At 71.1% G+C, this 55,830-nt stretch carries 54 protein-coding genes (2 of these 54 only partly in view); 26 read left to right on the forward strand and 28 right to left on the reverse strand.

All coding sequences use genetic code 11. From position 1 onward, the window contains the following. Positions 1-439 carry the final stretch of an MFS transporter gene (locus tag QSV35_RS07970; protein ID WP_286288467.1) on the forward strand. Its footprint begins 821 nt before the window's first position, so the window shows 439 of its 1,260 coding nt (coding positions 822-1,260); its start codon lies beyond the left edge, outside the window; its stop codon occupies positions 437-439. 89 nt (positions 440-528) lie between these two features. Here the strand turns inward: QSV35_RS07970 and QSV35_RS07975 are convergent, their stop codons facing one another. From QSV35_RS07975 to QSV35_RS07990, 4 genes are read right to left on the reverse strand one after another with little or no spacing between them, the layout of a single operon-like run. Continuing rightward, positions 529-885 (reverse strand): TraR/DksA family transcriptional regulator, encoded by a 357-nt coding sequence (locus QSV35_RS07975; RefSeq protein ID WP_353618966.1) that lies wholly within the window; start codon positions 883-885, stop codon positions 529-531. 38 nt (positions 886-923) lie between these two features. Continuing rightward, positions 924-1,769, reverse strand: a complete 846-nt coding sequence (locus QSV35_RS07980) for a transglutaminase family protein (RefSeq protein WP_286288131.1) — start codon at positions 1,767-1,769, stop codon at positions 924-926. A 40-nt stretch (positions 1,770-1,809) separates the two neighbouring features. Beyond that, the gene (locus tag QSV35_RS07985; protein WP_286288132.1) at positions 1,810-2,742 is read right to left on the reverse strand and encodes an alpha-E domain-containing protein; all 933 of its coding nucleotides are present in this window, start codon (positions 2,740-2,742) and stop codon (positions 1,810-1,812) included. Further along, positions 2,736-4,511 (reverse strand): circularly permuted type 2 ATP-grasp protein, encoded by a 1,776-nt coding sequence (locus tag QSV35_RS07990; RefSeq protein ID WP_286288133.1) that lies wholly within the window; start codon positions 4,509-4,511, stop codon positions 2,736-2,738. The genes QSV35_RS07985 and QSV35_RS07990 overlap by 7 nt, the downstream gene beginning before the upstream one ends. Before the next feature lie 85 nt (positions 4,512-4,596). Between QSV35_RS07990 and QSV35_RS07995 the strand changes: the two genes are divergently transcribed. Beyond that, entirely contained in the window at positions 4,597-6,306 is a 1,710-nt protein-coding gene (locus QSV35_RS07995; protein ID WP_286288134.1) for a molybdopterin-dependent oxidoreductase, read from the forward strand. Between the two features lie 30 nt (positions 6,307-6,336). Continuing rightward, entirely contained in the window at positions 6,337-7,179 is an 843-nt protein-coding gene (locus tag QSV35_RS08000) for a TIGR03620 family F420-dependent LLM class oxidoreductase (protein ID WP_286288135.1), read from the forward strand. Positions 7,180-7,430: 251 nt separating this feature from the next. Here QSV35_RS08000 and QSV35_RS08005 read toward each other — a convergent pair whose 3' ends face one another. The 6 genes from QSV35_RS08005 to QSV35_RS08030 form a co-directional block, all read right to left on the reverse strand. After that, a complete protein-coding gene (locus QSV35_RS08005; RefSeq protein ID WP_353618967.1) occupies positions 7,431-7,994 on the reverse strand; it encodes a GNAT family N-acetyltransferase in 564 nt (187 codons plus the stop codon). A 19-nt stretch (positions 7,995-8,013) separates the two neighbouring features. Continuing rightward, complete coding sequence (gene rocD / locus QSV35_RS08010; RefSeq protein ID WP_286288136.1) at positions 8,014-9,219, reverse strand: ornithine--oxo-acid transaminase; 1,206 nt, start codon at positions 9,217-9,219, stop codon at positions 8,014-8,016. Then, entirely contained in the window at positions 9,216-10,091 is an 876-nt protein-coding gene (gene ddaH, locus QSV35_RS08015) for a dimethylargininase (protein WP_286288137.1), read from the reverse strand. Before ddaH ends, rocD begins: the two co-directional genes overlap by 4 nt. Before the next feature lie 135 nt (positions 10,092-10,226). Beyond that, a complete protein-coding gene (locus QSV35_RS08020) occupies positions 10,227-11,213 on the reverse strand; it encodes an NAD(P)-dependent alcohol dehydrogenase (RefSeq protein WP_286288138.1) in 987 nt (328 codons plus the stop codon). A 1-nt stretch (position 11,214) separates the two neighbouring features. Continuing rightward, complete coding sequence (locus tag QSV35_RS08025) at positions 11,215-11,430, reverse strand: helix-turn-helix transcriptional regulator (protein ID WP_286288139.1); 216 nt, start codon at positions 11,428-11,430, stop codon at positions 11,215-11,217. Then, a complete protein-coding gene (locus QSV35_RS08030; protein WP_286288140.1) occupies positions 11,430-11,861 on the reverse strand; it encodes a hypothetical protein in 432 nt (143 codons plus the stop codon). Before QSV35_RS08030 ends, QSV35_RS08025 begins: the two co-directional genes overlap by 1 nt. A 303-nt stretch (positions 11,862-12,164) precedes the next feature. Here QSV35_RS08030 and QSV35_RS08035 point away from each other — a divergent pair, with 303 nt between their 5' ends. From QSV35_RS08035 to QSV35_RS08065, 7 genes are all read left to right on the forward strand, one after another. Further along, complete coding sequence (locus QSV35_RS08035) at positions 12,165-13,346, forward strand: ROK family transcriptional regulator (protein ID WP_286288141.1); 1,182 nt, start codon at positions 12,165-12,167, stop codon at positions 13,344-13,346. Positions 13,347-13,389: 43 nt separating this feature from the next. Beyond that, positions 13,390-14,730, forward strand: coding sequence for an ABC transporter substrate-binding protein (locus QSV35_RS08040; protein WP_286288142.1), 1,341 nt, complete (start codon positions 13,390-13,392; stop codon positions 14,728-14,730). Between the two features lie 3 nt (positions 14,731-14,733). After that, positions 14,734-15,732 carry a carbohydrate ABC transporter permease gene (locus QSV35_RS08045; protein WP_286288143.1) on the forward strand — a complete coding sequence of 333 codons (999 nt, stop codon included), beginning with the start codon at positions 14,734-14,736 and terminating at the stop codon, positions 15,730-15,732. Further along, positions 15,732-16,622, forward strand: a complete 891-nt coding sequence (locus tag QSV35_RS08050; RefSeq protein WP_286288144.1) for a carbohydrate ABC transporter permease — start codon at positions 15,732-15,734, stop codon at positions 16,620-16,622. Before QSV35_RS08045 ends, QSV35_RS08050 begins: the two co-directional genes overlap by 1 nt. A gap of 1 nt (position 16,623) precedes the next feature. Beyond that, positions 16,624-17,880 carry a 6-phospho-beta-glucosidase gene (locus QSV35_RS08055; RefSeq protein ID WP_286288145.1) on the forward strand — a complete coding sequence of 419 codons (1,257 nt, stop codon included), beginning with the start codon at positions 16,624-16,626 and terminating at the stop codon, positions 17,878-17,880. A 168-nt stretch (positions 17,881-18,048) separates the two neighbouring features. Continuing rightward, on the forward strand, positions 18,049-19,017 hold the full coding sequence (locus QSV35_RS08060) for an N-acetylglucosamine kinase (RefSeq protein WP_286288146.1): 969 nt from the start codon (positions 18,049-18,051) through the stop codon (positions 19,015-19,017). Between the two features lie 133 nt (positions 19,018-19,150). Next, on the forward strand, positions 19,151-19,855 hold the full coding sequence (locus tag QSV35_RS08065) for a DUF4190 domain-containing protein (protein WP_286288147.1): 705 nt from the start codon (positions 19,151-19,153) through the stop codon (positions 19,853-19,855). A gap of 51 nt (positions 19,856-19,906) precedes the next feature. On the opposite strand, the gene QSV35_RS08070 is transcribed toward QSV35_RS08065, so the two are convergent. Beyond that, positions 19,907-21,136 (reverse strand): FAD-binding protein, encoded by a 1,230-nt coding sequence (locus tag QSV35_RS08070; RefSeq protein WP_286288148.1) that lies wholly within the window; start codon positions 21,134-21,136, stop codon positions 19,907-19,909. A gap of 157 nt (positions 21,137-21,293) precedes the next feature. Next, a complete protein-coding gene (locus QSV35_RS08075; protein ID WP_286288149.1) occupies positions 21,294-22,250 on the reverse strand; it encodes a LysR substrate-binding domain-containing protein in 957 nt (318 codons plus the stop codon). A gap of 55 nt (positions 22,251-22,305) precedes the next feature. On the opposite strand from QSV35_RS08075, the gene QSV35_RS08080 reads away from it, so the two are divergent. Together QSV35_RS08080 and QSV35_RS08085 are read left to right on the forward strand one after the other, a co-directional pair. Then, positions 22,306-25,776: a bifunctional proline dehydrogenase/L-glutamate gamma-semialdehyde dehydrogenase gene (locus tag QSV35_RS08080; protein ID WP_286288150.1), complete on the forward strand. Its 3,471-nt coding sequence runs from the start codon at positions 22,306-22,308 to the stop codon at positions 25,774-25,776. A 114-nt stretch (positions 25,777-25,890) separates the two neighbouring features. Further along, positions 25,891-26,991 carry a polysaccharide deacetylase family protein gene (locus QSV35_RS08085; RefSeq protein WP_286288151.1) on the forward strand — a complete coding sequence of 367 codons (1,101 nt, stop codon included), beginning with the start codon at positions 25,891-25,893 and terminating at the stop codon, positions 26,989-26,991. Positions 26,992-26,995: 4 nt separating this feature from the next. Here QSV35_RS08085 and QSV35_RS08090 read toward each other — a convergent pair whose 3' ends face one another. Both QSV35_RS08090 and QSV35_RS08095 read right to left on the reverse strand, forming a co-directional pair. After that, complete coding sequence (locus tag QSV35_RS08090) at positions 26,996-27,559, reverse strand: acyl-CoA thioesterase (protein ID WP_286288152.1); 564 nt, start codon at positions 27,557-27,559, stop codon at positions 26,996-26,998. Between the two features lie 90 nt (positions 27,560-27,649). Continuing rightward, positions 27,650-29,233, reverse strand: coding sequence for an MFS transporter (locus QSV35_RS08095; protein ID WP_286288153.1), 1,584 nt, complete (start codon positions 29,231-29,233; stop codon positions 27,650-27,652). 98 nt (positions 29,234-29,331) lie between these two features. Here QSV35_RS08095 and QSV35_RS08100 point away from each other — a divergent pair, with 98 nt between their 5' ends. The 3 genes from QSV35_RS08100 (at position 29,332) to cofE (ending at position 31,345) form a co-directional block, all read left to right on the forward strand. Continuing rightward, a complete protein-coding gene (locus tag QSV35_RS08100) occupies positions 29,332-29,964 on the forward strand; it encodes a TetR family transcriptional regulator (RefSeq protein ID WP_286288154.1) in 633 nt (210 codons plus the stop codon). Positions 29,965-30,060: 96 nt separating this feature from the next. Further along, positions 30,061-30,567, forward strand: coding sequence for a GNAT family N-acetyltransferase (locus QSV35_RS08105; RefSeq protein ID WP_286288155.1), 507 nt, complete (start codon positions 30,061-30,063; stop codon positions 30,565-30,567). Positions 30,568-30,577: 10 nt separating this feature from the next. Beyond that, positions 30,578-31,345, forward strand: coding sequence for a coenzyme F420-0:L-glutamate ligase (gene cofE, locus QSV35_RS08110; protein ID WP_286288156.1), 768 nt, complete (start codon positions 30,578-30,580; stop codon positions 31,343-31,345). Positions 31,346-31,493: 148 nt separating this feature from the next. Here the strand turns inward: cofE and QSV35_RS08115 are convergent, their stop codons facing one another. The 6 genes from QSV35_RS08115 to QSV35_RS08140 form a co-directional block, all read right to left on the reverse strand. Beyond that, positions 31,494-32,330: a DUF4097 family beta strand repeat-containing protein gene (locus QSV35_RS08115; RefSeq protein ID WP_286288157.1), complete on the reverse strand. Its 837-nt coding sequence runs from the start codon at positions 32,328-32,330 to the stop codon at positions 31,494-31,496. Beyond that, complete coding sequence (locus QSV35_RS08120) at positions 32,327-33,004, reverse strand: response regulator (RefSeq protein ID WP_286288158.1); 678 nt, start codon at positions 33,002-33,004, stop codon at positions 32,327-32,329. Before QSV35_RS08120 ends, QSV35_RS08115 begins: the two co-directional genes overlap by 4 nt. Beyond that, positions 32,992-34,356 (reverse strand): sensor histidine kinase, encoded by a 1,365-nt coding sequence (locus QSV35_RS08125; protein WP_286288159.1) that lies wholly within the window; start codon positions 34,354-34,356, stop codon positions 32,992-32,994. The genes QSV35_RS08120 and QSV35_RS08125 overlap by 13 nt, the downstream gene beginning before the upstream one ends. Before the next feature lie 102 nt (positions 34,357-34,458). Beyond that, positions 34,459-35,877 (reverse strand): cytochrome b/b6 domain-containing protein, encoded by a 1,419-nt coding sequence (locus QSV35_RS08130; RefSeq protein ID WP_286288160.1) that lies wholly within the window; start codon positions 35,875-35,877, stop codon positions 34,459-34,461. Between the two features lie 887 nt (positions 35,878-36,764). Beyond that, positions 36,765-37,736 (reverse strand): electron transfer flavoprotein subunit alpha/FixB family protein, encoded by a 972-nt coding sequence (locus QSV35_RS08135; RefSeq protein WP_286288161.1) that lies wholly within the window; start codon positions 37,734-37,736, stop codon positions 36,765-36,767. A gap of 11 nt (positions 37,737-37,747) precedes the next feature. Next, positions 37,748-38,524, reverse strand: a complete 777-nt coding sequence (locus QSV35_RS08140; RefSeq protein ID WP_286288162.1) for an electron transfer flavoprotein subunit beta/FixA family protein — start codon at positions 38,522-38,524, stop codon at positions 37,748-37,750. Positions 38,525-38,684: 160 nt separating this feature from the next. Here QSV35_RS08140 and coaE point away from each other — a divergent pair, with 160 nt between their 5' ends. Continuing rightward, positions 38,685-39,314 (forward strand): dephospho-CoA kinase, encoded by a 630-nt coding sequence (coaE, locus tag QSV35_RS08145; RefSeq protein ID WP_286288163.1) that lies wholly within the window; start codon positions 38,685-38,687, stop codon positions 39,312-39,314. Here coaE and QSV35_RS08150 read toward each other — a convergent pair. Genes QSV35_RS08150 through QSV35_RS08160 form a run of 3 tightly spaced genes read right to left on the reverse strand, consistent with a single transcriptional unit; the run spans position 39,304 to position 41,926 of the window. After that, positions 39,304-40,230 carry an NAD-dependent epimerase/dehydratase family protein gene (locus QSV35_RS08150; protein ID WP_286288164.1) on the reverse strand — a complete coding sequence of 309 codons (927 nt, stop codon included), beginning with the start codon at positions 40,228-40,230 and terminating at the stop codon, positions 39,304-39,306. The genes coaE and QSV35_RS08150 overlap by 11 nt on opposite strands. Further along, positions 40,227-41,024, reverse strand: a complete 798-nt coding sequence (locus QSV35_RS08155) for a MaoC/PaaZ C-terminal domain-containing protein (protein ID WP_286288165.1) — start codon at positions 41,022-41,024, stop codon at positions 40,227-40,229. Before QSV35_RS08155 ends, QSV35_RS08150 begins: the two co-directional genes overlap by 4 nt. Next, positions 41,021-41,926, reverse strand: coding sequence for an SDR family oxidoreductase (locus tag QSV35_RS08160; protein WP_286288166.1), 906 nt, complete (start codon positions 41,924-41,926; stop codon positions 41,021-41,023). The genes QSV35_RS08155 and QSV35_RS08160 overlap by 4 nt, the downstream gene beginning before the upstream one ends. A gap of 115 nt (positions 41,927-42,041) precedes the next feature. Here QSV35_RS08160 and QSV35_RS08165 point away from each other — a divergent pair, with 115 nt between their 5' ends. Genes QSV35_RS08165 through QSV35_RS08185 form a run of 5 tightly spaced genes read left to right on the forward strand, consistent with a single transcriptional unit; the run spans position 42,042 to position 46,437 of the window. Beyond that, positions 42,042-42,935, forward strand: a complete 894-nt coding sequence (locus tag QSV35_RS08165; protein WP_286288167.1) for an SDR family NAD(P)-dependent oxidoreductase — start codon at positions 42,042-42,044, stop codon at positions 42,933-42,935. 59 nt (positions 42,936-42,994) lie between these two features. After that, positions 42,995-43,753 (forward strand): enoyl-CoA hydratase family protein, encoded by a 759-nt coding sequence (locus tag QSV35_RS08170; protein WP_286288168.1) that lies wholly within the window; start codon positions 42,995-42,997, stop codon positions 43,751-43,753. Positions 43,754-43,760: 7 nt separating this feature from the next. Continuing rightward, complete coding sequence (locus tag QSV35_RS08175) at positions 43,761-44,612, forward strand: CoA transferase subunit A (protein ID WP_286288169.1); 852 nt, start codon at positions 43,761-43,763, stop codon at positions 44,610-44,612. Then, positions 44,609-45,367, forward strand: coding sequence for a CoA-transferase subunit beta (locus tag QSV35_RS08180; RefSeq protein ID WP_286288170.1), 759 nt, complete (start codon positions 44,609-44,611; stop codon positions 45,365-45,367). The genes QSV35_RS08175 and QSV35_RS08180 overlap by 4 nt, the downstream gene beginning before the upstream one ends. Next, positions 45,364-46,437, forward strand: a complete 1,074-nt coding sequence (locus QSV35_RS08185) for an NAD(P)H-dependent flavin oxidoreductase (protein ID WP_286288172.1) — start codon at positions 45,364-45,366, stop codon at positions 46,435-46,437. The genes QSV35_RS08180 and QSV35_RS08185 overlap by 4 nt, the downstream gene beginning before the upstream one ends. 176 nt (positions 46,438-46,613) lie before the next feature. On the opposite strand, the gene QSV35_RS08190 is transcribed toward QSV35_RS08185, so the two are convergent. Genes QSV35_RS08190 through QSV35_RS08200 form a run of 3 tightly spaced genes read right to left on the reverse strand, consistent with a single transcriptional unit; the run spans position 46,614 to position 49,764 of the window. Further along, positions 46,614-47,765 carry an acetyl-CoA C-acetyltransferase gene (locus QSV35_RS08190; RefSeq protein WP_286288173.1) on the reverse strand — a complete coding sequence of 384 codons (1,152 nt, stop codon included), beginning with the start codon at positions 47,763-47,765 and terminating at the stop codon, positions 46,614-46,616. A gap of 23 nt (positions 47,766-47,788) precedes the next feature. After that, on the reverse strand, positions 47,789-48,607 hold the full coding sequence (locus QSV35_RS08195) for an SDR family oxidoreductase (protein ID WP_286288174.1): 819 nt from the start codon (positions 48,605-48,607) through the stop codon (positions 47,789-47,791). After that, positions 48,604-49,764 carry an acyl-CoA dehydrogenase family protein gene (locus tag QSV35_RS08200; RefSeq protein WP_286288472.1) on the reverse strand — a complete coding sequence of 387 codons (1,161 nt, stop codon included), beginning with the start codon at positions 49,762-49,764 and terminating at the stop codon, positions 48,604-48,606. The genes QSV35_RS08195 and QSV35_RS08200 overlap by 4 nt, the downstream gene beginning before the upstream one ends. Positions 49,765-49,909: 145 nt before the next feature. On the opposite strand from QSV35_RS08200, the gene QSV35_RS08205 reads away from it, so the two are divergent. From QSV35_RS08205 to QSV35_RS08220, 4 genes are read left to right on the forward strand one after another with little or no spacing between them, the layout of a single operon-like run. Then, the gene (locus QSV35_RS08205; RefSeq protein ID WP_286288175.1) at positions 49,910-50,764 is read left to right on the forward strand and encodes an enoyl-CoA hydratase; all 855 of its coding nucleotides are present in this window, start codon (positions 49,910-49,912) and stop codon (positions 50,762-50,764) included. Continuing rightward, on the forward strand, positions 50,761-51,933 hold the full coding sequence (locus QSV35_RS08210; RefSeq protein ID WP_286288177.1) for an acyl-CoA dehydrogenase family protein: 1,173 nt from the start codon (positions 50,761-50,763) through the stop codon (positions 51,931-51,933). The genes QSV35_RS08205 and QSV35_RS08210 overlap by 4 nt, the downstream gene beginning before the upstream one ends. After that, positions 51,933-52,889, forward strand: a complete 957-nt coding sequence (locus tag QSV35_RS08215) for an acyl-CoA dehydrogenase family protein (protein ID WP_286288179.1) — start codon at positions 51,933-51,935, stop codon at positions 52,887-52,889. The genes QSV35_RS08210 and QSV35_RS08215 overlap by 1 nt, the downstream gene beginning before the upstream one ends. An 11-nt stretch (positions 52,890-52,900) precedes the next feature. Beyond that, positions 52,901-54,007: an acyl-CoA dehydrogenase family protein gene (locus tag QSV35_RS08220; RefSeq protein ID WP_286288180.1), complete on the forward strand. Its 1,107-nt coding sequence runs from the start codon at positions 52,901-52,903 to the stop codon at positions 54,005-54,007. Between the two features lie 38 nt (positions 54,008-54,045). On the opposite strand, the gene QSV35_RS08225 is transcribed toward QSV35_RS08220, so the two are convergent. Then, complete coding sequence (locus QSV35_RS08225) at positions 54,046-54,651, reverse strand: gamma carbonic anhydrase family protein (protein WP_286288181.1); 606 nt, start codon at positions 54,649-54,651, stop codon at positions 54,046-54,048. Continuing rightward, positions 54,651-55,388 (reverse strand): SDR family NAD(P)-dependent oxidoreductase, encoded by a 738-nt coding sequence (locus tag QSV35_RS08230; RefSeq protein WP_286288182.1) that lies wholly within the window; start codon positions 55,386-55,388, stop codon positions 54,651-54,653. The genes QSV35_RS08225 and QSV35_RS08230 overlap by 1 nt, the downstream gene beginning before the upstream one ends. A 38-nt stretch (positions 55,389-55,426) precedes the next feature. Between QSV35_RS08230 and QSV35_RS08235 the strand changes: the two genes are divergently transcribed. Further along, positions 55,427-55,830, forward strand: partial view of a VOC family protein gene (locus QSV35_RS08235; RefSeq protein ID WP_286288184.1) — the 5' portion only. It continues 37 nt past the right edge of the window; 404 of the gene's 441 nt are visible here — the first part of the coding sequence; it begins with the start codon at positions 55,427-55,429; the stop codon falls past the right edge of the window.

Below are 55,830 nucleotides of genomic sequence, written 5' to 3' on the forward strand. Positions count from 1 at the left end.
CCGCGAGCGCGCCCGGATGCGGGTGGTCGTCTTCGCCGCCGGCGGATTCGGCGTGGCATCCCTCGTCTCGTCGTTCATGCCCCTCTACGGGCTGTACGCGGTGACGCTCGTCTTCGTCGGATTCTCGACCGTCTCGATGCTCACAACGGCCAACGGCTATGTGCAGACGACGACCGACCCGACGCTGCGCGGCCGCGTGCTCGCGCTGTACATGGCGATCCTCATGGGCGCGACGCCGATCGGCGCCCCCATCGCCGGATGGATCGCCTCGACGTACGGACCGCGGGCGGCGATCCAGGTCGGCGCCACGGCTGGCCTCCTCGCGTGCGCGATCGGGCTCATTTCGATGCTCACCTCGGGACGCGTCCGCCGCGACCCTTCGACACGATTCGGTGTCGCTCTCGACGAGACCCGTCCGCTGCGGGTCGTCACGAAGTAGAGTCACCCTGGACCACCCGGCCGACGCGACAACGGAGTCGCGCCGGACGGGCGCTCACCTCCTTCGGGCGCTGTCTCCCTCGGCAGCTCTCAGCGCGAGACGAGCTCCGCGCACGACACGCACATCGTCGCGCCCGGTCGCGCCTGGAGCCGAGCCGCAGGGATGCGGGCCCCGCATCGCACGCAGATGCCGTACGTCCCCGTCTCGAGGTGATCGAGCGCCGCGGTCACATCGGAGCGCTCGACGAGGGCAGCACGACGCAGCGCGTCGATCTGCTGCCACTCGGCCGACAGCGTCGACCCTTCGGGGTCGTGCTCGTCATCTGCCGTGGTGTCCGCTCGATCGGCCCGGATCGCGCTGTCGTCCTCCTCGAGCCGCGCGAGCAGCTCGTCGAGCTCCTGCGCGCGGCGTTCAAGACGCTTGCGGGCCGCATCCATCGAGGTCATGGCAACCGAGCGTACGCCCCGCTGGGGACACCGGGGCGTCACGCCTCGCGCGTGATGGTGACCTTCACATTGAGCGTCGACTTGAACGGGCCCGCGTACACGCCGCGCAGCGGCGGCACGTCGCCGTAGTCGCGACCGCGGCCGACGAGGACGTGCCGGTCGCCGATCTCGATGTTGTTCGTCGGATCGAAGCCCTGCCACTCGCCGGCGAACCACTCGATCCACGCGTGCGACTCACCCGTGACGGCGACGCCGATCTCTGCGTTCGGGCGCGGATGCAGGTACCCCGACACGTAGCGCGACGGGATGCCGACGGCCCGGAGCGCCCCGATCGCGATGTGCGCCATGTCCTGGCACACCCCCTTGCGCGCCTCCCACGCCTCGCGCGCTGTGGTGCGGACGCCGGTGACCCCGCTCATGTACTCGACCGCATCCCCGATCGCCATCGCGATCTCGTGCGCGGCGCGGCCCGGGTCGTCGTGCTGCGCGGCGATCGCGCGCGCGATGTCGACGACCTCCTCGTGCGGGCGCGTGCGGTTCGTCTGCGCGAGCTGCTCGACCGTCGTGATCGACCTCTGCGCCTCGCGCTCGAGCTGGTCCCACGTGATGCCGGCGTGCTCGATCGGGCGCGGGCGCACCTCGACGAGCGAGCGCGCCGTGATCGACAGGTCGCTGTGCGGAGCCATGACGTCGAACGCCGTCACACGCGTGCCGAAGTAGTCGACGTACGAATTGACGGATGTCGACGGCTCGACGTCGATCTGCGAGCTCAGCACGAACTGGCTGTCGGTCGTGCCGGGCAGCATCCGCGCCTCGTTGTACGACGCCGAGACGTCGCCCGGATACGAGAAGCCGGTCGCGTGCTCGATGCGCAGGCGTTTCAACGTCGTGCCAGCCTTTCCGGTCGGTGAGCCCGTCGAACCGTCATGAGATCTCTCCGATCCAGCTCGGCTCGGCCTGGGCGGGGAAGAACCGCTGTCTGATCGCCTCGGATGCTTCGCGAGTGACCTTCTGCACCTGGTCCATATGTGCGGGGAGCTCACCGAGGATCTCACCGAGCGGCCGGTACTCGAGGTCGTTGCGGATGCGCCCGAGCGCGCGCAGCACCTGGTTGGAGTGGCCGACGCGGTCCGCGCGCGGGTCGATGGCGCTCATGCATCCCTCGGCCTGCGAGATCGAGTAGATGATCGAGCGCGGGAAGAGCCGGTCAAGGAGGAGGAACTCGGCGGCATTGCGCGCGCTCGGCGTGCCGCGGTAGGTGCGCAGGTACGCCTCGTAAGCGCCGCACGAGCGCAGGATCGTGGTCCATGAGGGACCGGAGGCCTCGGTCAGCGTCCTCGTCGCGAGCAGGCGCGCCGTCATGTCGGCGCGCTCGATCGCGCGTCCGAGCGTGAAGAACTGCCACGCCTCGTCGCGGCTCGTCGAGGAGTCGACGATGCCCACCGCGAGCGCCGCGCGCTCGCGCACCCAGTGGAAGAAGTCGTGCACCTTGTCGATCTGCAGGCGCCGCGGCATCCTCGCGCTGGTCGTGTTGAGGCACTCCCACAGCTCGGTGGAGAGGATCTCGCGCGCCCGGCGCGCATTCTCCCGGGCCGCGGTGAGCGAGTACGCGATGCTCGACGGGGTCATGCGGTCGACGGCGAGGCGGGCGAGGACCTGGTCGCGCGTGACGCGTTCGACGTCGTCGGGGAGCGAGGCCCCCATGACCGCGAGGAGGGACCGGCAGGCCGAATCCTCGTCGATCCACGGGTCTTCGAGGAGGAGCTGGAGCTGGACGTCGAGGATGCGGGCGGTGCCGTCGCTGCGCTCGATGTAGCGGCCGATCCAGAAGAGGCTCTCGGCGATGCGGCTCAGCATCCTGCACCTCCATCGCGGTCGTTGAGCGAGGAGGGCAGCGACGAGACGAAACGCAGAGGTGAGGGCGTTTCGTCTCGCTTCGCTCGCTCAACGAGCGAAGCCTGCTGCTGCTGCTCCTCCTGGCGGCGGCCGGGCACCGGCTTGTCCTGCGGGGAGTGTGCGACCTCGTTCGGCGGCGGGGCCACGGCATCCTCTTCGTCCTCGGACTCGGGTCCCGGAGCCGACGCCTGGTCGGCGACGAGCCCGCCGACGCCCTGGCCCTGGCCGTACTCGACGTGCGCGGGCGCGATGCCGCCGACGACCCACGTGTCCTTCGACCCGCCGCCCTGGCTCGAGTTCACCACGAGCTGCCCCTCGGGGAGCGCGACACGCGTGAGGCCTCCGGGCAGCACCCAGATGTCGTCGCCGTCGTTGACCGCGAAGGGGCGCAGGTCGGCGTGGCGCGGCCGCATCCCGTCCTCGACGAGCGTCGGGATCGTGGACAGCATGACGACCGGCTGCGCGATCCAGCCGCGCGGGTCGGCCTTGAGCGTGGCGCGGAGCGCGTCGAGTTCGGCGCGCGAGGCATCCGGCCCGACGACCAGCCCCTTGCCGCCCGAGCCGTCGACGGGCTTCACGACGAGTTCGTCGAGGCGATCGAGGACCTCCTCGAGCGCGGTCGGGTCCTCGAGGCGCCACGTGTCGACGATCGGCAGCAACGGCTCCTCAGACAGGTAGTACCGGATGAGGTCGGGCGTGTACGTGTACAGCAGCTTGTCATCGGCGACGCCGTTGCCGACCGCGTTCGCGATCGTGACATTGCCGAGGCGCGCGGCGAGCATGAGCCCGGGGGCGCCGAGCATGGAATCGGCGCGGAACTGCAGCGGGTCGAGGAAGTCGTCGTCGACGCGACGGTAGATGACGTCGACGCGCACCGGCCCGCGGGTCGTGCGCATGAAGACCTTGCCGCCGACGCACAGGAGGTCGCGGCCCTCGACGAGCTCGACGCCCATGAGGCGCGCGAGGAGCGTGTGCTCGAAGTAGGCGGAGTTGTACACGCCCGGCGTCAGCACGACGACGGTCGGGTCCTCGATGCCGGCGGGAGCCGACGCCTTCAGCGCCGCGAGCAGCTTGTTGGGGTAGTCGCCGACGGGGCGCACCTGCATCGAGACGAACAGCTCGGGGAGGGTCTGCGCCATGACGCGACGGTTCGAGATGACGTAGCTGACGCCGCTCGGCACGCGCACATTGTCCTCGAGCACGCGCATGACGCCGTTCTCGTCGCGGATGAGGTCGATGCCGGACACCTGGATGCGGACGCCGTTGGCGGAGTGGATGCCGGCGGCCTGGCGGTAGAAGTACTGGCTCGACGCGATCAGCTGAGCCGGGACGACGTCGTCGCGCACGCAGTTCTGGCGCCCGTAGGCGTCGTCGAGGAACGCCTCGAGCGCGCGCACGCGCTGCTTCACACCGGCCTCGATGTGCGACCACTCGTCGTACTCGATGATGCGCGGCACCGCGTCGAGGGGGAACGGCCGCTCCTCGCCCGCGAAGTCGAACGTCACGCCCTGCGCGAGGTACGAGCTCGCGAGCGACTCGGTGCGGCCGCGCAGCTCCTCCTGGGTCATCTGCGCGAGGGCCTGGTACAGCTCTTCGTACGCGTCACGCGCCTCGGCCGTGCCCATCGCGCCGCTCGGGGCGTCGCCGAACATCTCGTCGAACGCGGGCAGTCCCTGCGGAGTCTTGCGCGGCGCGAGCGTGGAGCCGTAGCCGTCGAACAGGTCACCCATGGGAGAAGAGCCTAATCGCGGTCTGTTACCGGCTTGTCACCGAATCTCGCGGCCGGGCCACAGCACCCGGACGTACGCTCGCCACATGGCAGGTGCGCACCCGTCGTATCCGCTCGCGGCCGCCGCGGGCGTGGCCTCCGTCGTGCTCGGCGCCGGCCTCGGCGAGCTGACCGCGACGTTCATCGACCCCTCGTCGAGCCCCGTTGCCGCGATCGGGTCGACGCTGATCGACGCGGCCCCGCCGTGGGCGAAGGATGCCGCGATCGCCCTGTTCGGCACGAACGACAAGACGGCGCTGCTGACCGGGATCGGCATTGTGATGCTCGTCCTCGCCGCCGTCGCGGGCATCCTCGAGGCACGCCGCCCGCCGTGGGGTCGCGTGATCGTGCTCGCGTTCGGCGTCGCCGGGATCGTCACGGCGATGACGCGCGCGGATTCGGGGATGCTGGCGTTCCTCCCGTCCGCGGTCGCCGGCGGGGTCGCCGCGATCGCCCTCGGGATGCTGATGGACCGCCTCCGTGCCGTCGGCGCCACCCCCCGGTCGTTGAGCGTGCGAAGCGATACGAAACGCGACGAACCGACGATCGGCAGCGGGATGCCGGTCGCCGAGCCCGTCGAGGCGTCGCCACTGCCGATGACGCCTCCCCGGACGACCCCTCGACAAGCTCGGGGACCGAAAGGACAAGCTCGGGGACCGGAAGGACAAGCTCAGGGACCTGAACCCACCTCCACATCCCGCCGCACCTTCCTCCTCTGGACCGGCGGCGCCGCGGTCATCGGCATCCTCGCCGCGACCGGCGGCACGCTCGCCCGCACGGGCTCACGGGCCGCATCCGTCGCGCGGAGCGCCCTCCATCTCCCGAAACCCGCGACGACGGCGCCGCCCATCCCCGCGAGCGCGGACTTCCGCATCCCGGGGCTCGCCCCCGTCATCACGCCGAACACGGACTTCTACCGGATCGACACCGCGCTCGTCGTGCCGCAGGTCGACCCGGCGACATGGAAGCTGCGCATCCACGGCCTCGTCGACCGCGAGGTGAACCTGACATGGAACGAACTGCTCGCGCTGCCGCTCGAGGAGAGCGCGACGACCCTCACCTGCGTCTCGAACGACGTCGGCGGCGACCTCATCTCGAACGCCGTCTGGCTCGGGTATCCGATCCGCAACCTGCTCGCGAAAGCCGGGGTCAAGCCCGGCGCCGACATGGTCCTGTCGACATCGACCGACGGGTTCACCGCATCCACTCCGCTCGAGGTGCTGACCGACGCGCGGGACGCGATCCTCGCGGTCGGCATGAACGGGGAGCCGCTGCCGCCGGAGCACGGATTCCCGGTGCGCATGGTCGTCCCCGGGCTCTACGGCTATGTGTCGGCGACCAAGTGGGTCACGGACCTCGAGGTCACGCGGTTCGCGGATGCCACGGCCTACTGGACCGCCCGCGGATGGTCCGAGCGCGGTCCGATCAAGCTGGAATCGAGGATCGACGTGCCGAGCGGCGGATCGATCGCCTCGGGGAACACCGTGATCGCCGGCGTCGCGTGGCAGCAGCACACCGGTGTGCGGGGCGTCGAGGTGCAGATCGACGACGGCCCGTGGCAGCAGGCCGAACTCGCGACCGCGATCTCCGGGGACACGTGGGTGCAGTGGCGCCTGCCGTGGAACGCGAAGAGCGGCACGCACACGATCCGCTGCCGCGCGACGTCGGCGACGGGCGAGGTGCAGACCTCGGAGCAGGCGCCGCCCGCCCCTGACGGGGCTTCCGGCTGGCACTCGATCCAGGTCTCCGTCGGCTGATCCCCTTCCCCCGCGTGTGAGACTGATGGGGTGACCACGTGGAGTGAGCGACTCGGAACCGTCGGCGTCTGGCGCGGATTCACGCAGGTGGATGCCGGTTTCGCCCGCGGGATCGAAGCCATCGGATACGGCGCGCTGTGGCTCGGGTACTCGCCGACGGCGGACCTGGATGCGGCGGAGCTCGCCCTCGACGCGACCGATCGCCTGCACGTCGCGACGGGCGTCGTCAACATCTGGAAGGCGGATGCGGCGGAGCTCGCCGCATCCTTCCACCGCATCGAGGCGAAGCATCCTGGCCGGCTGCATCTCGGGATCGGCACCGGGCACCGCGAGGCGACGCCCGAGCGGACGCGTCCGCTCGACGCGATGCGGCGATACCTCGACGTGCTCGACGCGCACGACGTCCCGGTCGGACGGCGCGTGATCTCCGCCCTCGGCCCGCGGATGCTGGAGCTCGCCGCCGAACGCAGCGCCGGCACGCACCCCTACCTCACCGTGCCCGGACAGACGGCCGACCAGCGCGCGGCGCTGGGTTCCGGCATCCTCGTCGCGCCTGAGCAGACCGTCGTGCTCGACCCCGACCGCACCTCCTCGCGCGAGGCGGCGCGGACGTTCCTCGGCCGCTATCTCGGCATGTCGAACTACACGAACAACATGCTCCGCGGCGGGTTCACCGAGGCGGACGTCGCGCTGCCCGGCAGCGACCGGCTCGTCGACGACATCATCGCGCAGGGGGATGCCCCATCCCTCGCCGCGCGCGTGCGCGAGCACCTCGACGCCGGTGCCGACCACGTGTGCGTGCAGGTCGTCCCCGTGCACGGCGATGTGCTCCCCGCGCTCGCCGCCGTCGCCGGCAAGCTGCGCCTCGCCTGATCGTCGCTCTCCTTATGGCGGCTCGATCAGCGGAGTCGAATCGACGAAGGGAGTACCGACACGCCGGAATCCGGGACTCCCCACGTCGAATCGACTCCCTTCATCGGGACACGCCGGTGCCGCCGCTCGACGCGGATTCCGGAACGTCTGGCGAGGGATCGTACGGATGGCGAGAGATTTCGCCCGGATCCGCTCGTCAAGCGTGGAATCTCTCGCCATCCGTACGCCCGGCAGGCGGTCTTGCGGCGGGATCAGGGGAGCGGACGCGTCCAGGCGACCTCACGGTGCAGCTGACCCGTCTCCGCGAACAGCCGGACCTGGTGTGTGGAGGCGAGCGCGGAGGCGAGGTCGTCGATGGATGCCGGCTCGAAGCCGAGTCCCTGCCAGAACGGTCCGGAGCGCTGGCTGAACAGCCACGCGGTGGTGGCGCCCTCCTCGGTGGCACGGTCGAAGGCGAAGCGCGCGAGGGCGCTGCCGCGACCCGCCGATCGGGCGGACGGATGCACCGCGACGCTCCGGATGAGCGCGTGCGCGCCGTCGTCGCTCAGCTCGTAGCCGGTGCTTCCGACGACAAGGCCGTCGTCGTCGACCTCCATCCAGAGACGGACGGATGCCGCATCCAGCCCGCTGAGCGTCAGGTCGACGTCGCCGAGGAACGCTCGCAGGTCCGCGACATCCCCCGCTTCGACCCGCCTGAGCTCTTCACACGGCGGAAGCCCGCTGCCGGTCGTTGAGCGAGCGAAGCGAGTCGAAACGCAGGGAGGACTCGAGGTCGGCTCACCGCGTTCCGACTCGGTCGTTCCTCCCTCGCTCAACGACCACCATCCAAGGTGCTCAGCCCTCGAGGGCGAGGCGCAGTTGCTCCACCGCCCAGTCGAGCTCGGTGCCGCGGATGATGAGCGGCGGCGCGATGCGGATCGTCTGCCCGTGCGTGTCCTTCACGAGCACGCCGCGCGCGAGCAGCCGCTCGGCGATGTCACGCCCGGTCCCGATGGCGGGGTCGACGTCGACGCCGGCCCACAGCCCGGCGATGCGCACCTCGATGACCCCGTGGCCCACGAGCCCGTCCAGCAGCGTGGACAGGTGCGCGCCGAGCGCGCGGGCGCGCTCCTGGAATTCTCCGGTCGCCAGCATCTCCACCACCCGAAGCCCGACGGCCGCCGCCAGCGGGTTTCCGCCGAACGTCGACCCGTGCTCACCGGGCCGGATGACGCCGAGGACGTCGCGGTCGGCGACGACGGCGGAGACGGGAAGGATGCCGCCGCCCAGCGCCTTGCCGAGGAGATACATGTCGGGCACGACATCCTCGCGGTCGCACGCGAAGGTCTCGCCGACGCGACCGAGCCCGGACTGGATCTCGTCCGCGATGAACAGAACGTTGTGCTCGGTGCACAGCGCCCGGACGGCTGCAAGGTACCCGGCGGGCGGGATGACGACCCCGGCCTCGCCCTGGATGGGCTCGACGAGCACGGCAGCCGTGTTCGGAGTGATGGCGGCGGCGAGCGCGTCCGCATCCCCGTACGGGACCGACACGAAGCCGGGCGTGAACGGACCGAATCCGTCGCGCGCCGAGTCGTCGTCGCTGAAGCCGACGATCGTCGTGGTGCGGCCGTGGAAGTTGCCGTTCGCGACGACGATCTCCGCAGCATCCACCGGCACGCCCTTGACGCGATACGCCCACGCGCGGGCGACCTTGATGCCGGTCTCCACGGCTTCGGCGCCCGTGTTCATCGGCAGCATGAGGTCCTTGCCGCACAGGTCCGTGAGGGCGGCGGCGAAGGCTCCGAGCTGGTCGTTGTGGAATGCGCGGCTCGTGAGCGTCACTCGACCGAGCTGTTCCTCGACGGCCGAGACCAGCGCGGGATGCCGATGCCCGAAGTTCAGCGCGGAGTAGGCGGAGAGGAGGTCGAGGTACCGCTTGCCCTCGACATCCGTCACCCACGACCCTTCCGCCGACGCGACGACGACCGGAAGCGGGTGGTAGTTGTGGGCGACGCGCGTGTTCTCGCCGGCCACGATCTCCGCGGACGAGAGCGTCACCGCGCACCCCGGAGCTCGAGTGTGCAGCACTTGATGCCGCCGCCGCCGAGGAGGAGCTCGGAGAGGTCGACGAGCACGGGGTTGTAGCCGCGCTCGCGCAGCTGGGCCTCGAAGCCCTTCGCCCGCGGCGAGATGATGACGTTGAGGCCGTCGCTCGCCGAGTTCAGTCCGAACACGGCGCCGTCGGCATCCGCCACCTTGATGGCGTCGGGGAAGCGCTCGGCGAGGATCTCCTGAGAAGCAGCGTCGAACGCGTGCTCGAGGTACGCGATGTTCGCCTTGTCGACGCCTCCCGCACCCTGCACCGGGTCGAGCACCGAGATCGCGGTGTCGAGGTGGTAGAACCGCGGGTCGATGAGCTTCAGCGACACGACCTCGCGGTCGAAGACGCGGGCGATCTCGCGGTGGCTCTCGATCGACGACCGGAACCCGTACCCCGCGAGGATCGTGTCGCCGACGAGGAGGATGTCGCCCTCGCCCTCCTGCTCCGCGATCGGCTCGACGACCTCGAAGCCGAGCTCGGCGAAGCGGTCCATGTACGGACGCTCCTCGCCGCGGCGCTCGTCGACGCTGAACTTCACGCCGAGCGCCTTCCCGTCGATGATGAAGCCGCCGTTGGCGGTGTACACCATGTCCGGCAGGCCCTCGATCGGGTCGATCAGCTCGATCTCGTGGCCGAGCTCGATGTAGGTGTCGTACAGCGCCTGCCACTGCTGCACGGCCTTCGACGTGTCGGTCGGGTCGGCCGTGTGCATCCACGGATTGATCTCGTAGCTGACCGTGAAGAACTCCGGCCGGCACATCAGGTACCGGCGGTGCTGCTGGATGCGCTGGGTCGGAGTGGATGCGGCTGTCGTGGCCGTCTGCGTCATGTTCTGCTCCCGGGACGGAGGGCGCGGCGGACGCTGTCCAGAGGCCCGGCGGCCCTCCACGCAGTGCGTGTGCAGAGGGAAGGGAACGACCCGGGCACGCCGCATCCATCATCTCACGCGCCCCTGTCCGTCGCCTCACCCGACGGTCACGACGACCTTCCCCACGGTGTGCCCGGCCGCCAGATGGGCGAGCGCCCCCTGCGCATCGGCGAGCGGCCACGTGCGTTCGATCACCGGCTGCAGGCTCCCGGCGGCCGCGAGCGCGAGGAGCTCTCGCAGGATGTCGGTCCGCGCTACCGCGGCGAGCGGATGCAGCTTCCGGCGGGAGCCGATCGACAGGAGGGATGCGCGGGCGATGCGCGGCAGCGGGCCGACGAGTCGTCCGCCCTCGCCGGCGATCAGGACGGCGCAGCCGCCGTCGCGCACGACCCGCTGCACCGCGCGCAGCGGGCTGTCGCCGGCGATGTCGACGACGGCGTCGAACGCCCCCTCGGGCAGGTCGGCGAGCGAGACGACCGCGCGGTCATGCACCTCGGTCGCCCCGATCGAGGTCACGAGGCCGCGGTTCCGCGCGGAGCACAGTGCGTGCACCTCCGCGCCGCGGAGCGCGGCGAGCCGCACCGCGAACGTGCCGACCCCGCCCGACGCGCCGAGGACGAGCACGCGATGACCGGATGCGACCGCAGCGCGGTCGAGAGCCTGCCACGCCGTCCCTCCCGCGATGGGGAGCGCCGCGGCGACGACGGGGTCGACGTGTTCCGGGCGGGGCACGAGCCGCGACAGCGGAGCGACAGCATACTCGGCGAGCCCGCCGCCGCCCGGCAGCTCCGCGACGACTTCGTCGCCGACCGCGATCTGCTGGTCGCCCGGAGCGCCGAGCGCCACCACCGTGGCCGCGACGTCGATTCCGCGGACGGACTGCCTCGGCCGTGACCAGCCGAACATCCCACGCAGGATCAGGGGTTCCCCCGTCATGAGGTGGCGGTCCGCGGCGTTCAGCCCGACCGCGCGGATCCGCAGCAGCGCCTCGCCCGCGCCCGGCTCGGGCACGGTCACCCGTGTGCGTACGACCTGCTCGACACCGCCGTAGTGCGCCTGGGTCCAGGCATCCATGTCCGTCATGTCACTCCTCGGGGTACTGGAACATGTCGTCGAGGCCGACCCCGAACACTCGGGAGAGTTGGAACGCGAGCTCCAGCGTCGGGGAGTACCGCCCCGCCTCGATGGCGATGAGCGTCTGGCGGGTGACGCCGACGCGTCCGGCGAGGTCGGCCTGCGTGAGGCCCGCGGTCTCGCGGAGAGCACGGATGGAGTTCGTGACGCGAGTGGGCTTGACCATCAGAGACCGCGCCGACACGCGACGACGCGGGCCACGCCGCCGACCACGGCGGCGACCGCGAAACCGAAGAACATCGTGTCCGCGATCCAGAACCAGTCGGCACGCACCGCGCACAGGACGAGCACCCCGACGCCGGCGATGGCCACGAACGCCTGCTCGACCCCCGTACCCATCCGCGCGATGTCACGGTCGCGGATGTCTCGGGCACCCACCCCCGCCGGTTCGCGCATCCCGGCGACGATCCCCCACACGATGCTGACGACGATGGATGCGGCGATGCTGCCGATGATCGTCCAGAACATGATCGGCACCCAGTCGACCGCCGTGAGGGGTCCGCCGTCCGCTTCCTTCAGCACGATCACGACATACGCCGCGAGCGCGATGACGGTGACGACGAGGCTCGACCAGACGTTCCGCTCCTGATAGACCATGGCCCGCTCCTCGTGTCAAAGATTCTTTACATCACACCGTAGGCACGACATGCCCTGATGTCAAGAATCTTTTACACCCCGCCGACCGTGGCCCGGGGATGCCCCAGAACACGCCACGCCGAGGCGGCACAGTCCGCAGCTTGTGGGACACGACCGACGACGACTGACGGAACGGGCCGCGGTGCCGGCGCCGAACCGGTGGCCGAGACGGAGGCGGAGGGCGCCGGAGGTCTTGTTGTTAGGAAACTTTACTGTTACTGTCCTCGAGACGATGCGGTCGAGAAACCCGATGAAGGGATGCGCATGACGGAGAAGACGGTTCCGGGCACGCCGGCGTGGCTGCGCACCCGCAACGACCGCACCGCCCTCGGCCTCTTCTTCGAGCACGGCGAGCTGACGCGCAATCGGCTCGTCGCCCTCACCGGACTCTCCAAGCCCACGGCATCACAGATGGTGCAGCGGCTCGAGTCGCTCGACCTCATCAGCGAGACGGGCGCCGTCTCCGGCCGCCCGGGCCCGAGCGCCGCGACCTACGCGGTGCGCGCCGACGCCGCCCTCGGGGTCGCGGTCGACATCGACGCCAACGCGATGCGAGCGACGGTCGTCGACCTCACGTCCACGGATCGGCCGACCGTCGAACTCCCCCTCGCGCGCACCGCTCGCGACCGCTCGCCGGTGGGCGACGTCCGCCGCGCGATCGTCGAGGCGACGGATGCCGCCGGCGTCGACTCATCGCACATCTCCGCCGTCTGCGTCGCCGTCCAGGGTGCGGTCGACCCCCGCGGCGACGATCTGCGCTTCGCGGACACGCTTCCCGGCTGGCCGCGCACGCACGTGCGCACGGCGCTCGAAGACGCACTCGGCATCGCCGTCACGATCGACAATGACGTGAACCTCGCTGCGCTCGCAGAACGCTCCGCCGGCGCGGGAGCCGGTCTCGACAGCTTCGCGCTGCTGTGGCTCGGCGAGGGCCTCGGACTCGCGATGGACCTCGGCGGCACGGTGCACCGCGGCTTCGCCGGTTCGGCGGGCGAGATCGGATACGTCCCCGTGCCCCGCACGGCGCTCGACCTGGACCCCGACGCCACCGACCTGCAGAGCCTCATCGGCGGCATCCGCGTCGCCCGGCTCGTGCGAGAGGCCGGCGGTCGCGCCCGCACGTATCGCGCCGCGATCGACGCGCTGCGCAGCGATCAGGCGCTCTGCGACGAGGTCATGCGCGCGTATGCACCCCGCGTCGCCGTGGCGCTTCTGCCCGCCCTCGCGATGCTCGACCCGGAGCGGATCGTCCTGGGCGGTGCCACCGGGGCGCTCGGCGGCCCCGCGCTCGCGCAGGCCGTGGCATCCGTCATCCGTCGCCACACCCGGTGGAGCCCCGACGTCGCCGCCACCGGCATCGCGACCACCCCCGTCCTGCGGGGTGCCGGCGAGCGCCTCGTCGCCGATCTGCGGGCATCCGTCTTCGACCGGCTCGACCGCATCTGAATCCGCAACACCCACCCCTCCACCCAACAGAAAGGTCACGTCCGTGATCCCCACCAAACGGCTCGTCGCCCTCGCGGCGATCGCGTCGGCAGCGGCGCTGACGCTCGCCGGCTGTTCCGGCACCGGCGCCAGCAGCGGAACCGACATCGGCCCCTCGCCGTCGAAGCTCTCCGGCACGGTGTCGCTCTGGCACTTCTTCACCGACCGCGAGGCAGCGGTCATCCAGTCGGTCGTCGACGACTTCGAGAAGGCCAACCCCGGCGTCAAGGTCGAGGTGCACTCCGGTCAGGACGACACGAAGCTCACCACCGCCATCGCGTCGGGCAAGCCCGTCGACGTCGGCATCTCGTACTCGACGGACATCGTGGGCAGCTTCTGCTCGTCCGGCGCGTTCGTGGATCTGTCCCCGTACATCAAGCGCGACAACGTGGACATGAACGCGTTCCCGCAGGTCGTCCGCTCGTACACCGAGTACAAGGGCACGCGCTGCACGCTGCCGATGCTGGCCGACGCCTACGGCCTCTATTACAACAAGGACATCCTGTCCCAGTTCGGCTACACGGAGCCTCCGAAGACGCTCACCGAGCTGCAGACGATGGCCGAGAAGATGACGACCTACAACCCGGACGGCTCGATCAAGACCCTCGGCTTCAACCCGCTGATGGGCTGGGCGGAGAACGCCGCCGCGCACTACGGACCCTCCGCAGGAGCCGAATGGCTCAACAAGAAGGGCGAGGCCATCATCTCCCAGTCCCCGGGCTGGACCGAGCTGATGCAGTGGCAGAAGGCGTACGTCGACAAGATCGGCTACGACAGGCTCAACACCTTCACGTCGGGCCTCGGTCAGGAGTTCTCGGCCGACAACGCGTTCCAGACCGGCCAGGTCGCGATGAACCTCGACGGCGAATGGCGCACGGCCTTCATCAAGGACCAGAAGCCCGGCCTGAACTACGACACGGCGCCGTTCCCGACCACCGACTCCCACACGGATCTCTACGGCGGCGGCTATCTCACGGGCAACATCGCCGGCATCGGCAAGGGCTCGAAGAACAAGGAGCTCGCCTGGGCCCTGCTCAAGTACCTCACGACCGACACCAACGCCGTCGTGAAGCTCGCGAACGGCCTCGGCAACGTGCCGACGACGAAGGATGCGATCGCCTCCCCCGATCTGAAGCTCCCTGCCCAGTTCGGCACGTTCCTCAAGGTCATGGCGAACGAGCACTCGATGACCACACCGCCGAGCCCCGTGGGCGCCGGCTACCAGCAGACGTTCAACGACTTCTGGAACAAGTGGCAGTCCGGCCAGGTCACGGATCTCCAGGCGGGACTGAAGACCGTCGACAAGCAGATCAACGACGCCATCGCCCTGACCAAGGGACCGTAGCGGATGACCGAGACCCTCGCGGTCACCGGGCGGGCGGCGCAAGCCGCCCGCCCGGAGGGCCACCGCCGCTCCACCCCCGCCACCCGCCGGCGCGCGCTCGTCGCACTGGCGTTCTGCTCCCCGATGCTGCTGGGGCTCGCGATCTTCTTCGTCTATCCGCTGATCGCGAGCGTGTACTACTCGTTCACCAGCTACAACCTGGTCTCCCCGCCGGTCTTCATCGGCCTGCGCAACTACATCTACCTGTTCACCCAGGACCCGCTCGTGGGCACCGCGGCCTTCAACACGCTGTGGTTCGTCGTCTTCCTCGTCCCCATCCGCATCCTGACGGCCATGGGGGTCGCGGGGCTCCTCGCGCGCGCCAGGACGGCATCGGGATTCTGGCGGACGGTCTTCTACCTGCCGTCGCTCGTTCCCCCGGTCGCGGCCGTCGTCGCCTTCGTCTTCCTCTTCAACCCCGGGGTCGGCCCGGTCAACCAGATCCTCGCGCGGTTCGGCATCCAAGGCCCCCTGTGGTTCAACGATCCCGCGTGGTCGAAGCCCTCGCTCGTGATCCTCGGCGTGTGGGTGATGGGCGACATCATGATCATCTTCCTGGCCGCCCTGCTCGACGTCCCGACCGAGCAGTACGAGGCAGCATCGCTCGACGGCGCGAACGGCCTGCAGAAGCTCCGCTATGTGACCTTCCCGAACATGGTCCCGGTGCTGCTGTTCGCCCTCATCACCGGCATCATCGCCGCGCTCCAGTACTTCACCGAGGCGTCCGTGGCATCCACCGTCGCGAGCGGCAAAGCGAGCGTCGGCGAGGGAGCCGGGGCCACGATGGGCTACCCCGACAACTCGCTCCTCACCTACACCCAATGGCTGTACGTGCGCGGGTTCAACAACTTCCAGCTGGGCTACGCGAGTGCGCTGGCCGTCGTGCTGTTCCTCGTCGCGGGACTGTTCCTCGTGATCCTGCTGCGTCGGGTGAACGCGTTCAACCCGGAGGGCGCCCGCTGATGTCGACGCTGACGCAGCCGACGGTCCTCGACCCCGTCGCCTACGCACCGCGGCGCAAGGTGCGCCGGCCAAGCACCGTGCTCATGTGGATCGCCGAGCACGCCCTGCTCGTCGCCCTCGTCGTGATGTTCCTCTTCCCCGTCGTGTTCGTGACGCTGACGTCGCTCATGACCGCGGATCAGACGCTCACCGGAGCCCTGTGGCCGAACCCGTTCACGCTGCAGAACTACGCGAAGTCGTTCACGGATGCTCCGCTCGCCCTCTGGTTCGCGAACTCGGCGATGTACGCGATCCTCGCGACGCTGTTCATGCTCGTCTCCAGCGTTCCCGCCGCGTACGCGCTGGCGAAGCTCAAGTTCCCGGGATCGAACGTGCTGTTCGTCGCGATCATCGTCGCGATGCTGCTCCCGCCTCAGGTCACCGCCGTGCCCGTCTACGTGCTGTGGACGCAGGTCGGGCTCACCGGGTCGCTGTGGCCGCTGATCCTCCCGAACCTCCTCGGCGACGCGTTCAGCATCTTCCTGCTGCGGCAGTTCTTCCTCACCATCCCACCCGAGTACTCGGATGCCGCGCGGATCGACGGCGCCGGCGAGCTCGGCGTCCTCATCCGCGTGATCGTGCCGATGACGAAGCCCGGCATCGCGGCGGCGGCCATCTTCATGTTCTTCCACTCGTGGAACGACTACTTCGGCCCCCTCCTGTACGCGTCGGAGAACCCGGCGGCCTGGCCGGTCGCCTACGGCCTCGCGACGTTCCGCGGGTCGCACGGCACCGACTGGGGGATCACGATGGCGATGACCATGATCATCACGATCCCGGTCGTCATCGTGTTCTTCTTCGCGCAACGCGTGTTCGTCGAGGGCATCACGCTCTCCGGTGTGAAGGGCTGACATGAAGCTCGCTGTCGTCGGGGGCGGGTCGACCTACACCCCCGAGCTGATCGACGGGTTCGCGCGCATGCGCGACACCCTGCCCATCGAGGAGCTGTGGCTCGTCGACACGGATGCGTCGCGCCTCGAGCTCGTCGGGGGGATGAGTGCGCGCATGTTCCGCGCCGCCGGCCACACCGGGCGGATCGTTCCGACGACGGATCTCGTGGCGGGCGTCTCGGACGCGGACGCCGTACTCATCCAGTTGCGCGTCGGCGGACAAGATGCGCGGCGCGGCGACGAGACCTTCCCGCACGCGTGCGGCTGCGTCGGCCAGGAGACGACGGGTCCGGGCGGATTCGCGAAGGCCATGCGCACGGTCCCGGTCGTGCTGCGCATCGCGGACGCTGTTCGCCGGCATGCGAAGCCGGATGCGTGGATCATCGATTTCACGAACCCCGTCGGCATCGTCACGCGCGCCCTGCTCCAGGAGGGCCACCGCGCGGTGGGCCTGTGCAACGTGGCGATCGGCTTCCAGCGCCGGTTCGCGGCGATGCTCGGCGTGTCTCCGGAGGCCGTGCGACTCGATCACGTCGGTCTCAACCACCTCACGTGGGAGCGCGGCGCTCATGTCGACGGCCAGGATGCGCTGCCCGGGCTCTTGAAGACACGCCTCGCAGACCTCGCGCACGAGGTCGAGCTCCCCGCATCCCTGCTGTCGCTCCTCGACATGGTCCCGTCCTACTACCTGCGCTACTACTACGCGCACGACGAGGTGCTGCACGAGCAGGAGGGCGCGCCCACCCGCGCCGACGCCGTCCAGGAGGTCGAGCGGGCGCTCCTCGAGCTCTACGCCGACCCGGCACAGGACACGAAGCCCGAGGCGCTGACCAAGCGCGGTGGCGCGTTCTACTCCGAAGCCGCCGTGGATCTCATGGCGTCGCTGCGCTCGGACCGCGGGGACGTCCAGGTCGTGAACCTGCGCAACGACGGCGTCCTGCCGTTCCTCCCGGACGATCACGTCATCGAGGTCCCCGCCGTCGTGGGAGCGTCGGGCGTCGAAGCCCTCGAGGTCGCTCCCCTGCCGGACGACATCACGGGTCTCATCTCGCACGTCGCCGCGTACGAGCGGCTGGCGCTGGATGCCGCGGTCCACGGCGGCCGCGACCGCGTGCTGCGGGCGATGCTCGCGCATCCGCTCGTGCAGCAGTACGACCGCGCCGAGAAGCTCACCGACCTCCTCATCGCCGGCAATCGGGAGCACCTGGCGTGGGCGTGATCGACGGGATGGATGTGGCGGCACAGGCAGCCCTTCGTGGGGGGGGGGGGGGGGGGCCGGCCCACCGGGGGGGGGGGGGGGGAGGGCGCGCGGGGGGGGCGCGGGGTGTGGGTGGGGCCGCCCCCGCCCCCCGTGGGGGGGCCGCCGCGGGGGCCGCCCCACGACGGAGTGGTCGTCGCGATCGACGGCGGAGGGAGCAAGACGGATGCGGTGGCCCTGACCCTCGCGGGCGAGGTCGTCGCGCGGGCCCGCGCCGGTGGCTCGAGCCCGCAGAATCTCGGGATCGAGGGAGCGCTCGGAGTGCTCGACGGGCTGATGGCCGATCTTCTCGGCCGACTCCCGGAGATGAGGGTGGTGCGCGTGCAGGCGTATCTCTCCGGGCTCGACCTCGCCGAGGAGGTCGCCGCCTTCCGCGCGGCGGCCGCCGACGCCGCGTGGGCTCCCGCCGACGCATCCGCCCTCGTGGTCGACAACGATCTGTTCGCGCTCCTGCGGGCGGGCACCGACGAACCCGATGCCGTCGCCGTCGTGTGCGGCACCGGCATCAACGCGATCGGGGTGCGCGCCGACGGCGCGACGGTCCGCTTCCCGGCGCTCGGCATGATCACCGGCGACTGGGGCGGCGGATGGCACCTGGGCGAGCAGGCGCTGTGGCACGCGGCGCGCGCGGTCGACGGAAGAGGCCCGTCGACCGCGCTCACCGCCGCCATCCCGCCGGTGTTCGGCCTGTCGTCCATCGACGAGGTGATCCGCGCGCTGCACGTCGGAGACGTGCCGTCCGACGCTCTCTCGCAGATCTGCCCGGCACTGTTCGCGTGCGCGGACGCGGGGGACGCCGTCGCGCAGGCGCTCGTGGACCGTCAGGTGGAGGAGATCGCGGTGCTCGCGACGACGACGCTGCGCCGGCTCGGGCTGCTCGACGCCGACGTGCCGGTCGTGCTCGGGGGCGGCGTCATCGCCGCCGGCAACGGGCGACTCATGGACGGTGTGCGGTCCGCGCTCTCGGTCGACGCTCCCCACGTCCGCGTCGTGCACGTGGAGTCCCCGCCGGTCGTCGGCGCGGCGCTCCTCGCACTGGCGGGTGCGGACGCGGATGCCACGGCCCTCGCCCGCGCGCGCGATGAGTCCGCGCGATAAGACCGACCACGTTCACAGGGTTCTTTCAGACTGGTTACGATGGGGTGCTCGCCCAAGGTTTCGAGAAACCCGGCGGCTCGACCGCGGTGACATCCGCGAGTCGACGAACAGCATCCAATCGGGGAGAGACCACATGACCGACCAGCAGCCGCCGACCTACCCCACGCCCCCGGCGTCCGAAGCTCCGGCGCCCGTGGGAGCCCCGGCGCCCGCGGGAGCCCCGGGTTACGCCGCCGCGCCGCCCGCGCCCGTCGGACCGCCGCTCGCGCCGAAGACGAACACCCTCGCGATCATCTCGCTCATCACCGCCTTCTTCGTGTCGCTCGCGGCGGTCATCTGCGGACACATCGCACTGAGCCAGATCAAGAAGCGCGGCGAGGGCGGGCGTGGCCTCGCGATCGCGGGCCTCATCCTCGGGTACCTCGGCCTCGTCGCAGGCATCGTGTGGCTGATCATCGTCTTCGCCGTCATCGTCCCGGCCAGCACGAGCCTCGTGTCGAAGGCGACGGACTGCACCAAGGTCGTCACCGCGGGTTCCACGATGATCACCTCGGTCAGCACCGCGTTCGCGGAGGCCTCGACGTCTCCGGAGAAGGCGCAGGCCGACACGAAGCAGGCGACCGACACGTTCAAGAGCGAGACCGCGGGCATCAAGGACGCGCAGGTCGCTGCAGACGTCAAGACGGTCAACGCCAAGCTCGACGCGATGAACCAGGCGTTCTCCGAGCTCGTCGCCTCCGGCGGCCAGGGCGACCCGGCGGCGCTGCAGACGGCGGCGCAGGACGTCGACACGGCGATCGGCGACCTCACCGCGACCTGCACCGGCGCCTCCAAGTAGGCCGTTCGGCGTAGAACGAGGGGATGACGGCGGCCGCCGTCATCCCCTCCGTCATTCCAGCCCGAGCACGCGGCGCGTATACGCGTTGCGGAATACGCCGCTCGGATCGAGCTCCCGCATCAGCGCGACGGCATCCTCGAGGAGCTCGTACCGCTCGGAGGCATGGGCGGATGCGAACCACTTGCCCCAGTGCGGCCGAGGCGCGAACGGCTCGAGCGCCGCCTCGATCTCGGGCAGGAGCGCGGCGACCTCGGCCGGGCGGCTCCGCCACGTGAAGTGGATCGCCAGGCTGTTGCGCCCGTGCGCGGTGCTGAGCCAGAGGTCGTCGGCGGCGACGGTGCGCAGCTCCGTGACGAGCAGCAGCGGGTCGATCCGGTCGCGGAGGCCCCGGACGGCGGAGAGGGCGGATGCGGCATCCTCCAGCGCGACGAAGTACTCCGACTGGATCTCGTCGCCCTGAGCTGACGGCTGCCGGTCGAACCGGAAGTGGGGCAGCCTCGCGTGCCACGGGCCTGCCTCGCCCTGCCGCGTGGTGTTGTCCCCGCCGTCGTCGACGGGCGCGACCTGGCGCATCGCACGCACGCCGCCGCGCCAGGCGTCCGGCGGCGGAGCGAGTTCGCGAGACTTCAGCCACACCTGCTCGGCGCGCTCCCCCGACCAGTGCCCGAAGACGCTGACGCTGTCGGCCGCGCCGAAGACGCCGACGGGGTCGCCGAGCACCTCGTCCCACGGCACGCCGAGGTACACGTCCTGGCGCATGTCGAACCGCGGCTCGAGCGCGAGCGTCAGGTGCGTGACGACGCCGATCGCGCCGAGGTGCACGACGGCTCCGGCGAACCGCGGATCGTCGCGGTCGAGGAGCAGGATGCCGCCGTCCGCGGTCACGAGCTCCAGTCCTGTCACCGCCGTCGACAGATTCCCGAGGCGCAGGCCCGAGCCATGGGTCGCCGTCGCCGTCGCACCGCCGACGGAGATGTGGGGCAGCGACCCCATGTTGTGGAGGGCGAGGCCCGCGGCATCCACCGCCATCGCGACCGCTGCGTACGGCACCTGGGCTGCGACACGCACGCTCGCGGCATCGACGTCGACCTCGACGTCCGCCGGCAGTTCGCGCAGCGACACGAGGACCTCGCTGTCGGCGATGTCGTTGAACGAATGCCGCGTGCCGAGTGCGCGCATGTGCGGCGCCCCAGCGACGACGCGCTGCAGCTCGCCAAGGCTGCGGGGACTGACGACGCGGCCGGCATACGTGTGGGTCCCGGCCCAGTTCTGCTCGCTCACGCGTTCATCATCCCGCGAGCGCCGGTCACGAAGGGAGTCGAACCGAGGAGCGGAGTCCGGCGCGCAGGAAGCCGCACTCCCCTCCTCGAATCGACTCCCCTCGTCGGCGCCGCACCCCACCCACCCACCCGCCCGCGAGCGCCGGCGCCGCGCGCGCTCAGCGGGCCGCGAGATCGTCGGCGAACGCGGTGCTCTGGTCGCGATGCGAGGCGAAGGCCTCGGCGAGCGCGTCGCGCACGATCCGGATGCTGGCACTGCCCTGTGCGGCGGTGCGGGTCGCGGTGAAGACCTCGCGGACGGGCGAGCCGGGCAGGTCCGCGAGCGCGACCCCCTCCGGGCGGGCGCTCCAGATGAGGTCGGGCAGCATGCCCACGGCATGACCGGCCGCGACGAGCCGCACGTGCACCGTGAGGTCCGCCGCCTCGTACCGGACGTCCGGCTCGAAGCCGGCCGCACGGCACTGCTGCACCGCCCACTCCCTCGCGGCCGTGCCGCGCGGCTCCATCACCCAGGCACGGTCGCGCAGGTCACCGAGCGCGCGCACGCCCTCCGCATCCGGGATGACGAGCCGGATCGGGTCCTCGCCGATGAGGGCGTGGTCCGTGCCCTCGGCCCGCGGACGCGTGTGCCCCGGATACTGCTCGGCGATCACGACGTCCACCCGCCGTGCCGTCAGCTCGGACAGCCCTTCCTCCGGCGGCTCCTCTGCCATCGTCACCCGCAGGTCCGGCGTCCGCTGCGCGATGAGGGACAGCGCCGCCGGCACGAGCGCCTCCGCCGCCGTCGGCATCGCGCTGATGCGCACGGGCTCCAGCATCAGGCTCCCGGATGCGAGGGCGCGCTGCGCCGCCTCGTCGAGGTCGAGCGCCCGCGACGCGTACTCCGCGAGGAGCCTCCCCTGGGCGGTGAGGCGGATGCGTCGTCCGTCCGGTTCGAAGAGCGCGACGCCCGCCTCGCGCTCGAGGAGGGACAGCTGCTGGGATACCGTCGACGTGCTGTACGACAGCGCCGAGGCGACCTCGGCGATCGTGCCGCGGAGCGCGAACTCGTGCAGCAGGCGGAGCCGTCGCAGCTCGAACATGGGGATCTCCATCCATTCGACGAGGCCGAACATAAACCATCGTAAACGTGCGCTTTTCACGACGATAGGACGGGCTCACACTGGTGGGATGACCCCCCAGCCCTCCGCCCCCCACGAGACCTCGGCCACCCCGCCGTCCGTGTCGGACCTCTCCGCCCTCGCCGACGACGCCGTCGAGCTGGTCCGCCGCTGGCTCGTCGAGAGCCGCGACGTCCCTGTGGATGCCGCCGCCCAGCGCCTCGCCGGCGTCCTCCGCGACGAGCACGGCCTCGATTTCACCGTCGGCTTCGTCGACGGCGTCGTGCGCCCCGAGGACACGAAGGTCGCCGCGCGCAAGCTGCGCGAGCTGACCCCGCTGACCCCGAAGTTCCTCCCGGCGCCGCTGCGCGGCGCCATCGGGATGGGCGGCGCCTTCGCTCCCGCCTTCCCCGGCATCGTCGTGCCGATCAGCCGCCGCGTGCTGCGCAGCATGGTCCGCCACCTCATCGTCGACGCCCGCGACGACAAGCTCGGCGCCGCGATCGCGCGCATCCGCGAGCAGCAGGATGTGCGCCTGAACATCAACCTGCTCGGCGAGGCGATCCTCGGCCGCGACGAGGCGACCCGCCGCCTCGAGGGCACGCGACGACTGCTCCTGCGCGACGACGTCGACTACGTGTCGATCAAGGTGTCGTCGACGGTCGCCCCGCACAGCCCGTGGGCGTTCGACGAGGCCGTCGAGCACGCGGCATCCGCCCTCATCCCCCTCTACCGCATCGCCGCGACGGCGAAGGGCGGGAACAAGTTCATCAACCTCGACATGGAGGAGTACAAGGACCTCGACCTCACGATCGCGGTCTTCACCTCGATCCTCGACCGCCCGGAGTTCAAGAACCTCGAAGCGGGCATCGTCCTCCAGGCATACCTGCCCGACGCGCTCGGCGCGATGATGCGCCTCCAGGAGTGGGCCGCGGCCCGTCTCGCAGACGGCGGCGCGCCGATCAAGGTGCGCGTCGTCAAGGGCGCCAACCTCCCCATGGAGACGGTGGATGCCGAGACCCACGGCTGGCCGCTCGCGACCTGGTCGACGAAGCAGCAGTCCGACTCGTCCTACAAGGCGGTCCTCGAGTACGCCCTGCGCCCCGAGCACATCGGCAGCGTCCGCATCGGGATCGCCGGCCACAACCTCTTCGACATCGCGCTCGCCTGGCTCCTCGCGTCGAAGCGCGGCGTCACGGAGGGCATCGAGTTCGAGATGCTGCTCGGCATGGCCTCTGCGCAGGCGACCGTCGTCAAGCGCACGGTGGGCTCGCTCCTGCTCTACACGCCCGTCGTCCACCCCGACGAGTTCGACGTCGCCATCGCGTACCTCATCCGGCGCCTCGAGGAGGGTGCGTCGCACGAGAACTTCATGTCGGCCGTGTTCGACCTGGATGCGGATCCCGCGCTGTTCGACCGCGAGAAGGAGCGCTTCCTCGCATCCGTGAAGGGCGTGCCCACCACAGTCCCGGCGCCGAACCGCGTGCAGGACCGCACCGCGCCGGAGCCCCCCGCGCCCGCCGATGCGTTCGCCAACACCCCGGACACGGACCCGAGCCTCGCCGTGAACCGCGGCTGGGGCGACGGCATCCGCACCCGGATGGAGGGCTCGGCGCTCGGCGAGCAGACCGTGCGCGAGCACACGCTGTCCACGCCCGAGCAGGTCGACGAGGTCATCGCCGCCGCCGTCGCCGCGGGCGCCGCGTGGCGCGCGCTCGGCGCCGAAGGCCGCGCCGCCATCCTCCACCGCGCGGGCGATGTGATGGAGGCCCGCCGCGGGGAGCTTCTCGAGGTCATGGGCTCGGAGGCCGGGAAGGTCATCGAGCAGGGCGACCCCGAGGTGTCCGAGGCGATCGACTTCGCGCACTACTACGCCGAGAGCGCGCGCCTGCTCGCGGACGTCGACGGCGCCGAGATGCGACCGGTCGGCCTCACGGTCGTCACCCCGCCGTGGAACTTCCCGGTGGCCATCCCGGCCGGCTCGACACTGTCGGCGCTCGCCTCGGGCTCCCCCGTGATCATCAAGCCCGCCAAGCAGGCGCGTCGCTCCGGCGCGGTGATGGTAGAGGCCCTGTGGGAGGCTGGCGTCCCGCGCGAGGTGCTGCAGTACGTGCAGCTGACGAGCCACGACCTCGGCACGAAGCTCGTGAGCGACCCGGCCGTCGGCCGTGTCATCCTCACCGGCGGCTACGAGACGGCGGAGCTCTTCCGCGGTTTCCGCCCCGACCTTCCGCTGCTCGCGGAGACCAGCGGCAAGAACGCGATCATCGTCACCCCGAGCGCCGATCTCGACCTCGCGGCGAAGGATGTCGCGTACTCGGCGTTCGGCCACGCGGGCCAGAAGTGCTCGGCGGCATCCCTCGTCGTCCTCGTCGGCTCCGCGGCGCGGTCCGAGCGGTTCCGCCGCCAGCTCGTGGACGCCGTGCGCGCGTACGACGTGGGCATGCCGTGGGACGGCTCGTCGCGCATCGGACCGCTCATCGGCCCGGCCGACGGCAAGCTCCTCTCCGCGCTCACCACGCTCGAGGCCGGGCAGTCGTGGCTGCTGAAGCCCGAGAAGCTCGACGACGCCGGACAGGTGTGGCGTCCGGGCATCCGTGACGGCGTGCGGCCGGGCAGCGAGTTCCACAAGGTCGAGTACTTCGGCCCGGTCCTCGGCATCATGACCGCCGGCTCCCTCGACGAGGCGATCGACATCGTCAACGCCATCGACTACGGACTGACCTCGGGCCTGCACTCGCTCGACGAGGACGAGATCCAGCAGTGGCTCGCCCGCATCCAGGCCGGAAACGTCTACGTCAACCGCGGGACGACCGGCGCGATCGTGCAGAGCCAGCCCTTCGGCGGCTGGAAGAAGTCGGTCGTCGGCGCCGGCACGAAGGCCGGCGGCCCGAACTACCTGGTCGGTCTCGCCGAGTGGGCGGATGCCCCGGCGACGAGCGAGCGGGCGCTGGACGCCGCCGCGAACGCCGCGGTCGCCGCGCTCGGCGACGAGGCGGACGCGAAGTGGCTGCGCGGGGCCCTCGCCACCGACATCGATGCGTGGGAGTCGGAGTTCGGCGCCGTGCGCGACGTCACGGGCCTCACGACAGAGCAGAACGCCCTCCGCTATCAGGCGGTGCCGGTGACGGTCCGCTACGAGGGCGACCGCGTCGCCGAGCTCGTCCGTGTCGTCGCCGCGGGTCTCCGCGTCCGCTCCGCCGTGACCGTGAGCACGTCCGCCGACCTCCCGTCGGGGGTCGCGACGTGGCTCGCCCGCAACGGCGTGAGCGCCGCGGTGGAGAACCCCGTGGTGTGGGGCGCCCGCGCGGCAGCGCTCGCCGCGCAGAGCGGCCGCGTCCGCGTGATCGGCGCCGACGCCCACCCGACGGCGGTCGCCGTGGCGGGCTCGCCGAATCTCGCGATCTACGCGAACCCGGTGGTGTCCGCGGGCCGCGTCGAGCTGCTGACGTTCCTCCGCGAGCAGGCGGTCTCCATCACGGCGCACCGCTTCGGCACCCCGCACCGGTACGAGATCCCGCTGCTGCAGCCCGCGAGCTGACACGACGAGGGAGGGGGATGCGGCCGCATCCCCCTCCTTCGCTCACAGCGGTCGTACACCCGCGCGGAATAGCATCCGTCGACCCTGTTTCTTCTTCGCCGGAGCTGCATGCCGATGCCGTCGTCGTCCCGACGCCCCCGTCCCATCGCCTGGATCCTCGTCGGCGCCGCCGGCCTCGTGGTCGCGACCCTCGTCGTCACCGGCGTCGCCGCGGCCTTCGGCGGTCACCAGACGGCCGCAGCGCAGCCCACGGCGAAGCCGGTCGTACAGACGCCGACCCTGCCGCCGATCACGCCTCTCCCGAGCGCTGTGTGCATGGTCAGCTTCACCGGTCAGGACATCACCGCGTCGCCCCAGGAGCAGACCGTGGGCGCGCTCTACGCCGGTCTGCCGATCCCGGAGCGGGCCGGCTACGTCTTCGCCGGCTGGTACCGCAGCGCCGCCGATGCGTCATCCCTCAATGCCGCCGACCGGGTCAACGGCGCCCAGATCGTCCAGTGCGCTTCGGGGCCCGAGACCCTCTACGGCGGGTGGATGACGACTGCCGCCGTCGCCGCGGCGAAGGTCCGAGTGCCGGTGCTGATGTACCACCAGTTCACGACGAAGCCGCAGGGCGAGAAGACGTGGCTGAAGGCGAACTTCGACTACATCGGCGACTTCGAGAACAACATGGCCTACCTCTCCGATCAGAAGTTCTACCTGCCCACGTGGGACGAGCTGAACGCCTTCATCGACGGCAAGCTCTATCTGCCGAAGAAGTCGGTCGTGGTCACCGACGACGACGCCGACCCGACTTGGGAGACGCTCGCGGTCCCGATCGTCACGAAGTACAAGGTGCTCGCCACATCCTTCGTCATCACCTCCGCGCGCAAGGCCCCGTCGCCGTCGGTGTACGTGCTGCAGCGATCGCACACCGACAACATGCATTCGGCCGGCGCGAACGGCAAGGGCAAGATGGTCAACTACACGTACGACCAGGTCGTCGCGGACCTCAAGACCTCGGTCACGGTGCTCGGCGGGGTCACGGAGGCCTTCGCGTACCCCTACGGCCAGTTCAACGACACGGCGGAGAAGGCCCTGCACGACGTCGGGTTCTGGATGGCGTTCACGACCAAGCCCGGCTACGTCGTGGCGGGCGCCAAGAAGCTCGAGCTGCCGCGCGAGCGCATGAGCTTCGGGATGACGATGACCCAGTTCAAGGACATCGTCGGCTGAGCCGTCACTTCCAGACGTTCGGCGCCGGCGCCTTCGTCGGCGGAAGGGCGGATGCCACCGCCCACTCGTGCACCCACGGGTCGATGTCCGGCACGCCCTCGGGACGGCCGACGGCGGCGAAGAGCTCTTCGTGCGTGATCCGGCGATTGCCCTCGCGCGCGAGCATGCGCGCCCGCACGATCGCTCGCGCGTAGACCTCGCCGTCGACGACGGCGCGGTGCTCCATGTACACGGCCTTGTCGTCGTGGCCGAGCAGGCGGGACTCGACGTCGAACCGCTGCCAGAGCTGCAGGGACTTGCGGAAGGTGATGGTCTCCGCCGACACGACGGCGTACCAGCCGTTGGTCTTCATGGCGTCCCACACGCCGTTGCGGACGAGCAGGTCCCACCGCCCGAGATCGAACAGCGACAGGTAGCGGCCGTTGTTCATGTGCATGAGGATGTCGATGTCCGTCGGCAGGGTCGTCAGCCGCACGCGGCTCACCCCGGTCGGTTCGAGCCGCTCTCCGCGACGCAGGCGCCGCCGGGCCGAGAGGTGCACGAGGATCGTCCGCCAGATCACATTCACGAGGTGCGATCGTAGCCTTCGTCCCTACGATTCCCGATTCGGTTGTGAGATGCCACCAAACCTTCGGCTCCGTGGGGTCGGGGCCGCGCCTCAGGACTCGACGAGCGGAGTCGTTTCGATGACGGGAGTCGCCTTCGCCGCCGCGGCCTCCTCCGCCGGCCTGATCGACTCCGCTCCTCGGCCGGACCCGCGCGAGGATCGCCCCGGGAGGGTCAGCATCGCGATGACGGCGGTCGCCAGCGCGATCCCGACGCAGGCCCACATCGTGGCCTCGAGGCCGTCCATGAACGCCTGCCGCACGGCATCCGTCACCCCCGGCACCTTCGCGCCGACGGCGAGCCCGCCGAACACGCCGTCCTCGACGACCGTGCGCACGGAGTGCGGCAGCTGCGCCGGCAGGACGAGGTTCTGGACGTACACGCGGTTGAAGATGCTCCCGAGGATCGCGACGCCGAGCGGGCTCCCCGTCTTCTGCAGCGCCTGATACACCGACGATGCGGTGTTCGCGTCGTCCGGCGCGATGTGCGAGAGCGCGGCGGATGCGGCGGCGCTGAGCCCGAGCGCGATGCCGAACCCGAGCACCCCGGACCCGATGAGCACGAGCGACTCCGGCGTCGATGCGGTCGCCTGCGAGATCGTCCAGAGGCCCGCCGCGGCGATCACGTATCCGAGCCCCGACGCGAAACGCGCTCCCATGAGGCGCGTGGCGACGCTCGACAGGAGCGACGCCGGAACGAATCCGGCGATCACGGCGAGCAGCCGCACGCCCGAGCCCATCGCGTCCTGCCCGCCGATCGCCTGGAAGTACTGGGGCAGGAGGAACAGGAGGCCGGTCAGAGCCATCGACCCGATGGCGGGGACGATCGTGCCCGCCGTGAAGCCGCGCACCCGGAACAGCCGCGGCGGGATCACCGGGTTCCGCCCGGTGCGCGCGATCCACAGCTCGCAGAAGGCGAACGCGACGAGGATCAGGATGCCGGCCGCCATCCAGCCGAGCGCCGCCGCGTCGTCCCACCCGTTCTGACCCGCGGTGATGAGCCCGTAGGTGAGGGCCACCAGGCCGGCGGTGAATCCCACCATCCCGACGACGTCGACACGGCCGGCGTGGGTCGGCTTCGTCTCGGGGACGGTGAGCAGGATGCCGACGAGTGCGATGACGGCGACGGGCACGTTGATGAGGAACACCCAGCCCCACCACGCGTTCGTCAGGATCCAGCCGCCGAGGACGGGACCGAGCGGCATGCCGAGGAACGTCGCGCCCATCATGATGCCGATCGCCTTCGGCCGCTCCTCCGGCGTGAACATCACGGCGATCATCGCGAAGGTGACGACGGCGATGGCGGCGGCCGGCACGCCCATGAGCGCACGCGCCGCGATGAGCTCGCCCGGTGTGGTGGACAGCGCGCACCACAGCGACCCACCGGCGAAGACGACGAGCGCCCCGACGAGCGTCTTCCGCCGGCCGATGCGGTCTCCGAGGACGCCGGTGGGCAGCATCGCGGCGGCCAGCGTGAGCATGAACGCCGTACTGAACCATTGGAGCTCGGACTGCGACGCGTGCAGCTCGCGGGAGAGCGTCGGCAGCGCGACGGCGAGGATCGTGAGGTCGAGCCCGATGACGAGCGCGGCGACCGAGAACATGGCGAGTCCGACCCAGCGGCGCTTTGCGGTCATGATCCACTTCCATTCTGGCAGTGTGTGCCACCTGGCAGTGTATGCCTATCGACGGAGAATGCCAAGACTTTCTGTCACATCGCGCCTATAGTCAGTGCATGACAACGGATGCCGCGGGCCTGCGCGAGCGAAAACGCCTCCGCACGCGACGCGATCTCCAGACCGCCGCGATCCGGCTGATGCGCGAGCAGGGTTACGCCGAGACGACTGTCGAGCAGATCGCGGACGCTGCCGAGGTCTCGCCGCGGACGTTCTTCCGCTACTTCCCGACGAAGGATGCCGTCCTCCTCACCGACCTGCAGGATGACGCGATCGCGCAGATGCTCGCGACGGCTCCCGCCGACCTCGACATCATCGACGCGTACCGCGCGGCGGTGGAGACGGCGTTCCTGTCGCTGACCGACGAGCAGTGGGAGACCGAGCGCGAGCGCATGCGGCTCGTCATCTCGACGCCGGAGCTCGGTGTCACGGCGATGCTCCCGCGCGCGATGCGTCCGCTCACCGATGCGGTCGCGTTCGTCGCTCGCCGCATGTCGCTTCCGGCCGACGATCCGCGGCCGCAGGTGTACGGGGCGATGCTCGTCGCCGCCACAGCCGGGGCCGCGGTCGTCCTGCTGCAGCGATTCGCGACGGAGGATGTGGATCGCGAAGAGCTCTTCGCGGCCGTCGATCTGGGCCTGCAGATCCTGCGCGAGCCGTTCCCGACAGGCCTGCCCGCGTCGCGCGAATGACGTGCGGGGCGGCCCGCGGCATCCATCTTTCAGCCTCGGTTCACCCGCTGTTCGCTCGATTTCACGTCTCGGCGGGACACGCGTAGAGTCTGGCGCATGGAGACCGAGCAGCACACCGATGTCGTTGTCCGTCCGGTTCGCGACGTGGATGCCGAGGCCCTCGGTCGCGTGCACGCGACGTGCTGGCACGAGACCTACGACCACCTCATCAGCAAGGCCGCTCTCGAGGCGGTCTCGCCCAAGCGGCTCGCCGAGCTGTGGACCCACTGGGCCGTCCAGGGCCCCGAATTCACCATGTGCGCGGCTCTCGTCGACGGCGAGATCGTCGGCTTCGTCGGCTCGGGTCCGGCCCGTGACAAGGATGCTCCGCGCGTGCGCGAGCTCTACTTCATCTACCTGCTCGACGCCTACCACGGCACCGGGATCGGCCAGAAGCTGTTCGATGCGGCCGTTCCGGAGGGCGAGGAGAGCTACCTCTGGGTCGCCGACGACAACCCCCGCGCGCACCGCTTCTACGTCCGCAACGGCTTCGCGCTCGACGGCGCGTCGCATACCGAGCCCTTCCTCGGCGAGACGCTGACCGAAGTCCGCTTCGTCCGCTGATCGTCCGCGCGTGCTGACGATCTGGGCGCTGCCCGGCATCCCCGAGATCGCCGCCGGCGCTGACCTCGTCGAGTTGATCGGCGAGGCCGCGGGCGATACCCTCCAGGACGGCGACATCCTCGTCGTCACGTCGAAGATCGTGTCGAAGGCCGAAGGCCGATTCGTGACGGCCGACGACCGCGAGGACGCGATCACCGCGGAGACCGTACGGCTCGTCGCATCCCGCACGTCGGAGACGGGGCATACGACGCGCATCGTCGAGAACCGGCTCGGCATCGTCGCGGCCGCAGCGGGGGTCGATGCGTCGAACACGCCGGACGGCACCGTGCTGCTGCTCCCGGTGGACCCGGACGCCTCGGCCCGCGGCCTCGCCTCGGGTCTGCGAGTGCGGCTCGGCGTGGAGGTCGGCGTCATCGTGTCCGACACGCTCGGGCGCGCGTGGCGCGAGGGCCAGACCGACTCGGCGATCGGCGCGGCGGGCGTGCACGTGTTCGACGATCTGCGCGGGACGGTGGATGCCGAGGGCCGGCCCCTCGTCGTCACCCTGCCGTGCGTGGCCGACGAGCTGGCCGCGGCTACCGACCTCGTGAAGGGCAAGGCCGCCCGGCTGCCGGTCGCCGTCGTGCGCGGGCGCGCGGACCTCGTCGGCCCGCTCGACCTCCCCGGCGCCCGTTCGATCGTGCGCCCCGCGGAGCGCGACATGTTCTCTCGCGGAGCGGACGAGGCGTACGCCGACGGGTTCGCCGCCGGCGCGGCATCCAACGCCTCCACCGCCTGAGCTCACTCCAGCAGCCCCGCCTCAGTCGCGACTCCGCGTGGGCCGCCGACTTGCGGCGAATGGCGGCTATCAAAGCCCGCATAGCCGCCATTCGCCGCAAGTCGATGAATGGAGCCCCGCGCGGCGGGGTGGGGAGCGGGGGATCGGATCAGTCGCTGGGGCGGAGGGTCATCGTGCCGGCGGACATGTCCACGCGGATGATGCTCGACGCGCCCGGCGTCGACCCGAGCTGGTTGTCGAGCCTGCCCGCCGAGACGTTCGAGGTGACGTCGTAGGAGCCCTGCGGCACGGCGAGATCGAGCGAGCCGGCCGAGACGTGCGCGGCCGTGCTGTCCGGCTGACCGCCGCGGATGGCGACCGACATCGATCCCGCCTCGACGGTGAGGTCCGCGCGGACGACTCCCTCGACGTTGATGTCGCCGCTGCCGGCGCTCACCTTCGCATCGAGTCCTGACGCCGTTCCGGCGACACTCGCGGAGCCCGCCTGCACATCGAGACCGACATCGCCGAACTGGCCGTTCACGGTGAGCGAGCCGGCGGCGACGCGCATCGTGGCATCCATTCCCTGCAGAGAGGTCGGCAGGCGCAGCACGGCCTTGTCCGCCATGCCGAAGAGGTTCGGCCAGCCGAACCGGTTGTCGGGCGAGGCGACGACGAGCTTCGAGCCGTCGACGCGGAGCGTCCACGGGCCGCTCGAGACCGACGACTGCACGTCGAGCTCGGCCTTCTCCACGCCGGCGTACTCGACCTGCAGGCCGCCGGCGGCGAGCTGCACGTCGATGCTGTTCACGTTCGAGGCGTCGACCGCGTACGACGTCGTGTGGACCCCGGAGAACGCCGCGCCGATCGCGCTGAAGGTCGCGGTCGAGATGATCACGACGGCGCCGAGGATCATCGCGATGATCGCCATGGCACGCGCCGAGCTCGGCGGTTCGGGGGATGCGGGCGCCGGAGTGACCGGCGGAGGGGTGAGCGTGGTGCTCATCGGAGTTCTCCCGTCTGCGGCTGGCCGCCGCTGTGTGAGATGTGGGCGAGCGCCGCGAGCACGCGGCGGTTGCCGGACTCGTCGGGCTCGAGATCGAGCTTCTGGAAGACCGCGGTGATGTGCTTCTCGACACTGCCCTCGCTGATGTGGAGGGTCTGCGCGATCGCCTGGTTCGATTTGCCCTCCGCGATGAGCGCCAGGACCGTCGACTCGCGGTCGGTGAGCCGCTGCATCCTGTCGTCCCTCGTGCGACGGCCGAGCAGCTGCGCGACGACCTCGGGGTCGAACACCGTCGCGCCGCCGGCGATCTGGGCCACGGTGTCGAGGAAGTCGCCGACGTCGGCGACGCGGTCCTTCAGCAGGTAGCCGAGGGCGCCGCCGCGGCCGGCGATGAGCTCGGTCGCGTAGCGCTCCTCGACGTACTGGGACAGCACGAGCACGGGCAGGTCGGGGTTCGCCGCGCGCAGGCGCAAGGCCGCCCGGATGCCCTCGTCGCTGTGCGTCGGAGGGAGGCGGACGTCGAGGATGCAGAGGTCCGGCTGCTGCGCGCGGACCGCCTCGTCGATGCCCGTCGCGTCGGGCAGAGCCGCGACCACGGTGTGCCCGGCGTCCTCGAGCAGGCGCACGAGGCCTTCGCGCAGGAGGACGGAGTCCTCGCAGATCAGAACGCGCACGGGACGCTCACCTCCACACTCGTCGGTCCGCCGGCCGGGCTCTCGAGGCGGAGCGTGCCGCCGACGCCGAGCACCCGGTTGCCGAGTCCGTCGAGGCCGCCGCCGGGGACCACGACGGCTCCCCCGATGCCGTCGTCCTCGATGCGCGCCCAGACCGTGTTCCCTGGGGCCACGCCCCCGGAGGCTCCGAGCACCGCGCCAGCGGGGCTTGGAGTGGGGGTGGGGACGCGCTGCCGCACGAGCACGCGGCACTCCTTGCCGCGCGAGTGCTTCGCCGCGTTCGTGAGCGCCTCGGCGATCACGAAGTACACGGCGGCCTCGGCATCCGGGCTGCACCGGTGCTCGAGCCGCACGTCGAGACTCACGGGGATCGGCGAGCGCGCCGCGAGGGCCGAGAGGGCCGCATCCAGTCCCCGATCCGTCAGGACGGAGGTGTGGATGCCGCGGGCCAGCTGCCGCAGCTCCGTGATGGCGGCCTTCGTCGAGGTGTGCGCCTCGGCGATGAGCGCCTTCGCCGCCTCGGGATCGCTGTCGATCTTCTGCTGGGCGAGGCCCAGCGTCATCCCGACCGAGACGAGCCGCGGCTGCACGCCGTCGTGGAGGTCGCGCTCGATGCGCGTGCGCTCGACGTCCGCGGCGCGCACCGCGCCGGCGCGCTGCACCTGCGACGTGCGGGCCTGCTCGGCGAGGACCGCCTCACGCGACGGGACGAGGATGACGCGCGCCAGCAGTCCCTGGAGAAGCGCCATGCCGATCATGATCGCGAACCCGAGGACGATCTGGCCGACTCCGACCGGAACCGCCCATGCCGTCGGCACGGTGAGCCCGGTGTCGAACATGTGGATCTCATCGGTCGACGACACGAGCGGGAGGAAGAGGAGCGCGACGCCGGAGGCGATGTTGCGCACCTGCGCGAGGAGGATGAGGCCGAGGATCGTGGACACCGCGGCGCTCGCGACCGCCCGCCACATCGACAGGTCGATGAACTGCAGCCACAGCGTGCGGAGGAAGCCGGTGAATCCGGGGCGCCCGCTCGTGCGCGGCCGGCGGGGCGTCAGCCCGAATCGGTACAGGCCGTCGATGCGGGCCACCTCGAACCAGCCCAGGGCGAACAGGATGTACTCGAACGCGATGAGGAACAGGACGCCGATGCCGAGGATCGGCAGCAGGCCGATGCCGAGCGGCAGGAAGATGCACAGGATCGTGAAGACGGCCGAGCCGATCGCGCCCATCGCGGCCAGCTGCAGGATCGCGCCGACGATGCGGCCGGGCGTCCCGATCCGCGGGCGCGGGGTCTGCGCGGCGGGCGCCGGAGGCGGTGGGGTCGGCGGGGCGGCCAGGGTGTCTGTCATGCCTCCAACGGTAGGCCGCGGCATCCTCTCGCGCCCCTGAGGCAGCCGGACAGTTGTCTTCGGGTTATCCCCCGGGTGCCGGCCCCCGAGCCGGTGGAGGGTTCAGCGGCCGCTCACCTTGCCGAAGAGACGCGCGATCGGCGCGAGGACGAGCGGACGGGCGGCGACCCACGCGATGGCGATGACGACGAGCGAGGCGATGAAGATCCAGAACCCCACCCAGTTGACCTCGTCGGACCCGCCGTACATATGGTTCAGGTTGCGCAGCGCCCCGGTCGCGAGAACGAGGGTGACGTGCACGATGATGAACAGCACGAAGTAGAGCATCACCGGGAAGTGGACCGCGCGGGCCGCCTCGACCGGGTACGCCTTGGACAGGCGCTTCGCGTTCTTCGGCCACACCCCGGACATGCGCACGCCGGTGATCGCGGCGAGCGGTGCGGCGATGAACACGGTCGCGAAGTAGGCGAGCTGCTGCAGCGAGTTGTAGTTGACCCAGCCGTCCTCGGTCGGCCAGTCCAGGGACACGTACTTCAGCGCCGCGGTGATCGCGTTCGGGATGACTTCCCAGCTGGTGGGGATGATCCGCATCCACTGTCCTGTCGCGAGCAGCAGGATGACGAAGATCGCGCCGTTGACCAACCACAGGATGTCGAGCGACTGGTGGAACCACAGGGTGAGGCTGATCTTGCGCTTCGGGTTGGTCTTCGGCGACCAGAACACGGTGGGCCGCTTCTCGCGGCGGACGGTGAGGCCCGTGCGGATGATCAGCACCATGAAGAACACGTTGAAGAAGTGCTGCCACTGCAGCCACGCCGGGAAACCGACCGGGGCGCCCTCGGGCAGCGGGTACTGGCCCGGGTACGTGTGCACGAAGTCGACCATGAACGGCAGGCTGAGGAACCAGCGCACGAACAGCACGGCCATCCCCGCGGCGAACAGCAGCCCCGCGCCCCCGACGATGACAGCCCCCGCCCACTGGAGCTTCGTGAACGGACCGATGCGCTCCGGCTCGGGCGCGGCGATCGGGGTCTTGCGGGTGCGGTCCGCGTTCCACTTCTGGGCCGCCGCACCGGGGAAGACGGTCTGCGGCGACGGCAGCGGGATGGACAGATCACGGGTCACGACCGCTTCGCGCGGTTCGTTGAGCGAGGGAGGAACGACCGAGTCGAAACGCGGTTCCGTCTCGGCAACGACAGGGGCAGTGGATGCGGCAGCCGGCGCGGCAGCGAACGTTTCCGGCGGCCAGGGCTCCCCGCCCTTGACCCGCGGCAGTCCGCGGCGAACCGCGACCGAACCTGCGGCCGCGACGGCGGCGGCAGCCGGCGCGGCGACGGCGGATGCTGCGGCGGGAGAGGCGGCCTGCTGCGTTTCGTCTCGCTGCGCTCGCGGGGCGACCGGGGCTTCTGCCTGCGGCTCGTTGAGCGAGGGAGGAACGACCGAGTCGAAACGCGGTTCCGGTTGAGCGGTGGATGCGGCGGCCACCATGCCGGCGGGCGGCCACGGCTCTCCGCCCTTCACACGAGGCAGACCCCGACGGAGGGCAGATGCCGTTGCGACAGACGACCCCTCGCTCCCCACGCCCACTCCACCCGGCGCTGGCGCGCCGCGCGGAGCCTCCGGGCGCGTGGGCCCTAGCTCGGGGACCGCGGCCTGGGCAACCGAAGCGGGGGCCGCGGCGACGGCGGATGCTGCGTCGGGAGCAGCGGCTTGCGGCGTTTCGCCTCGCTGCGCTCGCGGGGCGACCGGGGCGGTTGCGGCAACACCCCGCGGCTCGTTGAGCGAGGGAGGAACGACCGAGTCGAAACGCGGTTCCGTCGGACCGGTGGATGCTATCGCGACAGCGCCGGCTGGAGGCCACGGCTCTCCGCCCTTCACCCGCGGGAGGCCGCGGCGGAGGGCAGATGCCGTTGCGGCAGACGACCCCTCGCTCCCCACGCCCACTCCACCCGGCGCTGGCGCGCCGCGCGGAGCCTCCGGGCGCGTGGGCCCAAGCTCGGGGACCGCAGCCTGGGCAACCGAAGCGGGGGCCGCTGCGACGGCGGGCGGCGCGTCCGCAACGACGGCTTGCGGCGTTTCGTCTCGCTCCGCTCGCTCAACGAGCGAAGTGGTCGAGGCCTCGCTCTGCGTTTCGTCTCGCTCCGCTCGCTCAACGAGCGAGGTGGTCGAGGCCTCGCTCTGCGTTTCGTCTCGCTCCGCTCGCTCAACGAGCGAGGACTCCCCCGGTCGGTCGTTGAGCGAGGGAGGAACGACCGAGTCGAAACGCGGTGCCCCTTCAGCGACATCGGGAGCAGCAGCATCCACGGGATCCACCGTGACCGGGGCGTCGCCGCCCGCGGGCCACGGCTCGCCGCCGCGGGTGCGCGGCAGGCCGCGCCGGACGCTGCTCCCGAACGTCGCCATGCGGGTTACGCCTTCCGTGCCTGCAGGGCGGCGATCAGCTGCGGGACGACGGTGAACAGGTCGCCCACGACGCCGAAGTCGGCGATGTCGAAGATCGGGGCATCCCCGTCCTTGTTGATCGCGACGATCGTCTTCGCCGTCTGCATGCCCGCCCGGTGCTGGATCGCGCCGGAGATGCCGAGCGCGATGTACAACTGCGGCGACACGGAGACACCGGTCTGGCCGACCTGGTACGAGTAGGGGACGTACCCGGCATCCACCGCGGCACGCGACGCGCCGACCGCTGCCCCGAGGACATCGGCGAGCTGGTCGACGAGCTCGAACTTCTCCTCGGACCCGAGCCCGCGGCCGCCGGAGACGACCTTCGCGGCGCCCCGCAACTCGGGACGGCTCGAGGTCGCCGCGGCCGCCTGCACGTCGGAGACGGATGCCGCGGGCTTGCCCGACGACTCCACCGACAGCTCCTCCACCTCGGGGGTGCGAGCCTCGGCACGCGCGTCGACGGCGCCCTGACGGACCGTGATCACCGGTGCGCCATAGGTCGCCGCGGAGTCGACGTTGTACGCCCCGCCGTAGACGGAGTGCTGCGCGACGACGCCCTCGGCATCGCGCGAGACGCCGACGGCATCGACAGCGAGAGCGGATCGCGTGCGCGCGGCGAATCGGGCCGCGGCCTCCCTGCCTTCGATCGAGTTCGACACCAGCACGGCATCCGGGCGCACCAGCCCGGCGGCGGCGGTCAGCGCGTCCACGACCGGGACCGTCAGCGACGAACCGTCCGTCGTCGCGGTCACGACCTGCGCGGCTCCGAGCTCACCCGCGGCCGCGACGAGGTCTGCGGCGTTCGGCGCAGCGATCAGCGCAACGGGCGTGCCCACCTGAGCGGCCGCACCGAGCAGCCCCGCGGCCGACTTCGCGAGTGCGCCGTCCGGCGCGACATCCACCAGGACGAGGATCGAGTCTTCTGCGTACCCCATGGTCATCCCTCTCAGGCCAGCCGGTTCTGGATGAGGAACTCGGCGAGCTGCTCGCCGGCATCCCCCTCGTCCACGATCTTGACGCCCGCCGCCCTCGGCGGCTTCTCCGAGACCTGGATCATGATCGACCTCGCGGCGGCCGGGTCGTCGGCGTCGATCTCGAGATCACCGAGCGAGAGCGTCTCGAACGGCTTCTTCTTCGCCGCCATGATGCCCTTGAAGTTCGGGAACCGTGCGTCGGGGAGCCGCTCGGTGATCGACACCACGGCCGGAAGCGACGCCTTGACGCGCATCGTGCCGCCATCCGTCGCCCGCTCGCCCGACACGCTGGTGTCCGTGAGCTCCACCGAGTTCAGGTTCGTCGCGTGCGGGAGGTCGAGGATCTCCGCGACCATGGCCGGGATCACACCGCCCACGCCGTCCGTCGAGCCGTTGCCCGCGAGGATCAGGTCGAACCCGGTCCGCTTCGCCGCCGCAGCCAGCACTTCGGCGGTCAGGCCCAGGTCGGCACCCGCGAGACGTTCGTCGACGACCTGCACCGCCGAGGCGGCACCCATCGCGAGCCCCTTGCGCACGGTCGCTGCCGCCGACTCCGGCGACATCGACAGCACCACGACCTCGGTGCCCGCGTGCGCGTCGGCGTAGCTCAGCGCCACCTCGAGTGCCCGCTCGCCGATCTCGTCGAGCACGGTCTCGCTCGCGGCACGATCCGCGAGACCCGTCTCCAGATCCAGCTTGCGGTCACCATAGGTGTCCGGGACTTCCTTGACCAGGACCACGATCCTCATGAGCACTCCTTCGTCGAGACGAGTCTATGGGTAGATGGAAGCAGGGTGAAACCGAGTCTCACTGTACGTGAACCTCAGTCTCACGAGCGATCCGGTCCGGTCGACCCGGCCGCCCGCTCCGACGGTCGACCCTGCCGCGACGGATGACCATGATGGATCCGTGCCCCTTCGTCTCATCGCCCTCACCGGCGGCATCGGCGCGGGCAAGAGCACCGTGGCCCGCATGCTGACCGATCGCGGCGCGCGACTCATCGACGCCGACGAACTGGCGCGTCGTGTGGTCGACCCGGCCGACGATCGGGGTCGCGCCGTGCTCGCGGCCATCGCGGCTCGATTCGGCGACGACCTCATCGCCCCCGATGGGACGCTCGACCGGGCCCGCACAGCCGACCGCGTCTTCTCGGACCCGGATGCGCGCGCGGCCTACAACGCGATCGTGCATCCCGCGCTGCGGAAGGCGACGGTCGACGCGATCGAGACGCTGCGCACGGCGCAGGACGACGGGGTCGTCGCGCACGAGATCCCGCTGCTCACGGCCGACACCGGCTCCCTGCCGTGGACGTACGACCTCGTCGTCACGGTCGAGGCTGCCGCGGAGGTGCGAGCCGATCGCCTGGTGTCCGGACGCGGATACTCGCCGGAGCACGCGTGGGCGCGCATCGTCGCGCAAGGAGACGAGACGGCCCGCATCGCGATCGCCGACGTCGTGCTGCGCACCGACGGTGACCGCGCGGACACCGCGCGATCGGTCACGGAGCTGTGGAGCCGCCTTCACTCCGTCACCGGGTGACACCGTCGGAGGCGTGCACGATCCGCTCGAGCGCGGACTCCACGTCATCGCGCGCGTAGCCGAGGAGTGCGGTGTCGGCCGCATCCGGCTCGTAGGCGATCACGCGTCCGCGGCCCTGCACGATGAACCGGTCCGGCTGGAACGGCTGCTCGGCATCCCGCTCGACGATGACCTCGTCCGACCCTGCGACGTCGGCGATCAGCTGGAAGTACGCGCGATATGTCAGGTTCGCGTCGCCGACGAGGTACGCCCGGCCGCCCTCGCCGTTCGCCAGAGCCCCCGCGACGGCCTGCGCCAGCGATCGCGCGGACATGTAGTTCGTCCCGCCCGGAGGGGCGAACACCTCCGGTGCGTCGAGCTCGCCCCGCACCCACGAGATCATGCGGCCCCAGCCACGGAGCGATCGACCGGGCACGGCCCCGACGATCGACGGCGGGTTCACGGTGATCGCAGCGAACCCGTCATCGCTCAGCGCGCGCGTGCGCTCGTCGGCGGCTTTGCGAGCCGCGACGTACGGGATCGATTCGGCCCATTCCGGGTGCAGCTGGTGGTAGTAGCTGCCGATCTGCACGAACCGGCCGACCCCTGCGCGTCGCGCCGCCTCAGCGAACCGCGGGACGCCCACGCCCTGCGTGCGGTCCCAGAATGCGGTCTCGTCGACATCGGCCGGGATGTGCCGGATGTCGGCGCCCGCCGCGAAGACGACGGCGTCGAACCCGTCGAGGGATACCGCATCCAGGTCGTCCTCGGCGTAGTCGCCGACGAGCCGCGGCATGCCGGCGACGCCCGGCGGGTCGGATTCGCCTGCAGGTCGCCTGGCCATGATCGTGACGGCATCGCCCCGCTCGGCGAGATGCTCCGCGACAGTGCTTCCGATGAGGCCGGTTCCGCCGACCACCAGCACGCGATCGCTCATGCGAACTCCACATGACCGGCGTCGATGACGACGGTCTCGTCGCGGCGGACGTCGAAGTCGCCGTCGCTCCACGAACGGATCTCGAGCCGATCGCCCGGCACCACCGGACCGCTGAAGCGCCCCGCCAGCCGGGTGAGGTCGGCGGGATGCGCGCCGGCGGCGTCGGCGAGGGGGATGGTCGCGGCCCCCAGCGTGCACAGCCCCTGCAGGATCGGGCGGGGCTGGCCGATGCGGGCGGATGCCTCCGGATCGATGTGGATGTGATGGCGGTCGCCGGTCAGCCGGTAGAGCGCGGCCTGGTTCTCCGCGGTCTCGAGCGTCAGCATCCGCGGCTCGCCACGCTCGGCCGTCGCGGCCTTCCCCGGCCCTCGGTCGCCGCCGAACCCGCCGGAGCCGGGTGCGAAGATCGACCACGTGGCGGCGAATTGACGGCACTCGACGACGACCTCGAAGACCGCGGCGGAGCCCTTGTCCCACACCGCCCCGACGCGTGCGGACAGCGTCAGCTCGCCCGAGCGCGGCAGCGGCTCGTGCACCTCGAGCGTCTGCGATCCGTGCACCGAACGGGCGTCGAAGGCGCCGGCCTCGGCGAGGATGTCCGGCGCCCACTGCGCGAGGGTCAGACCGAAGGTGGGCAGCACGCGCAGCCGGTCCTCGAAGACGAGGTCGAGCCGGCCGGGTCTCGCCCCGACCGCGAGCGCGTAGAGGATCGCGTCGCGCTCGGTGTACGCGACGGTCCGCTCGCCGAGCGCGCGGCCCGCCCAGGCGCCCGCGGAGACGGGGATCCCGCTCATGCGCCGTACACCGGCTCGGGCGTCGCCGACGCGGCGAGGAGCTCGCGCAGCTTCGGCCCGGCCTCGGCGGCGTCCCACCTGCGCCCGAGGTCGAGCGCCGGCCCGTGCCGCCACCCCTCCTCGACGGTCACCTGGCCGCCCTCGATCTCGATGACGCGGCCGGTGACTCCGGCGGACTCCGCGCTCGCGAGCCACGCGACGATCGGGGAGACGTTCGCCGGATCCATCCGGTCGAATCCGGTCTCGGGCGCGGCCATCGCCTCGGCGAAGGCGCCCTCCGTCATGCGGGTGCGGGCCGACGGCGCGATGGCGTTGACGGCCACCCCGTAACGGGCGAGCTCGTGCGCGGCGACGAGCGTGAGAGATGCGATGCCGCCCTTGGCCGCGGAGTATGCAGCCTGACCGACGCTGCCCTGGAGGCCCGCGCCGGACGACGTGTTGATGACGCGCGCGTCGGGGGTGCGCCCCTCCTTCGCCTCGGCGCGCCAGTACGCGCTCGCGTGCCGGAGCGGCGCGAAGTGACCCTTCAGGTGGACGCGGATGACGGCATCCCACTCGTCCTCCTCCGCGTTCACGAGCATGCGATCGCGCACGAAACCGGCGTTGTTGACGAGGACGTCGAGCCGCCCGAACGTCTCGATCGCCTGGTCGACGAGCGTCTTCGCCTGCGCGAAGTCGGCGATGTCGGCGCCGTTGGCGACCGCCTCCCCGCCGAAGCCGCGGATGATGTCGACGACATCCTGCGCGGGTCCGGTCGAGATGCCGTCGCCGCTCAGCGTGGTGCCGAGGTCGTTGACGACGACCTTCGCGCCCTGTCGGGCGAGCTCCAGCGCATGCTCGCGCCCCAGTCCCCGGCCGGCGCCCGTCACGATCGCGACGCGGCCTTCACAGATTCCCGCCAAAGCTCTCTCCCTCGAGTCCGTGGTCCCAGTCTGGGCGCTCATGCGCCGCGCTTCCCACCGTACCAAGCAACTGTTAGTTTGGTGCACGATCCACGGAACTCGCAAGGAGGCGAGGATGGCGACGCACGAACCGACAGACCACCCAGGCGCGGGGGCATCCGCTCCTCTCACGGTCGTGACGGGGGCGAGCACCGGCATCGGCCGCGCCGTCGCCCTCCGCCAGGCGAGGGCCGGCGACCGCGTACGCGCGATCGTGCGGGACCCGGCCGCCTGCGGCCGGCTGCGCGATGAGGCCGCCACGGAGGGGCTCGACCTGACCCTCGTCGCCGCGGACCTCACGGATGAGGGCGCCTCGGCGGCGGCCTTCGCCGGCATCCTCTCCGCGGACGGCCCGGTGGACCGCCTCGTCTGCAACGCGGGACGCTTCGTCGGCGCACCCCTTGAAGACCTCGCCCTCGACGAGATCCGCGCGGTCTTCGAGATCAACTACTTCGGCGCCCTGCGGGCGATCCAGGCGGTCCTCCCCGGGATGCGCGCCCGCCGGCGCGGGACGATCGTCGCGCTCAGCTCGCAGTCCGCCCCGGTGGTGCTGCCGACGTGGTCGGCGTACTCGGCATCCAAGCGCGCACTCGAAGCGAGCCTCGAAGCCCTCGCGATGGAGACGGCCGAGCTCGGCATCCGCGTCGCGATCGTGCAGCCCGGCAGCACGCGCACGGCCATGCGGGAGAAGATCACGCCGCGCCTCACGATCCCGGACTACGACGCGATGCAGGCGCGGTATCGCGCCGCGGTGGAGGCGGATCGCGAGACCGGGATGGTGCCGGACGACGTCGCCACGGTCGTGGCATCCGTGCTGGACGATCCGGACGCGCCCCTGCGCACGGCCGTCGGCGTCGACGCGCACCGCAACCTCGCGCGGCGCCGCAGCCTCGACGATGCGGCGTGGGTGCGGATGTTCGCCTCGGGGTCGACCGAGGACGTGCGGGACCGCTGGCTGCGGAGTGGATGACGAACCAACCAAGCAGATGCTAGGGTGAACCAAGCAAACGTTAGGTAAAGGAGCTTCGCATGACCGTGAGCTCGTCGATGCACCACAAGGGCGTGCGCGTCGTCACGATGGACTACCCGCCGGTCAACGCACTGCCGGTCGCCGGCTGGTACGCCGTCGCGGACGCCATGCTGGACGCGACGCGCGACCCCGAGACCAGGGTCGTGGTGCTGCGCGCGGAGGGCCGCGGCTTCAACGCCGGCGTCGACATCAAGGAGATGCAGAACTCCACCGGGTTCGACGCCCTCATCGGCGCGAACCGCGGCTGCTTCGCCGCCTTCAAGGCCATCTACGAGTGCGCCGTGCCCGTGATCTCCGCCGTGAACGGCTTCTGCCTCGGCGGCGGGGTCGGCCTCGTCGGCAACAGCGACGTCATCGTCGCCTCCGACGATGCGTACTTCGGCGTGCCGGAGGTCGACCGAGGGGCGCTTGGAGCCGCGACGCACCTCGCCCGCCTCGTGCCGCAGCACCTCATGCGGACCCTCTACTACACGAGCACGACGGTGCCGGCGACACGTCTGGCCGAGCTCGGCACAGTGCACCGCGTCGTCCCGCGCGCCGAGCTCGATGACGTCGCGCTCGCGGTCGCCGACGAGGTCGCCGCGAAGGACCCGCGCGTCATCCGCGCCGCGAAGGAGGCGCTCAACGGCATCGACCCGATCGATGTCAACCGCAGCTACCGGTTCGAGCAGGGCTTCACGTTCGAGCTCAACCTGGCCGGGGTCGCCGACGAGCACCGCGACGCGTTCGTCGAGACCGGCGGCAACCTCGACACCTGACCCCGACATGACGGACAAGCTCATCTCCTCCGCCGCGGTGGAGGAACTCCTCCGCGACGGGATGACCATCGGCATCGGCGGGTGGGGCTCCCGGCGCAAGCCGATGTCGCTCGTGCGCGCCGTCGTGCGCTCCGGGGTGCAGGACCTTACGGTGGTGAGCTTCGGCGGGCCGGATGTCGGCATCCTGTGCGCGACCGGACAGGCCGCCCGTGTGATCCACGGATTCGTGTCGCTCGACACGATCGCGATCGATCCGCACTTCGCCGCCCGCCGACAGGCGGGCACGGTGGAGAACGTCGAGTACGACGAGGCGATGCTCGTCGCCGGCCTTCGGGCCGCGGGCCGGCGGCTGCCGTTCGAGGCGATCCGCAGTGGTCTCGGCTCCGACGCCGTGACCCGCAACCCGCGCCTGCGGACGGTCCGCTCGCCGTACGACGACGGCGAGGAACTGCTGGCGATGCCTGCCGTGCCGCTCGACCTCGCGCTCCTGCACCTCGACCGGGCCGACGAGAGCGGCAACGCGCAGTGTCTCGGCACGGACCCCTACTTCGATGACCTCTTCGCGCTCGCCGCCGAACGCACGGTCGTCAGCGCCGAGGAGATCGTGCCGGCCGGAGCGTTCGCCGACGCCGTCCCGTCCTCGCTGCTGCTGAACCGCACGATGGTCGACCACGTCGTGGCCGCACCGGGCGGTGCGCATTTCACGGCGTGCTCCCCCGGGTATCCGCGGGATGAGGAGTTCCAGCGCCGGTATGCGGCATCCGCCGCCGATCCGGCTGCCTGGCGCGACTTCTACGACCGCTTCGTCGCAGTGACCGACGACGAGTATCGCGCGGCGATCGAGGGGATCGAGCGATGACGGCGGATGCGACGCGCGCCGAGGTCGCGATCGCCGCGTGCAGCGATCTCTTCCGCGGCGACGGCGAGATCCTTGCGAGCCCGACAGGGACCATCGCCGCCATCGGTGCGCGCCTGGCCCGGCTGACGCACGCGCCGCAGCTGCTGCTGAGCGACGGCGAGGCCACCCTCTACGCGGACACCCCTGCGATCGACGAGCCGTTCCGCGTCCCCGAGGGGTCACTGCCGTACCGGGCGCTGTTCGACCTCATGGCGCGCGGCCAACGGCACGTCGTCATGGGCGCCGCGCAGCTCGACCGGTACGGCAACCAGAACCTGTCGGCCATCGGCGACCGCGATCGGCCGACCAGGCAGCTCCTCGGCGCGCGGGCCGCATCCACCAACACGCTCAACCACACGACGAGCTACTGGATCGCCCGGCACTCGACGCGCGTCTTCGTCGAGAGCGTCGACGTCGTCACGGGCCTCGGCCGCGCGCGGGCGGAAGCGCTCGGCGCGGCCGGACGATTCCACGACGTGCGCCGCATCGTGACGAACCTCGCCGTCCTCGACCTGTCCGGCCCGGGTGGGACGATGGCCGTGGCGAGCATCCATCCGGGTGTCAGCGCTTCCGACGTCCAGTCGGCCACCGGATTCGACCTGGACATCCCGGCCGGCATCCCCACCACCCGGATCCCCACCGACGAGGAGCTGCACCTGATCCGCACGCTGCTCGACCCGCGCGCCCGACGCGAGAAAGAGGTGCCGTCGTCATGACCACCCCGCCGATGCTCCGCACGCCGCTCACCGAGCTGACCGGCGTCGACCACCCCATCGTCCAGACCGGCATGGGCTGGGTCGCCGGCCCCCGGCTCGTCACCGCGACCGCGAAGGCCGGGGCGCTCGGCATCCTCGCCTCCGCCACGATGACGCTCGACGAGCTCGAGAAGGCGATCATCGAGGTGAAGTCGCGCACGGACCGCCCGTTCGGCGTCAACCTCCGCGCCGACGCCGGCGATGCGGTGGCCCGCGCCGACCTCCTCATCCGGCACGACGTCAAGGTCGCGTCCTTCGCGCTCGCCCCGAAGCAGGAGCTCATCGCGAAGCTCAAGGAGCACGACATCGTCGTGATCCCGTCGATCGGCGCCGCCCGGCACGCGGAGAAGGTGGCCGCGTGGGGAGCCGACGCCGTCATGATCCAGGGCGGCGAGGGCGGCGGCCATACCGGCGCTGTTCCGACGACGCTGCTGCTTCCCTCGGTCGTCTCGGCCGTTGACATCCCCGTCATCGCCGCGGGCGGTTTCTTCGACGGGCGCGGGCTCGCCGCCGCCCTCTCGTACGGCGCCGTGGGCATCGGCATGGGTACCCGGTTCCTCCTCACGAGCGACAGCGCCGTCCCGGAGCAGATCAAGCAGCGCTACCTCGGCTTCGGCCTCGACGGCACGGTCGTGACGACGCGCGCCGACGGGATGCCGCACCGGCTCCTGCGCACCGAGTACGTCGAGCAGCTGGAGCACACGGGGCGCGTGCGCACCCTCATCCCGAACCTGCGGCGCGCCCTCGAATTCCGCAAGATGAGCGGGCTGAGCTGGCCGGCCTACCTCAAGGACGGCCTCGCGATGCGCAAGGCGTCCGGCCGCACGCTCGCGCAGATGAGCCAGGCGGCGAACACACCGATCCTGCTCAAGGCCGGACTTGTGGAGGGCGATACCAAAGCCGGGATGCTGGCCTCCGGCCAGGTCGTCGGAGTGATCGACGACCTCCCGAGCTGCGAGGAGCTCGTCGACCGCATCGTGCGCCAGGCCGTCGAGCGCCTGGATGCGGCGTCCGCCGCCGTCATCCGCTGACGCACCGGCTGGGCTCGCTCACAGACGTTGACTTGCCTTAGAAGTACGCGACACGCCTGGCGTGTCGTACTTCTAGGGCAAGTCAACGGTCGGTGGGCGGCTGCGGCGGAATGCGGTGCGCCCATATGCGGAAGGGCCAACCCGCGGCCCGACCGGCCATTCGTCGTGTGCGGCTCCTACAGCCGCTCGATGATCGTCACGTTGGCGACGCCGCCGCCCTCGCACATCGTCTGCAGGCCGTAGCGGCCGCCGGTGCGCTCGAGTTCGTTGAGCAGCGTCGTCATGAGCCGGGTGCCGGTGGCGCCGATCGGGTGCCCGAGGGCGATGCCGCCGCCGTTGACGTTGACCTTCGCGTGGTCGGCGCCGGTCTCCTTCATCCACGCGAGGACGACGGAGGCGAACGCCTCGTTCACCTCGAAGAGGTCGATGTCGTCGATCGTCATGCCGGCGCGCTCGAGGGCGTAGGCCGTCGCGGGGATGGGGGCCGTCAGCATCCAGACCGGGTCCGCGGCGCGCACCGAGATGTGGTGGATGCGCGCGCGAGGCGTGAGACCGTGGTCGGCGACCGCCCGCTCGGAGGCGACGAGCACGGCGCTCGAGGCGTCGGAGATCTGCGAGGCGACGGCAGCGGTGATGCGCCCGCCCTCGACGAGCGTCGCGAGTGCGGCCATCTTCTCGAGCGAGGTGTCGCGGCGCGGGCCCTGGTCGACCGAGAGCCCGGCGAGCGGGGCGATCTGCGACGTGAAGCGCCCCTCGTCGGTCGCCGTGATCGCGCGGCGGTGGCTCTCGTAGGCGAAGGCCTCCATCTCCTCACGGGAGATGTCCCAGTGCTCGGCGATCATCTCGGCCGCGCGGAACTGGGAGACCTCCTGGTCGCCGTAGCGCGCCTGCCACCCCTCCGACTCCGCGAACGGCGTCGTGAAGCCGAACTGTGCGCCCACGTTCATCGCCGACGAGATGGGGATGGCCGACATGTTCTGCAGGCCGCCGGCGACGACCAGGTCGTTCGTGCCGCTCATGACGGCCTGGGCCGCGAAGTGCACCGACTGCTGGCTCGACCCGCACTGGCGGTCGATGGTGACGCCGGGCACGTGCTCGGGAAGGCCCGCTGCCAGCCACGCGGTGCGGGCGACATTGCCGGCCTGCGATCCGATCGTGTCGGTGCAGCCCATGATGACGTCGTCGACGGCGGCGGGATCGATGCCGGTGCGCTCCACGAGCGACCGGATGGCGTGCGCGCCGAGATCGGCGGAGTGGATGCCGGCGAGCGCGCCGCCGCGCTTGCCCACGGGACTGCGGACGGCATCGACGATGTAGGCGGTGGTCATGCGAGCTCCTTTCAGGAGTGCGTTCAGGCGTGCTGGCTGCTGACGGCGACGACCTCGCCGGTCATGTACGACGAGTAGGCGCTGGCGAGGAAGACCATGACGTTGGCGACCTCCCACGGTTCGGCGGCGCGGCCGAACGCCTCGCGGCTCTTGAGCTCCTCGAGGAGCTCGGGGCTCGTGACCTTCTCGAGGAAGGGATGCATCGCGAGGCTCGGCGAGACGGCGTTGACGCGGATGCCGTGCGGCGCGAGGTCCTTCGCCGCCGACCGGGTGAGGGCCATCACACCCGCCTTCGCCGCCGCGTAGTGGGCCTGGCCCTCCTGCGCGCGCCACCCGATGACGGACGCGTTGTTGACGATGACGCCGGGGTGCCCGGCATCCACCATCCGGCGTCCCGCCGCGCGGATGCAGCGGAACGTGCCGGTCAGTGTCACGTCGATGACCTTCCCCCACTGCTCGTCGGGCATCTCGAGGATCGAGGCGGTGCCGCCGAGGCCGGCGTTGTTGATCATGACGTCGATCGGACCGCCCTCCTCCCCGACGTCGAGCAGAGCCGCGACCTGCTCCTCGACCGTCACGTCGCACACGGCCGCGCGCACGCGGTCGGCGCCGAAGCGCTCGGCGAGCTCGGCGCGGCTCTGCTCGAGCCGGCCGGCGTGCGTGTCGCCGATGACGACGAGCGCGGCCCCCTCCTCGAGGCAGCGGACGGCCGCGGCGCTGCCGATGCCGGCTCCTGCAGCCGCGGTGATGACGATCCGCAGCCCGTCGAGGAGGCCGTGGCCGGCCACGTAGGCGGGGGCGGTGGATGCGGAGTTCGATGCGGTGCTCGACGTGGTGGTCATGAACGGGCCTCCCGGGGCAGGCCGAGCACGCGCTCGGCGATGACATTGCGCTGGATCTCGTCGGAGCCGCCGTAGATCGTGTCGGCCCGGCTGAAGAGGAAGAGGGACTGCAGGTCGTCGAGCTCGTACGGCTCCCCGACCGTGAGACCCGAGGGGCCGGCCGCATCCATCGCCAGCTCGCCCAGCGAGCGATGCCACTGCGACCAGAGGAGCTTCGCGACCGAGGCGTCGTATCCCTGGTCGCCGCCGAGCGTGCGCAGCGCGTGCAGGCGGATGACCTCGAGATCCATGTGCGCCCGGGTGATGCGGTCGCGCAATGCGGGGTCGTCGATGCGCCCGGTCTCACGCGCCTTCTCGATCACGCGGTCGAGCTCGCGGCGGAACCCGATCTGCTGCGCGAGCGTCGACACCCCTCGCTCGAAGCCGAGCGTGCCCATGGCGACCTTCCAGCCGCCGCCGATCTCGCCGACGACGAGATCCGCGTCGGTCGCCGCGCCGTCGAAGAACACCTCGTTGAACTCGCTCGTGCCGGTCAGCTGCAGGATGGGGCGCACGTCGACGCCTGCCTGGTCGAGCGGTACGAGCAGATACGACAGGCCGTCGTGGCGGCGAGCGCCCTCGCCGGTGCGCGCGACGACGAAGCACCACTGCGCGTGCTGGGCGAGCGAGGTCCACACCTTCTGCCCGTCGATGATCCAGCGCCCGTTCTGCAGACGCGCGCGCGTCGACACGGCGGCGAGGTCGGATCCGGCTCCCGGCTCGGAGTAGCCCTGGGCCCACAGCTCTTCGACCGCGACGATCTTCGGCAGGAACCGGGCCTGCTGCTCGGGCGTGCCGAAGGCGATGAGGGTCGGACCGAGGAGCTCTTCGCCGAGGTGGTTCACCCGGGCGGGCGCGCCCGAGCGCGCGTACTCCTCGTGGAAGATCACCTGCTGGGCGATGCTGAGCCCGCGGCCGCCGTGCTCGACGGGCCACGCGACGCACGTCCAGCCGGCGGCCGCCATGTGCCGGTTCCACCCGAGGCGCTCTTCGAAGGCCTCGTGCTCGCGCCCGGAACCGCCGAGGCCGCGGAGCGCGGCGAAGCGGCCGGTCAGGTTCTCCGTCAGCCACCCGCGGATCTCCGCGCGGAAGGCCTCGTCCTCCGCGGAGTAGGTCATGTCCACGTCATCGTCTCCTCGCCGTGCCGCCCTTGGTCATCGACTCTGCTTCTCGTATAGTATCAACAACCAAGCAATTGTTTGGTCAAGTGCTCACCGGCAGAATGCCGGGGCCCCGCGACCAGAGTTCAGAGAGGAGCTCGGGATGACCGCTGACATCGACGGCGTCGTCGAGTACGACGTGCGCGGGCCGGTGGCGTTCGTGCGCCTGAACCGCCCCGAATACCGCAACGCGCAGAACTCCCGCGTCACATACGCCCTCGACGCCGCCTTCACCGCCGCGGTGAACGACGACGCGGTCAAGGTCATCGTGCTCGCCGGCAACGGCGACCACTTCTGCGCCGGGCACGACATCGGCACCCCCGATCGCGACATCGACAAGAGCTTCGAACGCAAGGCCGTCATCTGGTGGGACCACGTCGGAGCCGAGGGCGTCGACTCGCGGTTCGCCCGCGAGTCGGAGGTCTACCTCGGCATGTGCCGACGGTGGCGCGAGATCCCGAAGCCCATGATCGCGATGGTCCAGGGCGCCTGCATCGCGGGCGGACTCATGCTCGCCTGGTCGTGCGACTTCATCGTGGCCTCCGACGACGCGTTCTTCCAGGATCCGGTCGTGCGGATGGGGATCCCCGGCGTCGAGTTCTTCGCCCACCCGTGGGTCACGAACCCCCGCGCGGCGAAGGAGATGCTCTACACGGGCGACCGGATGCCGGCGCAGCGCGCCTACGAGCTCGGGATGGTGAACCACGTGTTCCCGCGCGCGGACCTCGAGACCGAGACCGTCGCGCTCGCGGAGCGCATCGCGCAGATGCCGCGACTGGGCCTCGCCCTCACCAAGAAGGCCGTCAACCAGGCCGAGGATCTGCAGGGCCTGCGGGCCGGAATGGACTCGGTGTTCGGACTGCACCACGCCGCGCACGCCCACAACGCCGAAGTGCAGGGCGACTCGCTCGCCGGCGTCGGCATCCGATCGATCCGCGACGCGGGAGGACCGCAGTGAATCTCGACCTGACCCCCGAGCAGGAGGCGTTCGCGGCCGAGGCGCGCGCATGGCTCGCCGCGCACGTCCCCGACCCGCGCCTGCCGTCGATGGACACCGCGGAAGGCTTCGCCGCCCACCGGGCGTGGGAGGCCGAGCTCGCCGAGGGCGGCTGGTCCGTCGTGTCGTGGCCCGAGGAGTACGGCGGCCGCGCCGGCGGTCTCGTGGAGTGGGTGCTGTTCGAGGAGGAGTACTACCGCGCCGGCGCTCCGACCCGCGTCGCGCAGAACGGCATCTCCCTGCTCGCCCCGATCGTGTTCGAGCACGGCACCGACGAGCAGCGCGCGAAGTACCTCACCGACATGGCGAACGGCACGACCATCTGGGCGCAGGCCTGGTCGGAGCCGGGCGCCGGATCCGACCTCGCCGCGATCCGCAGCACGGCGCGGCGCGACGATGCGCGCGGCGGCTGGGTCCTCAACGGCCAGAAGATCTGGAGCTCGCGCGCCGTCTGGGCCGACCGCGGATTCGGCCTGTTCCGCTCCGACCCCGAGGCCGAGCGGCATCGCGGGCTCACCTACTTCCTGTTCCCGCTGGATGCGCCGGGCATCACCGTCCGCGCGATCGAGCAGCTCGACGGTGGCACGGGTTTCGCCGAGATCTTCTTCGACGACGTGTTCGTCCCCGACGACGACGTCCTGGGTGCGCCGGGCGACGGATGGCGCGTCGCGATGAGCACCGCGGGCAACGAGCGCGGGCTCTCGCTGCGCTCTCCCGGACGGTTCCTCGCGGCGGCCGACCGGCTCGCAGAGCTGTGGCTCGAGGACGACCCCAGCGACCCTGGCGCCGCCGACTCGGTGGCGGACGCGTGGATCGGCGCCGAGGCCTACCGCCTCTTCACGTGGAATACCGTGAGCCGGATGCTCGAGGGTGCCGACGTCGGAGCGGAGGGCAGCATGAACAAGCTCTTCTGGTCGCAGCTGGACCTCCACATCCAGGAGACCGGACTCCGCCTGCTCGGCCCTCTCGCCGAACTGCGCGGGCCGGAGGCCGTCGACGACGGCCGCTGGGCCGACGACTACCTGTTCGCCCTCGCCGGGCCCATCTATGCCGGCACGAACGAGATCCAGCGCAATATCGTGGCGGAGCGGATCCTCGGACTCCCGCGCGGCGACCGAAGGAGGGCATGATGCGCTTTCTCCCCACCGACGAGCAGCTCGCCTTCGCGGAGGCCGTCGACGAGATCGTCGACGGGCACGGCGGCACCGACATCCCCCAGGCGTGGGCGGCGGGCGACACCGCCCCCGGTCTCGAGCTGTGGCGGCAGTTCGCCGAGCTCGGTCTCGGCGGGCTCCGGCTCCCCGAGGAGGACGGCGGTCTCGGCGGCAGCGCCGTCGACCTCGTCGTCGTCTTCGAGCGGCTCGGCTACCACGCCGTGCCCGGCCCGTACCTGGAGAGCCTGGCGCTACTGCCGCGTCTCGTCGACGCGTCGACGCGCGCCGAGCTCGCCGGCGGCGCGGTCGCGACGGCCTGCGTCGAGCGCGTCGCACCGTTCGCGCTGGATGCCGATGCCGCAGCCCTGCGGTTCGCGATCGACGACGAGGGCATCGCGCCGGCGGCGGCCGGGGCATCCATCGCCTCCCTTGCGCGGGTCCGACGCCTGAACGCCCTGACGCCCGGCGCACGCACGCCACTCGACCGCGAGACTCTCAGCGGCGCCCTCGACGAGGCGTCCCTCGCCGCGGCCGCCCAGCTGGTGGGGGCCGGCGAGCGACTCCTCCACGAGGCGGTCGAATACGCGAAGATCCGTGAGCAGTTCGGGCAGCAGGTCGGCGCCTACCAAGCCCTGAAGCACCAGCTCGCCGACGTCCGCGTCGCGCTGAGCTTCGCGCGCCCGCTCGTGCATGCCGCCGCGCTCGCCCTCGACGGCCCCACGCGGGCGCGCGACGTGTCGGCGGCCAAGGTCGCCGCGGGTGCGGCCGCCCGGCGCGCCGCACGGACGGCTTTGCAGGTCCATGGTGCGATCGGCTACACCGCCGAGCACCCGGTCGGCCTCTGGATCGCTCTCGCCCCGGCGCTCGATGCCGCGTGGGGCACGCCCACCTTCCACCGCGCGCGCGTCTCCCGCGCGCTCGCCCGAGTCTGACGGGAGCAGCCGTGCAGTTCGACCTCAGCGAGGAGCAGCAAGAGCTCGTCTCGATGATGCGCGCCCTCTTGCAGCAGCGCTCCGGAAGCACAGCCGTGCGCGCCGCGATGACGAGCGACTCCGGATACGACGCGGAGCTGTGGCGCGTGCTGTGCGAGGAGATCGGCGCCGCCTCGCTCGCGATCCCGGAGGAGTACGGCGGGGCAGGCTTCACGTCGGCCGAGACGCACCTCGTCCTGGAGGAGCTCGGCTACGCGTTGACGCCCTCGCCGTTCTTCGGGTCGGCGGTCCTCGCCGCCCAGGCGCTCCTCCTCTCGGGCGATGCGGACGCGTGCGAGCGCCTGCTGCCCGGCATCGCCGACGGTTCGCAGATCGCGGCTCTCGCCTGGGCGGACGCAGCCGGGAACTGGGCGCCGGGATCCGTCGACGTGACCGCGACGCGAGCCGGCGACGCGTGGGCGCTCGACGGCGAGACTCCGCTCGTGCTCTTCGGCGGGATCGCGGACGTCGTCGTCGCGATCGCCCGGACGGATGTCGGGCCCGCGCTGTTCGAGGTGACCGACGTCGACGCCGTGGAGCGCATCGCGACGCCGGCGCTCGATCCGACCCAGCGCTTCGCGACGCTGGGCTTCGCCGGGGTTCCGGCGAAGATGCTCGCCGCGGGCTCCGACGCGCGGCTGGACGTCCTGCGCGACCGAGCGCTCACCGCGATCACCGCGTTGCAGGTCGGCGCGGCCGCACGCGGCCTCGACATGACCGTCGCCTACGCCGGCCAGCGGGTGCAGTTCGGCCGGACGATCGGGTCGTTCCAGGCGCTGAAGCACCGGATGGCGGACATGCACGTCGAGCTGGAGACGGCGCGGACCGCCTCGCGCGCCGCCGCATGGGCCGCGGCCCACGACGCCCCCGAGCTCGTCGAGCTCGCTCCGCTTGCGAAGGCGCGGTGCTCGGACGCGCTGAACCGCATCGCGGGCGAGACGATCCAGCTGCACGGCGGGATCGCCATCACGTGGGAGCACGACGCACACCTCGTGTTCAAGCGCGCGCACGCCACCGCCCAGCTCCTCGGCGACGCCGACGCGCAGCGCCGCCGCATCCAGTCCTCCCTCGGGCTGTGATCGGAGGCGACCCGCGCGCGGCGATGCGCCCGCGGCCGTCAGCGACGCGTCTCGTGCAGCGGCTTCGCCACGCCGGCGCCCGTCGACACCCGCCGGCGGTCGGCCTCCACCGCGGTCAGCGGCGTCACCTGCCGGAGGGTCTCGCGGCTGCGGCGCGCCAGGTCGCGGTAGACCTCGACGCCGTTGCGCTTCCAGGCGCGGGTCTCCTCATCGAGCTCCTTGATCACCCGCGCGGGGCTGCCGAGGACGAGCACGCCGGGCGGGATGACGGTCCCCGCCGTCACGACCGCACCCGCGCCGACGAGGGCGTCCTCGCCGACCTCCGCGCCGTCGAGGATCGTCGCGCCGATGCCGATCAGGGCGTAGGACCGGATGATGCAGCCGTGCAGCACGGCGCCGTGGCCGACGTGGCTCGACGGCTCGAGGATGGCGTCCGCGCCCGGGAAGGCGTGGATGACGCACGAGTCCTGGACGTTCGATCCCTCGCCGACCGTGATGCGGCCGAAGTCGCCGCGCAGGCTCGCGAAGGGGCCGATGTAGCAGTCCGCACCGATCACGACGTCGCCGATGAGCGACGCCGTGTCGTGCACGAACGCATCGGGATGCACGACGGGGACGACCCCGTCGATCTCGTAGGCGGGCATCAGGACACCTGTCCGCCGTCGATGACGAACTCATGACCCGTGCAGTAGCTGCTCGCATCGCTGGCGAGGAACGCGACGAGGCGCGACACCTCTTCGGGGCGCGCGGCGCGCGGGATGGGGATCGTCGAGATGAACCCCGTGCCCTGTCGGGTCTCCTCGGTGATCATCGGGGTGTCGACCGCTCCCGGGCAGATGGTGTTGACGCGGATGCCGTACGGCCCGAACTCGCGGGCGGCGGAGCGGGATGCGCCGATGAGCCCCCATTTCGACGCCGAGTACGGCACGCGGTCCGCGTAGCCCGCGAGCCCCGCGGTCGACGAGATGTTCACGATCGAGCCGCCGCGGTCGCGCAGGAGCGGCAGCATCGCCTGCATCCCGAGCATCGGACCGATCAGGTTGACGTCGAGCGTCCGCCGGATCGTCCCCTCGTCCACGGATTCGAGCGGCCCGGTCGGGCTCACGCCGGCGTTGTTGACGAGCACATCGACGTGCCCATACGTGTCGCGTGCGAGGTCGGCGACGGCCGCCCAGCCGGCCGGGGAGGTCACGTCGTGGCCGGTGCCGACGGCGTCGCCGAGCTCCGCGACGAGAGCCTCCACACCCGCCTCATCGCGGTCGGTCAGCACGAGCCGCGCGCCGAGGTCGTGCAGCAGCCGCGCATGGGCGCGACCCTGCCCGCCGGCGGCGCCGGTCAGCACCACGACCTTGCCTTCGAGATCGATCACCGGGGCGGTCATCCTGTCCTCATTCCAGTCCAGCGCACACGGAGAAGCCCATGCCACGCATCCATCACATCGGTCTCACCGTCGGCGACACCGCCGCGGCGATCACGTTCTACAGCGCCCTCACCGCGGGCGAGGTCATCGGCCCGCTCGAGAAGCGCGGCCCCGCCGTCGAGGCGGCCGTCGGCTACCCGGGTGTCGTGATCCTGCAGACGTTCCTGACGCTGCCCGACGGCGACGCGGTGATCGAGCTCGTCGAGTACCGCGGCGGGTCGGGCGCGCGCATCGTGCCGGACAACGGCTCGGCGGGGTCGGCGCACGTCGCGATCACGGTGGACGACATGGATGCCGCGCTCGCGCGGGTGACGTCGCTCGGATACCGGGCGATGTCCACGCCCATGACGGCGACCGCGGGCCCCCTCGACGGATGGGGCTACGTGTACGTCATCGGCCCCGA

The sequence above is a fragment of the Microbacterium candidum genome (assembly GCF_030315975.1).
GTDB classification, from domain to species: domain Bacteria; phylum Actinomycetota; class Actinomycetes; order Actinomycetales; family Microbacteriaceae; genus Microbacterium; species Microbacterium candidum.

Bases quoted from the DNA above. Each gene is read 5' to 3' on its own strand.
- QSV35_RS07975 (WP_353618966.1), bottom strand. From the start codon at position 885: ATGACCTCGATGGATGCGGCCCGCAAGCGTCTTGAACGCCGCGCGCAG.
- QSV35_RS07985 (WP_286288132.1), bottom strand. From the start codon at position 2,742: ATGCTGAGCCGCATCGCCGAGAGCCTCTTCTGGATCGGCCGCTACATC.
- QSV35_RS07990 (WP_286288133.1), bottom strand. From the start codon at position 4,511: ATGGGTGACCTGTTCGACGGCTACGGCTCCACGCTCGCGCCGCGCAAG.
- QSV35_RS07995 (WP_286288134.1), top strand. From the start codon at position 4,597: ATGGCAGGTGCGCACCCGTCGTATCCGCTCGCGGCCGCCGCGGGCGTG.
- ddaH (WP_286288137.1), bottom strand. From the start codon at position 10,091: ATGACGCAGACGGCCACGACAGCCGCATCCACTCCGACCCAGCGCATC.
- QSV35_RS08020 (WP_286288138.1), bottom strand. From the start codon at position 11,213: ATGACGGACATGGATGCCTGGACCCAGGCGCACTACGGCGGTGTCGAG.
- QSV35_RS08025 (WP_286288139.1), bottom strand. From the start codon at position 11,430: ATGGTCAAGCCCACTCGCGTCACGAACTCCATCCGTGCTCTCCGCGAG.
- QSV35_RS08030 (WP_286288140.1), bottom strand. From the start codon at position 11,861: ATGGTCTATCAGGAGCGGAACGTCTGGTCGAGCCTCGTCGTCACCGTC.
- QSV35_RS08035 (WP_286288141.1), top strand. From the start codon at position 12,165: ATGACGGAGAAGACGGTTCCGGGCACGCCGGCGTGGCTGCGCACCCGC.
- QSV35_RS08045 (WP_286288143.1), top strand. From the start codon at position 14,734: ATGACCGAGACCCTCGCGGTCACCGGGCGGGCGGCGCAAGCCGCCCGC.
- QSV35_RS08050 (WP_286288144.1), top strand. From the start codon at position 15,732: ATGTCGACGCTGACGCAGCCGACGGTCCTCGACCCCGTCGCCTACGCA.
- QSV35_RS08055 (WP_286288145.1), top strand. From the start codon at position 16,624: ATGAAGCTCGCTGTCGTCGGGGGCGGGTCGACCTACACCCCCGAGCTG.
- QSV35_RS08065 (WP_286288147.1), top strand. From the start codon at position 19,151: ATGACCGACCAGCAGCCGCCGACCTACCCCACGCCCCCGGCGTCCGAA.
- QSV35_RS08075 (WP_286288149.1), bottom strand. From the start codon at position 22,250: ATGTTCGGCCTCGTCGAATGGATGGAGATCCCCATGTTCGAGCTGCGA.
- QSV35_RS08080 (WP_286288150.1), top strand. From the start codon at position 22,306: ATGACCCCCCAGCCCTCCGCCCCCCACGAGACCTCGGCCACCCCGCCG.
- QSV35_RS08085 (WP_286288151.1), top strand. From the start codon at position 25,891: ATGCCGTCGTCGTCCCGACGCCCCCGTCCCATCGCCTGGATCCTCGTC.
- QSV35_RS08095 (WP_286288153.1), bottom strand. From the start codon at position 29,233: ATGACCGCAAAGCGCCGCTGGGTCGGACTCGCCATGTTCTCGGTCGCC.
- QSV35_RS08100 (WP_286288154.1), top strand. From the start codon at position 29,332: ATGACAACGGATGCCGCGGGCCTGCGCGAGCGAAAACGCCTCCGCACG.
- QSV35_RS08105 (WP_286288155.1), top strand. From the start codon at position 30,061: ATGGAGACCGAGCAGCACACCGATGTCGTTGTCCGTCCGGTTCGCGAC.
- QSV35_RS08115 (WP_286288157.1), bottom strand. From the start codon at position 32,330: ATGAGCACCACGCTCACCCCTCCGCCGGTCACTCCGGCGCCCGCATCC.
- QSV35_RS08125 (WP_286288159.1), bottom strand. From the start codon at position 34,356: ATGACAGACACCCTGGCCGCCCCGCCGACCCCACCGCCTCCGGCGCCC.
- QSV35_RS08135 (WP_286288161.1), bottom strand. From the start codon at position 37,736: ATGGGGTACGCAGAAGACTCGATCCTCGTCCTGGTGGATGTCGCGCCG.
- QSV35_RS08140 (WP_286288162.1), bottom strand. From the start codon at position 38,524: ATGAGGATCGTGGTCCTGGTCAAGGAAGTCCCGGACACCTATGGTGAC.
- QSV35_RS08150 (WP_286288164.1), bottom strand. From the start codon at position 40,230: ATGAGCGATCGCGTGCTGGTGGTCGGCGGAACCGGCCTCATCGGAAGC.
- QSV35_RS08155 (WP_286288165.1), bottom strand. From the start codon at position 41,024: ATGAGCGGGATCCCCGTCTCCGCGGGCGCCTGGGCGGGCCGCGCGCTC.
- QSV35_RS08165 (WP_286288167.1), top strand. From the start codon at position 42,042: ATGGCGACGCACGAACCGACAGACCACCCAGGCGCGGGGGCATCCGCT.
- QSV35_RS08170 (WP_286288168.1), top strand. From the start codon at position 42,995: ATGACCGTGAGCTCGTCGATGCACCACAAGGGCGTGCGCGTCGTCACG.
- QSV35_RS08175 (WP_286288169.1), top strand. From the start codon at position 43,761: ATGACGGACAAGCTCATCTCCTCCGCCGCGGTGGAGGAACTCCTCCGC.
- QSV35_RS08180 (WP_286288170.1), top strand. From the start codon at position 44,609: ATGACGGCGGATGCGACGCGCGCCGAGGTCGCGATCGCCGCGTGCAGC.
- QSV35_RS08185 (WP_286288172.1), top strand. From the start codon at position 45,364: ATGACCACCCCGCCGATGCTCCGCACGCCGCTCACCGAGCTGACCGGC.
- QSV35_RS08190 (WP_286288173.1), bottom strand. From the start codon at position 47,765: ATGACCACCGCCTACATCGTCGATGCCGTCCGCAGTCCCGTGGGCAAG.
- QSV35_RS08195 (WP_286288174.1), bottom strand. From the start codon at position 48,607: ATGACCACCACGTCGAGCACCGCATCGAACTCCGCATCCACCGCCCCC.
- QSV35_RS08200 (WP_286288472.1), bottom strand. From the start codon at position 49,764: ATGACCTACTCCGCGGAGGACGAGGCCTTCCGCGCGGAGATCCGCGGG.
- QSV35_RS08205 (WP_286288175.1), top strand. From the start codon at position 49,910: ATGACCGCTGACATCGACGGCGTCGTCGAGTACGACGTGCGCGGGCCG.
- QSV35_RS08215 (WP_286288179.1), top strand. From the start codon at position 51,933: ATGCGCTTTCTCCCCACCGACGAGCAGCTCGCCTTCGCGGAGGCCGTC.
- QSV35_RS08225 (WP_286288181.1), bottom strand. From the start codon at position 54,651: ATGCCCGCCTACGAGATCGACGGGGTCGTCCCCGTCGTGCATCCCGAT.
- QSV35_RS08230 (WP_286288182.1), bottom strand. From the start codon at position 55,388: ATGACCGCCCCGGTGATCGATCTCGAAGGCAAGGTCGTGGTGCTGACC.